General features: G+C 64.0%; 47 protein-coding genes and 1 riboswitch (1 of these 48 running past the window's edge). Of the genes, 17 read left to right on the top strand and 30 right to left on the bottom strand.

All coding sequences use genetic code 11. The features are described from left to right. The 6 genes from BLW08_RS14725 to BLW08_RS14700 form a co-directional block, all read right to left on the bottom strand. Positions 1 to 977 (bottom strand): L-serine ammonia-lyase (locus tag BLW08_RS14725; RefSeq protein ID WP_091325976.1); only part of this gene is annotated, 977 nt, incomplete at its 3' end. A gap of 383 nt (positions 978 to 1,360) precedes the next feature. Beyond that, positions 1,361 to 2,680: a serine hydroxymethyltransferase gene (gene glyA, locus BLW08_RS14720; protein WP_091325974.1), complete on the bottom strand. Its 1,320-nt coding sequence runs from the start codon at positions 2,678 to 2,680 to the stop codon at positions 1,361 to 1,363. Beyond that, positions 2,677 to 3,060 (bottom strand): glycine cleavage system protein GcvH, encoded by a 384-nt coding sequence (gcvH, locus tag BLW08_RS14715; RefSeq protein ID WP_017197389.1) that lies wholly within the window; start codon positions 3,058 to 3,060, stop codon positions 2,677 to 2,679. The genes glyA and gcvH overlap by 4 nt, the downstream gene beginning before the upstream one ends. A 266-nt stretch (positions 3,061 to 3,326) precedes the next feature. Next, complete coding sequence (gene gcvT, locus BLW08_RS14710; RefSeq protein WP_091325973.1) at positions 3,327 to 4,463, bottom strand: glycine cleavage system aminomethyltransferase GcvT; 1,137 nt, start codon at positions 4,461 to 4,463, stop codon at positions 3,327 to 3,329. Between the two features lie 11 nt (positions 4,464 to 4,474). Next, positions 4,475 to 7,327: an aminomethyl-transferring glycine dehydrogenase gene (gene gcvP / locus BLW08_RS14705; protein WP_091326027.1), complete on the bottom strand. Its 2,853-nt coding sequence runs from the start codon at positions 7,325 to 7,327 to the stop codon at positions 4,475 to 4,477. A 149-nt stretch (positions 7,328 to 7,476) separates the two neighbouring features. Next, positions 7,477 to 7,575: riboswitch (glycine riboswitch) on the bottom strand. A 74-nt stretch (positions 7,576 to 7,649) separates the two neighbouring features. After that, positions 7,650 to 9,161 (bottom strand): PucR family transcriptional regulator, encoded by a 1,512-nt coding sequence (locus BLW08_RS14700; protein WP_091325970.1) that lies wholly within the window; start codon positions 9,159 to 9,161, stop codon positions 7,650 to 7,652. Positions 9,162 to 9,348: 187 nt separating this feature from the next. Here BLW08_RS14700 and speB point away from each other — a divergent pair, with 187 nt between their 5' ends. The 11 genes from speB (at position 9,349) to BLW08_RS14645 (ending at position 22,024) form a co-directional block, all read left to right on the top strand. Then, positions 9,349 to 10,347, top strand: coding sequence for an agmatinase (speB, locus tag BLW08_RS14695; protein ID WP_175538711.1), 999 nt, complete (start codon positions 9,349 to 9,351; stop codon positions 10,345 to 10,347). Next, positions 10,344 to 11,783 (top strand): purine-cytosine permease family protein, encoded by a 1,440-nt coding sequence (locus BLW08_RS14690; protein ID WP_091325968.1) that lies wholly within the window; start codon positions 10,344 to 10,346, stop codon positions 11,781 to 11,783. Before speB ends, BLW08_RS14690 begins: the two co-directional genes overlap by 4 nt. Before the next feature lie 135 nt (positions 11,784 to 11,918). Beyond that, positions 11,919 to 13,352: an aminobutyraldehyde dehydrogenase gene (locus BLW08_RS14685; RefSeq protein ID WP_091326024.1), complete on the top strand. Its 1,434-nt coding sequence runs from the start codon at positions 11,919 to 11,921 to the stop codon at positions 13,350 to 13,352. 29 nt (positions 13,353 to 13,381) lie between these two features. After that, the gene (locus BLW08_RS14680; RefSeq protein ID WP_091325966.1) at positions 13,382 to 14,674 is read left to right on the top strand and encodes a D-arabinono-1,4-lactone oxidase; all 1,293 of its coding nucleotides are present in this window, start codon (positions 13,382 to 13,384) and stop codon (positions 14,672 to 14,674) included. Between the two features lie 196 nt (positions 14,675 to 14,870). Further along, positions 14,871 to 15,335, top strand: a complete 465-nt coding sequence (mscL, locus tag BLW08_RS14675; RefSeq protein ID WP_090821813.1) for a large conductance mechanosensitive channel protein MscL — start codon at positions 14,871 to 14,873, stop codon at positions 15,333 to 15,335. Positions 15,336 to 15,579: 244 nt separating this feature from the next. Beyond that, positions 15,580 to 16,491, top strand: a complete 912-nt coding sequence (locus tag BLW08_RS14670; protein ID WP_091325965.1) for an ACT domain-containing protein — start codon at positions 15,580 to 15,582, stop codon at positions 16,489 to 16,491. A 356-nt stretch (positions 16,492 to 16,847) separates the two neighbouring features. Next, positions 16,848 to 18,197, top strand: coding sequence for an MFS transporter (locus tag BLW08_RS14665; RefSeq protein ID WP_254779877.1), 1,350 nt, complete (start codon positions 16,848 to 16,850; stop codon positions 18,195 to 18,197). A 104-nt stretch (positions 18,198 to 18,301) separates the two neighbouring features. Continuing rightward, on the top strand, positions 18,302 to 18,985 hold the full coding sequence (locus BLW08_RS14660; RefSeq protein WP_091325964.1) for a GntR family transcriptional regulator: 684 nt from the start codon (positions 18,302 to 18,304) through the stop codon (positions 18,983 to 18,985). After that, positions 18,982 to 19,797, top strand: a complete 816-nt coding sequence (locus BLW08_RS14655) for an aspartate/glutamate racemase family protein (RefSeq protein WP_091325962.1) — start codon at positions 18,982 to 18,984, stop codon at positions 19,795 to 19,797. Before BLW08_RS14660 ends, BLW08_RS14655 begins: the two co-directional genes overlap by 4 nt. A gap of 29 nt (positions 19,798 to 19,826) precedes the next feature. Beyond that, the gene (locus BLW08_RS14650) at positions 19,827 to 21,281 is read left to right on the top strand and encodes an amidohydrolase family protein (protein WP_091325960.1); all 1,455 of its coding nucleotides are present in this window, start codon (positions 19,827 to 19,829) and stop codon (positions 21,279 to 21,281) included. A gap of 8 nt (positions 21,282 to 21,289) precedes the next feature. Next, on the top strand, positions 21,290 to 22,024 hold the full coding sequence (locus tag BLW08_RS14645; RefSeq protein ID WP_091325958.1) for a maleate cis-trans isomerase family protein: 735 nt from the start codon (positions 21,290 to 21,292) through the stop codon (positions 22,022 to 22,024). Positions 22,025 to 22,045: 21 nt separating this feature from the next. Here the strand turns inward: BLW08_RS14645 and BLW08_RS14640 are convergent, their stop codons facing one another. The 4 genes from BLW08_RS14640 to BLW08_RS14625 form a co-directional block, all read right to left on the bottom strand. Next, positions 22,046 to 22,393, bottom strand: a complete 348-nt coding sequence (locus tag BLW08_RS14640; RefSeq protein ID WP_091325957.1) for a hypothetical protein — start codon at positions 22,391 to 22,393, stop codon at positions 22,046 to 22,048. 143 nt (positions 22,394 to 22,536) lie between these two features. Next, a complete protein-coding gene (locus BLW08_RS14635; RefSeq protein ID WP_091325954.1) occupies positions 22,537 to 23,910 on the bottom strand; it encodes an NAD(P)(+) transhydrogenase (Re/Si-specific) subunit beta in 1,374 nt (457 codons plus the stop codon). Further along, a complete protein-coding gene (locus BLW08_RS14630; RefSeq protein WP_090821829.1) occupies positions 23,907 to 24,239 on the bottom strand; it encodes an NAD(P) transhydrogenase subunit alpha part 2 in 333 nt (110 codons plus the stop codon). Before BLW08_RS14630 ends, BLW08_RS14635 begins: the two co-directional genes overlap by 4 nt. After that, a complete protein-coding gene (locus BLW08_RS14625) occupies positions 24,239 to 25,447 on the bottom strand; it encodes a Re/Si-specific NAD(P)(+) transhydrogenase subunit alpha (RefSeq protein ID WP_091325953.1) in 1,209 nt (402 codons plus the stop codon). The genes BLW08_RS14630 and BLW08_RS14625 overlap by 1 nt, the downstream gene beginning before the upstream one ends. A 187-nt stretch (positions 25,448 to 25,634) precedes the next feature. On the opposite strand from BLW08_RS14625, the gene BLW08_RS14620 reads away from it, so the two are divergent. Next, positions 25,635 to 26,246 (top strand): NADPH-dependent FMN reductase, encoded by a 612-nt coding sequence (locus BLW08_RS14620; RefSeq protein WP_091325951.1) that lies wholly within the window; start codon positions 25,635 to 25,637, stop codon positions 26,244 to 26,246. 6 nt (positions 26,247 to 26,252) lie between these two features. Here the strand turns inward: BLW08_RS14620 and BLW08_RS14615 are convergent, their stop codons facing one another. Together BLW08_RS14615 and BLW08_RS14610 are read right to left on the bottom strand one after the other, a co-directional pair. Next, a complete protein-coding gene (locus tag BLW08_RS14615) occupies positions 26,253 to 26,954 on the bottom strand; it encodes an HAD family hydrolase (RefSeq protein ID WP_090821836.1) in 702 nt (233 codons plus the stop codon). Then, positions 26,944 to 27,225 (bottom strand): hypothetical protein, encoded by a 282-nt coding sequence (locus BLW08_RS14610; protein WP_254779876.1) that lies wholly within the window; start codon positions 27,223 to 27,225, stop codon positions 26,944 to 26,946. Before BLW08_RS14610 ends, BLW08_RS14615 begins: the two co-directional genes overlap by 11 nt. Before the next feature lie 114 nt (positions 27,226 to 27,339). On the opposite strand from BLW08_RS14610, the gene BLW08_RS14605 reads away from it, so the two are divergent. Continuing rightward, positions 27,340 to 27,981: an NADPH-dependent F420 reductase gene (locus tag BLW08_RS14605; RefSeq protein ID WP_090821838.1), complete on the top strand. Its 642-nt coding sequence runs from the start codon at positions 27,340 to 27,342 to the stop codon at positions 27,979 to 27,981. A 218-nt stretch (positions 27,982 to 28,199) separates the two neighbouring features. Then, positions 28,200 to 28,982, top strand: coding sequence for a VOC family protein (locus BLW08_RS14600; RefSeq protein ID WP_175538710.1), 783 nt, complete (start codon positions 28,200 to 28,202; stop codon positions 28,980 to 28,982). A 51-nt stretch (positions 28,983 to 29,033) separates the two neighbouring features. Here the strand turns inward: BLW08_RS14600 and BLW08_RS14595 are convergent, their stop codons facing one another. Then, positions 29,034 to 29,933: a PaaX family transcriptional regulator gene (locus tag BLW08_RS14595; protein WP_254779875.1), complete on the bottom strand. Its 900-nt coding sequence runs from the start codon at positions 29,931 to 29,933 to the stop codon at positions 29,034 to 29,036. Positions 29,934 to 30,040: 107 nt separating this feature from the next. On the opposite strand from BLW08_RS14595, the gene BLW08_RS14590 reads away from it, so the two are divergent. Then, positions 30,041 to 30,844 (top strand): VOC family protein, encoded by an 804-nt coding sequence (locus tag BLW08_RS14590; RefSeq protein ID WP_091325949.1) that lies wholly within the window; start codon positions 30,041 to 30,043, stop codon positions 30,842 to 30,844. On the opposite strand, the gene BLW08_RS14585 is transcribed toward BLW08_RS14590, so the two are convergent. From BLW08_RS14585 to BLW08_RS14555, 7 genes are read right to left on the bottom strand one after another with little or no spacing between them, the layout of a single operon-like run. Continuing rightward, positions 30,822 to 31,247, bottom strand: coding sequence for an acyl-CoA thioesterase (locus BLW08_RS14585; protein ID WP_090821842.1), 426 nt, complete (start codon positions 31,245 to 31,247; stop codon positions 30,822 to 30,824). The two genes, BLW08_RS14590 and BLW08_RS14585, sit on opposite strands and share 23 nt — an antisense overlap. Positions 31,248 to 31,255: 8 nt before the next feature. Continuing rightward, the gene (locus tag BLW08_RS14580) at positions 31,256 to 32,614 is read right to left on the bottom strand and encodes an MFS transporter (RefSeq protein WP_090821844.1); all 1,359 of its coding nucleotides are present in this window, start codon (positions 32,612 to 32,614) and stop codon (positions 31,256 to 31,258) included. Positions 32,615 to 32,616: 2 nt separating this feature from the next. Further along, positions 32,617 to 35,007 carry a bifunctional salicylyl-CoA 5-hydroxylase/oxidoreductase gene (locus BLW08_RS14575; protein ID WP_091325946.1) on the bottom strand — a complete coding sequence of 797 codons (2,391 nt, stop codon included), beginning with the start codon at positions 35,005 to 35,007 and terminating at the stop codon, positions 32,617 to 32,619. A gap of 15 nt (positions 35,008 to 35,022) precedes the next feature. Further along, the gene (locus tag BLW08_RS14570; protein ID WP_091325944.1) at positions 35,023 to 36,711 is read right to left on the bottom strand and encodes an AMP-binding protein; all 1,689 of its coding nucleotides are present in this window, start codon (positions 36,709 to 36,711) and stop codon (positions 35,023 to 35,025) included. 47 nt (positions 36,712 to 36,758) lie between these two features. Further along, positions 36,759 to 37,631: an acyl-CoA thioesterase gene (locus BLW08_RS14565; protein ID WP_091325942.1), complete on the bottom strand. Its 873-nt coding sequence runs from the start codon at positions 37,629 to 37,631 to the stop codon at positions 36,759 to 36,761. Between the two features lie 3 nt (positions 37,632 to 37,634). Next, the gene (locus BLW08_RS14560; protein WP_090821852.1) at positions 37,635 to 38,117 is read right to left on the bottom strand and encodes a cupin domain-containing protein; all 483 of its coding nucleotides are present in this window, start codon (positions 38,115 to 38,117) and stop codon (positions 37,635 to 37,637) included. A gap of 59 nt (positions 38,118 to 38,176) precedes the next feature. Beyond that, positions 38,177 to 39,031 (bottom strand): fumarylacetoacetate hydrolase family protein, encoded by an 855-nt coding sequence (locus BLW08_RS14555; RefSeq protein WP_091325940.1) that lies wholly within the window; start codon positions 39,029 to 39,031, stop codon positions 38,177 to 38,179. Between the two features lie 136 nt (positions 39,032 to 39,167). On the opposite strand from BLW08_RS14555, the gene BLW08_RS14550 reads away from it, so the two are divergent. Continuing rightward, the gene (locus BLW08_RS14550; RefSeq protein ID WP_090821857.1) at positions 39,168 to 39,566 is read left to right on the top strand and encodes a RidA family protein; all 399 of its coding nucleotides are present in this window, start codon (positions 39,168 to 39,170) and stop codon (positions 39,564 to 39,566) included. Between the two features lie 41 nt (positions 39,567 to 39,607). Further along, a complete protein-coding gene (locus tag BLW08_RS14545) occupies positions 39,608 to 39,952 on the top strand; it encodes an iron chaperone (protein ID WP_090821858.1) in 345 nt (114 codons plus the stop codon). On the opposite strand, the gene BLW08_RS14540 is transcribed toward BLW08_RS14545, so the two are convergent. From BLW08_RS14540 to BLW08_RS14495, 10 genes are all read right to left on the bottom strand, one after another. Then, positions 39,953 to 40,756, bottom strand: coding sequence for an IclR family transcriptional regulator domain-containing protein (locus BLW08_RS14540; RefSeq protein WP_091325938.1), 804 nt, complete (start codon positions 40,754 to 40,756; stop codon positions 39,953 to 39,955). A gap of 252 nt (positions 40,757 to 41,008) precedes the next feature. Then, positions 41,009 to 41,680: a 3-oxoacid CoA-transferase subunit B gene (locus tag BLW08_RS14535; RefSeq protein ID WP_091325936.1), complete on the bottom strand. Its 672-nt coding sequence runs from the start codon at positions 41,678 to 41,680 to the stop codon at positions 41,009 to 41,011. Positions 41,681 to 41,682: 2 nt separating this feature from the next. Continuing rightward, on the bottom strand, positions 41,683 to 42,366 hold the full coding sequence (locus BLW08_RS14530) for a 3-oxoacid CoA-transferase subunit A (protein WP_091325935.1): 684 nt from the start codon (positions 42,364 to 42,366) through the stop codon (positions 41,683 to 41,685). A gap of 14 nt (positions 42,367 to 42,380) precedes the next feature. Continuing rightward, the gene (locus BLW08_RS14525; protein WP_091325933.1) at positions 42,381 to 43,595 is read right to left on the bottom strand and encodes a thiolase family protein; all 1,215 of its coding nucleotides are present in this window, start codon (positions 43,593 to 43,595) and stop codon (positions 42,381 to 42,383) included. Positions 43,596 to 43,685: 90 nt separating this feature from the next. After that, positions 43,686 to 44,132, bottom strand: coding sequence for a 4-carboxymuconolactone decarboxylase (gene pcaC / locus BLW08_RS14520; protein ID WP_091325931.1), 447 nt, complete (start codon positions 44,130 to 44,132; stop codon positions 43,686 to 43,688). Next, positions 44,129 to 44,932, bottom strand: a complete 804-nt coding sequence (locus tag BLW08_RS14515; RefSeq protein WP_091325930.1) for an alpha/beta fold hydrolase — start codon at positions 44,930 to 44,932, stop codon at positions 44,129 to 44,131. Before BLW08_RS14515 ends, pcaC begins: the two co-directional genes overlap by 4 nt. Beyond that, the gene (locus tag BLW08_RS14510) at positions 44,925 to 46,364 is read right to left on the bottom strand and encodes a lyase family protein (protein ID WP_091325928.1); all 1,440 of its coding nucleotides are present in this window, start codon (positions 46,362 to 46,364) and stop codon (positions 44,925 to 44,927) included. Before BLW08_RS14510 ends, BLW08_RS14515 begins: the two co-directional genes overlap by 8 nt. Next, positions 46,361 to 46,975, bottom strand: a complete 615-nt coding sequence (gene pcaG, locus BLW08_RS14505) for a protocatechuate 3,4-dioxygenase subunit alpha (protein WP_091325927.1) — start codon at positions 46,973 to 46,975, stop codon at positions 46,361 to 46,363. The genes BLW08_RS14510 and pcaG overlap by 4 nt, the downstream gene beginning before the upstream one ends. Before the next feature lie 4 nt (positions 46,976 to 46,979). Further along, positions 46,980 to 47,849, bottom strand: a complete 870-nt coding sequence (pcaH, locus tag BLW08_RS14500) for a protocatechuate 3,4-dioxygenase subunit beta (protein ID WP_091325925.1) — start codon at positions 47,847 to 47,849, stop codon at positions 46,980 to 46,982. Positions 47,850 to 47,898: 49 nt separating this feature from the next. Continuing rightward, positions 47,899 to 47,906 carry the final stretch of a bifunctional sugar phosphate isomerase/epimerase/4-hydroxyphenylpyruvate dioxygenase family protein gene (locus tag BLW08_RS14495; RefSeq protein WP_091325924.1) on the bottom strand. It continues 1,879 nt past the right edge of the window, so the window shows 8 of its 1,887 coding nt (coding positions 1,880-1,887); the start codon falls outside the window, past its right edge — the gene reads right to left on this strand; the stop codon is at positions 47,899 to 47,901.

The following is a 47,906-nucleotide window of genomic DNA, read 5'->3' as shown; positions in this document are numbered from 1 at the left end:
TTCACCACCACATCATCCCGGTCCGCCTGGGTGGCCTTGTCCATGCCCGGCGCATAATTCAACGCGTAATACAACACCGCCGGAATAATCCCCGCAGCACCATTGGTCGGAGCCGTCACCACCCGGCCACCAGTCGCATTCTCCTCGTTCACCGCCAGGGCGATCAGGTTCACCCACTCCTGCCAATACTTCGGATCGTTCCGGTCCTTGTCCTCCTTCAGGAGCCGCTCCAGCCAGTCAGGAGCACGACGACGGACCTTCAGTCCCCCGGGCAGCACGCCTTCACGCTTCAACGAGGTCTCAACACAGGCCTCCATCACAGCCCAGATATGCAACAAACCCTCACGGATCTCCTCCTCAGACCTGCTGGCACGCTCGTTGATGAACATGATGTCGGAAATCCCCAAACCCTTGGACGCGCACCGGCCCAACAACTCCGCCGCCGTCCTGAACGGCAACGGCAACTCCTTCTTCGACTCCTCAAGCTCCTCACGGGCCGCGTCCTCCTCGCCCTCCCGGACAATGAACCCACCACCCACAGAGAAGAACGTCGCCTCCCGCAACACATTCCCCTCCGCGTCAGAGACAGCAAACTTCATCCCGTTCGTATGCCGCGGCAACACCGTCAACGGGTGCAGGATCATGTCTTCCAGGGCGTAGTCGAGGAGCACGCCGCCAGCCAGGTTGAGCTTCCCCGTGTCAGCAATGGAAGCCAGCCGCTCCTCCACCTCATCCGGCAGGATCTTCTCGGGTTCAAACCCTTCGAGCCCCAGCAGGACAGCAGTGAAGGTCCCGTGCCCCTTACCCGTCGCGGCCAAGGAACCATAGAGATCAACCCGTAAGGCGGCGACGGAATCGAGCACACCGGAATCACGTAGCTCAGCAGCAAACACCGCCCCAGCACGCATCGGCCCCACAGTATGCGAACTCGACGGACCAATGCCCACGGAGAACAGATCGAAAACACCAACAGCCATGGCCGGGATCCCTTTCAGGGAAGAGTGAAACAAGAAAAAGAATGTGGGGGCCGGGCCAATTCCCGAGCCAAGGCAGGCCCAGCCCCCGGAGGTCCCAGTGCGAACCTCCAACCCGGTTTTTATGTGCGGCATTCGTTCCCAGCAAATGCCGCACCCGGGTAGATCAAAAAACGTGAGCCCTTCGCAGCGGTCGAGCCGTCAGGTCCACCCGGGCCCTCGGGCCCCAGCCTTTGAGCTGGCCACCCATTTCGGGGCTTCGCTGCCAAACATGCCGTGCGCACGGCACACCCAGCAGGGAACCCCCGAATCGGCCACAAGAAGACACCTTCAAACCGAGCCCGCGGAGGATGCCAGCTCCGACGGGCCAGCTGAACCCAAGAGGCTCAGCCCAGGTTCGCAACCCCCGGGTAGAGCGGGTGCGCCGCAGCTAGAACCTCGACGCGGTGACGCAGCCCGGAAAGGTCCGCGTCGGCGTCGGCGATCAATGCCTCAGCGATGATGTCCGCAACCTCGCGGAAGGCCGCTTCTCCGAAGCCGCGTGTGGCAAGCGCCGGGGTGCCGATCCGGAGGCCGGAGGTGACCATGGGCGGGCGCGGGTCGAAGGGGACGGCGTTGCGGTTGACGGTAATGTCGATCGCGGCGAGGCGGTCCTCAGCCTGCTGGCCATCGAGTTCGCAGTCACGCAGGTCAACCAGGACCAGGTGCACATCGGTGCCGCCGGAGACAACGGAGATGCCTTTGGCGGCAACGTCGGGCTGAACCAGTCGCTCGGCGAGGATACGAGAGCCCGCCAGGACACGCTCCTGACGCTCACGGAACTCCTCGGAGGCAGCGATCTTGAACGCGACTGCCTTCCCGGCGATCACGTGCTCAAGCGGTCCGCCCTGCTGGCCCGGGAAGACGGCCGAGTTGATCTTCTTGGCGATGTCGGCGTCATTGGACAAGATGATGCCGCCGCGGGGACCGGCGAGGGTCTTGTGCGTGGTGGACGTTGTCACATGCGCGTGCGGGACCGGCGACGGGTGCAGCCCGGCAGCCACCAGGCCGGCGAAGTGGGCCATATCCACCATGAGGTAAGCGCCAACGGAGTCGGCAATCCGGCGGAATTCAGCGAAGTCCAGCTGCCGCGCGTAGGCGGACCAGCCAGCCACGATCAGTGCCGGTTTGTGCTCCTTCGCCAAGCGCTCCACTTCGGCCATGTCCACCGTGTGGGTGTCCTCGCGGACTCCGTAGGGCACCACGTTGTAGAGCTTGCCGGAGAAGTTGATCCGCATGCCGTGGGTCAGGTGGCCGCCGTGGGCGAGGTTCAGGCCCATGATGGTGTCGCCGGGCTTGATCAGGGCGTGCATCACGGAGGCGTTGGCCTGCGCGCCGGAGTGCGGCTGAACGTTCGCGAACCCGGCGCCGAACAGTGCCTTGATGCGGTCGATGGCCAGCTGTTCGATCACGTCAACGTGCTCGCAGCCACCGTAGTAACGCTTGCCCGGGTAGCCCTCGGCGTACTTGTTGGTGAGCACCGAGCCCTGCGCCTGCATCACGGCAACGGCTGTGTGGTTCTCGGACGCGATCATTTCCAGGCCGTCGCGCTGGCGGCCCAGCTCGTCGTCGATCTTCGCAGCGATCTCGGGATCAAGCTCGGACAGCTGGGCATCCAGCGACGCCGACACCACCTGCTGGTACTCAGTCACGGATACAGGGTTCACAGTTCTCCACCGTTCGTTGCAGCGTATTCTTCTGCCGACATGAGCGGCCCTTCTTCGGTGGCGGCCACCTTGAACAGCCAGCCGGCACCGTAGGGATCGTTGTTGATGAGCGCGGGATCGCTGACAACGGCGTCGTTGATCTCGGTCACCTCACCGGTCACAGGCGAGTACAGGTCCGATACCGACTTGGTCGATTCCACCTCGCCACAGGTCTCGCCTGCGGTCACGGTGGACCCGACCTCGGGCAGGTCCACGTACACGATGTCGCCCAGCGCATCAGCGGCAACCGCGGAGATTCCGATTCCCACAGGCCCGTCCCCATCGACGGCAACCCACTCGTGCTCAGCCGAGTACTTCAATTCAGCAACTACCTTGCTCATAGATTCCTTCTCTCACTAACTGAAAACTTTCAAGATCACCCGCGGCAGGTTGACAAATCAACCAGCACTTAGGGGTTCAAACAGCGCCACCATCCACAACGGTTCGGGTCCGGCGACCGGCAGCGGACTGGCCCCTGTGGAGCCGGCCTCCGGCAGCGGGCGTCCAAGGGAGCATCGCGTCCGCCCAGCGGGCGCTTATGCGACCGAGCCCGCAGAGGAGGTCGGCTCCGCCGGGCTTCGATGAGCCACCGGCCACTCCCGCCGGGCTATTTAGTGCGCTTGTAGAACGGCAGCTGCACGACTTCGAACGGCTCGGCCTTGCCGCGGAGGTCGACGTCCACGATGGTGCCCGGCTCCGAATGCTCGACGTCGACATACGCCAACGCGATCGGGTAACCCAGCGTCGGGCTCGGCTGTCCGGAGGTGACCTCGCCGATCAGCGAGCCGTCTTTGAGGACCGAGTAGTGGGCGCGCGCGGCCCGACGACCAGCGCCCTTGAGGCCCACGAGCTTCTGGCCGAGAGTGGAGCCGACGCCGGCGGCCTTGATGGCTGTCAGTGCATCCCGGCCAATGAAGTCGCTTTCCTTGGCCAAGGACACCACGGGGCCCAAACCAGCGGCGTAGGCGTTGACGTGGCGGGAGAGCTCGTTACCGTAGAGGGGCATTCCAGCTTCGAGGCGCAGCGAATCGCGGGCGGCCAGTCCAGCGGGGATCAGCCCGTGGCCTTCGCCGGCGTCGAGCAATGCTTCCCAAAGACCGGCTGCATCGACGTTGGGGAGGTAGATCTCGAAGCCGTCCTCGCCGGTGTATCCGGTGCGGGCGAGCAGCAAATCCTGACCGTTGATGGAGACCTCAACCGCCGCGTAGTACTTCAGTTCGGTGACCAGTGCGTGCTGCTCGGCAGGGACCAGAGCAAGCAGGATCGCTTCAGCGTTCGGACCCTGCACTGCGATCAGCGAGGTCTCGGCCGACGCGTCTTCCACCACGACGTCGAACCCGGCAGAACGGTCCTTCAGCGCAGCAGCCACCACCTTCGCGTTCCCCGCGTTGGGCACCACCAGGTACTTGTCCACGCCGTCTTCGGGAGAGGGACGGCGGTAGGTAATGAGGTCGTCGATGATGCCGCCGTCTGCGTTGCAGATCAGCGAGTACTTGGCTTTGCCCACCGCGATGGCGGACAGTTTGCCCACCAGGGCGTAGTCCAGGAAAGCAGCCGCGTCGGGGCCGGTGACCCAGACTTCGCCCATGTGGGAGAGGTCGAACAGGCCGGCGGTCTTGCGGACCGCGTGGTGCTCGGCGAGCTCGGACTCGTACTTCAGGGGCATCTGCCAGCCGCCGAAATCGGTGAAAGAGGCGCCAGCCTTTTTGTGCTGCTCGTAAAGAGCGGTGTAATTCTCAGACATGTCAGGAGTCCTTAGTTTTCGAAGTCCGTGAGCGGAGGGCAGGAGCACACAAGATTCCGGTCACCGGCGGCGCCGTCGATCCTGCCGACCGGCGGGAAGTACTTGTCCTGCTTGAGGTGGTGGACGGGGAACGCTGCCTGCTCACGCGGGTAGTCGCGGTCCCAGCCGGAATTTACGACGGCGGCAGCCGTGTGCGGCGCGTTGCGCAGCGGCGACTTCTCCACAGTGAAATCACCGCTGGCCACCTGCTCGATTTCGGCACGGATGGTGATCATGGCTTCGATGAACCGGTCGATCTCCGCCAGGTCCTCGGACTCGGTGGGCTCCACCATGAGGGTGCCCGCCACCGGGAAGGCCAGCGTGGGGGCGTGGAAGCCGAAGTCGATGAGGCGCTTGGCCACGTCCTCGGCCGTGACACCCGTGCGGGCGGTCAGCTCGCGGAGGTCCAGGATGCATTCGTGGGCTACCAGTCCGCCCTCGCCCGTGTACAAAACCGGGAAGTGCTCATCCAAGCGCGAAGCAACATAATTCGCTGCCAACAAAGCAGACTTGGTGGCTTCCGTCAGCCCTTGGCCACCCATGAGCTTCACGTAAGCCCAAGAGATAGGCAGCACGCCGGCGGAGCCATAACGCGAGGCAGAGATGGCCACGCCATGCCCTTCCTCGTGCGCCGCTTTGTTCGCGTCGCCCGGCATGAACGGAGCCAGGTGTGCCTTCGCAGCAACAGGGCCAACGCCCGGACCGCCACCACCGTGCGGGATGCAGAACGTCTTGTGCAGGTTCAGGTGCGAAACATCGCCGCCGAACTTACCCGGCTGGGCCAAGCCAACCAGCGCGTTAAGATTCGCGCCGTCAACGTAGACCTGGCCGCCGGCTGCGTGGATGGCGTCGCACACTTCGCGGACGTCGGCGTCGTACACACCGTGCGTGGACGGGTAAGTGATCATGATGCAGGACAGCACGTCCTTGTTCGCCTCGATCTTGGCCGTCAGATCCGCGTGATCGATGGTTCCGTCAGCAGCCGTAGCCACCACAACAACCTTCATGCCGGCCAGCACTGCTGAGGCAGCGTTGGTGCCGTGGGCCGAAGCCGGGATCAAACAGACAGTGCGCTGCTCGTCGCCACGGGACAGGTGGTAGCCACGGATCGCCAACAAGCCTGCGAGCTCGCCCTGCGAACCGGCGTTGGGCTGGATGGAGACTTGGTCGTAGCCGGTGATCTCCGTGAGGTCCGCTTCAAGATCCTCGATCAGTTCACGCCAACCCGCCGTCTGGTGGTCAGGAGCGAACGGGTGGATCGAAGCGAACTCCGGCCAGGAAATGGCTTCCATCTCGGCCGTGGCGTTGAGCTTCATGGTGCACGAGCCCAACGGGATCATGGTGCGGTCCAGCGCGAGGTCCCGGTCTGACAGCTTGCGGATATAGCGCAACAGCTGCGTCTCGGAACGGTGCGTGTTGAACACCGGGTGCTGCAGGAAATCGGAGGTGCGGACCACGGATGCGGGCAGTTCGAACCCGGAGGCGTCCCCCACTGGGCCGGCACCAAAGGCGACGGCCACTGCGGAGAGGACTTCCGGCGTCGTGGTTTCATCAACCGAAACGCCAACGGTGTCGGCGTCGATGAGCCGCAGGTTGATGCCGCGGGCTTCGGCGGCGGCGATGACCTTGTCAGCTTTGCCGGGAACGCGGACGGTGAGGGTGTCGAAGAAGGCCTCGGACACGAGTTCGCGGCCGGCCTTTTGCAGGGTCGAAGCCAAAACGCGGGCGTGTCCGTGGACTGTTTCGGCGATCGCCTTCAGGCCCTCGGGACCGTGGTAGACGGCGTACATCGAGGCGACGATAGCGAGCAGTGCCTGGGCGGTGCAGATGTTGGACGTGGCCTTCTCACGGCGGATGTGCTGCTCACGGGTCTGGAGTGCCAGGCGGTAGGCCGGTACGCCGGCGTTGTCCTTGGAAACGCCCACGATGCGGCCCGGAAGCGTGCGTTCCATGCCTTCGCGGACGGCCATGTAGGCAGCGTGCGGGCCGCCGAAGAACAGCGGCACACCGAAACGCTGCGCGGTACCGACGGCGATATCCGCACCTTGCTCGCCCGGGGGCGTGATGAGGGTGAGAGCCAGCAAATCGGCGGCAACCGTGACCAGGGCACCGCGTTCCTTGGCGTCGGCGATGACTCCGGAGTGGTCAAACACACGGCCCGAAACCCCGGGCTGCTGCAGGACAATACCGTTGATGTCGCCGTCGGGAAGTCCGGCGGACAGGTCCGCAATCTCAACCTCGAAGCCCAGTGCCTCGGCGCGGCCCTTCACGATGGCAATGGTCTGCGGAAGGAGGTCGGCGTCCAGGACGGTCTTGCCATCCTTCGCCGTCTTGTTCTTGTTGGCCCGGCGCATCAGCAGCACGGCCTCAGCTACGGCCGTGGCTTCATCCAGCAGGGAAGCATTCGCCACGGGGAGTCCGGTGAGGTCCTGCACCATGGTCTGGAAGTTCAGGAGGGCCTCAAGGCGGCCCTGCGAAATTTCGGGCTGGTAGGGCGTGTACGCCGTGTACCAAGCAGGAGCTTCCAGGATGTTGCGGCGGATAACGGGCGGGGTCACGGTGTCGTAGTAGCCCTGGCCGATCATCTGCACGGCGGTCTTGTTCTTGGACGCCAGCTTGCGGAGCTCGGCGAGGACCTGCACCTCGGTGAGGGCATCCTGGAGCTTGAGGGCAGTGTCCTGGCGGATGGAATCGGGGACGGCGACATCCACCAGACCGTCGACAGAGTCGTAGCCGATGGCCTTGAGCATGGTGTCAACGTCGGCTTGGCGACGGGCGCCGATGTGCCGGTCCGCGAAGGCGGTGGGGGTTGATTGAACAGTCAAGAGGAACTCCATGATTCAGGCGCCCAGTGAGCGCCACGATGATGTGGGGTTCCTCCCCGCTCTGTATTGGACCTGAGAGATTCCGCAGGAATGATTGCCTGCTTGCACCGTCGGTGAGCCCGGTTGCCCGGACTGCTTTCCAGAGTTGCCTAACCGCGGCGGTACATGGGCCTGAGAGATTCCTGGGGAGGATTTGCTCCTACGGCGCCTGACTGGATGTACCGGCAGGACTCTCCCGCCGCAGATCAAAAGCGTTGCGCCACCTGAGTGACACGCTTCACACCATAGCGGGTTATTTTGAGAAAGCGCAAGCAAGGTGACGTTACTGCTGCATGGCCTCGTGGATCTGCAACGCGAACCACAGCTGTGCCACGGTTGAGGTTTCACCCATGTCCAACCCCGTCAGTTCACCGATTTTCCGTATCCGGTAGATGATGGTTTGCCGGTGCGCGAACAGGGCGGCAGCTGTCTTTTGCCACGACCGCTGCGAGTCCAGGTAAGTCCTCAGCGTGACGATGAGATCGCCGTCCTGGCCCTGCTCGTAGTCGAAAATCGGTCCCAGGAGACGCCGGACCAGCGCAGTTCCTTCCTCGAAACCCGTGAGCCCAAGCCATGACGGCCCCTCCGCGTACCGGGCCAACCCCAGCTTGTTGGCCCTGGCTGAACCGAGGGCCCAGAGAGACTCCTGCAACGCCCGCTGTATAGCGCCGACGGCCGCCGGCGCACTGATCCCGATCGCGGCGTCAGTTCCTCCGCAATGGACCAGGACGTCGTCGGGCACATCGGCCGGAACCACCACGTGGAGCCTGTTGTTCCGCTTTAAGGACGCCGACGCAACCCCGTGCCGCCACAGTTCGATGTGCACATCAGCCAGCCCGCCGCCGTCGTCCGCCACGCCGGAAGCGTCCGCTGACATGGTCGCGAGCACGAAGCCCTGGGCCGGCACGTCAAAAGCCGTCAGCCGGCTCTCCATCTCGGCCACACCCAAACGTCCATCCATGGCTTGCATCAGGAACTCGCCGGCCAAGCGGTGGCGGCCTTCCAGCGACAGGACAATGCGCGAGAGCTGCAGTCCCAGCACCGTTGCGGCATGGAGAAGTACGACGGCGTCCGGGTGCGGTTCGCTGTTGGGCAGCACCACCAAGAGCGCGTTGGCATGGGTGGGGATGTCCATGGTCAGTACATGCCTGCCGCGGATCCGGTGCCACTGGAAGTTCTTTCCCGCCAGGCCCACCTGCCCGGACAACGGAGCCCACGCATCGGCGAGGAACCCGGGAAGTACCTTGCCGTCGGGATGCCAGGGGTGGAGGCAGCGGCGGTCCACCACGAAGAGTTCCGCGTCGAGTTCGGTTGATAGCCGCTGGACGAGGCTCTGCCAATGGTCCTCGGACGCTCCGGCAGTGCGGAGAAGATCATAAACGCGGGCTGTTTGCCGTAAACGGCGGGACTCTTCGAGCAGCGAAGACTCGGCAACCGAACGGGCTATGGCGATGAACGGCAGCGGATACGGGATGTTGATCAGGGGCAGCGGGAGGCGGTTGCAAGCCTCCAGGAACTCGTCCGTTAGCGGCGGTGCGTGCATCTTTTCACCGATCGCCAGTGCGCTGGCGCCACTGTCCACCAGGGCCTCGGCGAGCGCTACCTGGCCGGCTGCATCAGGGGGAATGGAGAGGCCGTTGGTCATCATGAGCTCCCCGCCGGTGACCCACTCCCACAGCCTGGGTAGGTCCGAGGTGTGCGCCCAGGTGATCCGGTTATCGGCGCCGTCCGCACCGGCAAGGAGGGTGAGTCCCAGCTGTGGCTCGGCAACGAGTTCGGCCACGGTAATTGCCATAGTTGCGCTCCGATTCCTTGCGTTGACGGCGTTCTGGCTGCCGTATCAAGCGACACTTAGACATTCGTCTAAACGCCTCGACCATTTGTAGTCAATGTAGCGCTATCCGCAGTGATCCGCGTCACCAAGAATGGAATTACTTACTTCCCGCTCAACGGCGAGCACCCCTCACCCCAAGGATCCGTCAATGACAACGCACCAGCCCATCGGCCCTGTCGACGCAACCAAAGTCCCCCGGTATGCAGGCCTCGGTACCTTCGCCCGCCTCCCCCAAATCGACCGCGTCCCGGACTACGACATCGCGATCGTCGGCGTCCCGTTCGACGGCGGAACCTCTTTCCGGCCCGGCGCCCGTTTCGGTCCTGCCGCAGTCCGCGAAGCATCCCGCCTCCTCCGTCCCGGCTACCACCCGGAGCTCGACGTTGAGCCTGTGTACGAAGCGCAGGTGGTGGACGCCGGTGACATCGCCTGCACCCCCTACGACATCACCCGGGCTGTCCGGGAGATCGAAGAGCAGGCTTTGCCTTTGATGAGCGAAGACAAGCGCCTCATTTCCATCGGTGGCGACCACACCATCGCGCTGCCCATGCTGAGGGCTTTGAACAAGGTCCATGGCCCGGTTGCGCTGCTGCACTTCGACGCGCACCTGGACACCTGGGACACCTACTTTGATCAGCCCATCACGCACGGCACCATCTTCCGCCGCGCCTTTGAGGAAGGCCTCCTTGTGGAGGACAAGTCGATGCACGTGGGAATCCGGGGACCGGTCTATGATCGCAACGATTTCCTCCGCGACCACGAGTTCGGCTTCCAGATCATCCGTTGCTCGGACCTGGACGTGATCGGCGTTCCGGCGGCCATCCAACGCGTGAAGGACAGGCTGGGAGACACCCCGGTTTACGTCTCCATCGACATCGACGTCCTCGACCCCGCCTTCGCGCCCGGCACAGGCACCCCGGAGATGGGCGGGCTCCACTCCCGGGAACTCCTGGCCCTGCTCCGCGGACTGAACGGCATCAACATCGTGGGCGCCGACGTCGTCGAAGTCGCTCCGGCGTACGACCATGCGGATATCACCACGGTCGCCGCAGCCACGCTGGTCTTCGACCTCCTGGGCCTGATGGTGAACCGCAGCAAGGCCACCACTGTTCGTGAACTGGCCTCGGCTACCAGGACCCTGTCATGAGCACCGCCCCAACAACTGAGGTTCCCCGGCTGGAGGACAAAACCATCCAGCCCATCCCGGCCAACGAGCGTCACGGCAAGGCAAGGGACCTCTTCACCATCTGGTTCGGTTCCAACATCATGATCATGACCATCGTGACCGGCGGACTCGCCACCACGGTGTTCGGCCTGGGCTTCGTCCCGGCCATCGCGGGCATCATCATCGGCAACGTCGTGGGCGGCATCTTCATGGCGCTGCACTCCGCCCAAGGCCCGCAGCTGGGCGTGGCACAGATGATCCAGACCCGTGGCCAGTTCGGCTCGTTCGGTGCCTTGTTGATCGTGGTCATCGTGGTGGTCATGTACGTCGGTTTCTTTGCCGCCAACCTGGTGTTCGGTGGCGAAGCAATGGCCGCCGTCAGCCCCGGTATCAGCGTTGACGCGGGCATCATCATCATTGGGGTGGTCAGTGTCATCGCCACGATTTTCGGCTACCGCCTGATTCACGCCTATGCGCGCGTACTGAGTGTCGCCGCCGGCTTGGCCCTCCTGCTGGCCTTTGGCTGGATTCTGGTGGTCCACGGATTGCCCGGCAACTTCCTGGAGACCGGTAACTTCAACTGGGTGGGCTTCATGGGCACCATCTCCGTCTCGGCCCTGTGGCAGCTTGCCTACGCGCCTTACGTCTCCGACTACTCGCGCTACATGCCGCAAGGCACTGGCTCGGCCCCGGCCTTCTGGGCCTCCTACTCAGGCTGCGTGCTGGGAACCCTGTTCCCCATGATCCTCGGCGCCTTGGTGGGCACCCTGGCCGTGTCCATGAGCACCGGCGATGTGGAAATTGTCGGCAGCCTGGGCGCCCTGCTCCAGCCTTGGACCCTGATCATCGTGGGCATCTTCTGCCTGGGGGTCGCGGCGTCGAACGCCATGAACCTGTACTGCGGCGTCCTGTGCACCCTGACCATCGGCCAGACGTTCAAGCCGAGCTGGCTGCCGCGTGCCAAGACCCGCAGTATTGCCGCGATCATCCTCTTCGTCGTCGCAGTGTCCATCGCCCTGTTCGCCCGCGACAACTTCATCCTCTTCTACACCAACTTCCTGTCCTTCCTGATGTACGTCCTGGTTCCCTGGACGGCTATCAACCTGGTGGATTACTACCTTCTGCGGCACGGCGACTACCGCGTTGAAGACTTCTTCAAGCGCGACGGCGGCGTGTACGGGCGGTTCAATTGGGTGGCCATTGGCTCCTACATAGCGGGTGCCCTGATCCAGGTCCCGTTCTCGGCAACGGCCATCTACACGGGCCCCTTGGCCGCGGCCATGGGCGGCGTGGACATCTCGTGGATCGTCGGCCTTGTGGTGGTCGCGCCCCTCTATTACGTCGCTGCCCGGGTCTTCGGCAAGAAGACAGAAGCCGCCCCCTTTCCCGCAACTGCACTCACCGCTGACCTCATCTGATCAGCCCCTCAGCTGACCAGCCCCTCAGCTGACCAGCCCCTCATCTGAAAGCGAATCACCATGACTGCCACCCAGACCCAACAGTTCACCGTCCGACGCCCTACCCCTGACCACGTCCCCAACCTGTCGCTCCCCATGCCACCAACAGGGCACTTCATCAACGGATCCTTCGTCCCGGGATCCTCGGGCCAGTCCATCGACGTCGTGGATCCCACCACGGAGCAGGTCATCGCCTCGGTTCAGGCGGGCACCGCCGATGATGTGGACGCCGCTGTTGCCGCCGCCGTCGTCGCCCAAAAGACCTGGGGTGCCACCACCCCGAAGGAACGCGCTGATGTCCTGAACCTGATCGCCAACATCATCGAGCAGAACCGCCAGGCGTTCCAGGCCATCGAGTCGGCCAATACCGGCAAGCCGCAGGCTGTGTCTGAGGACGATGTCTCCAGCACCATCGACACCTTCCGCTTCATGGCCGGCGCCTCGCGCACGCTGACCTCCATGGCGGGTGGCGACTACGCCACAGACCACACCTCGGTGATCCTTCGCGAACCCGTGGGCGTGGTGGGCGTCATCACTCCTTGGAACTACCCGCTGCTGATGGCCGCCTGGAAGATTGCGCCCATCCTCGCGGCCGGCAACAGCATTGTCATCAAGCCCTCCGAACAGACCCCGCTGTCCACGCTGAAGCTGGTGGAAGTGCTGGCCGGACGTATTCCTGATGGCATCCTCAACGTGGTCACAGGCCGCGGCCGGACGGTTGGGCAGCGGTTGTCCGAACACCCGGACATTGCGTTGGTGGCTCTGACCGGCAGCGTCGTCAGTGGCCAGGCCGTGGCCGAAACCGCCGCGAAGTCCGTCAAGCGCGTCCACCTGGAACTCGGCGGCAAGGCTCCCGTTGTTGTCTTCCCCGACGCCGACCTCCGCGCCGCCGCTGCCGGCGTGAGGAACGCAGGCTTCTGGAACGCCGGCCAGGACTGCGGTGCCGCCTGCCGCGTGTTGGTGCACGAGTCCGTAGCCGAAGAATTCACTGAGCACCTGGTCCGTGAGGTCAGCACCTTGGTGATCGGCGATCCCGAGGCGGGTGACGACGTCGAAATCGGCCCCATGATCTCGCTCCCCCACTACGAGCGGGTCAAGGAATCCCTGGCAGAAGCGCGGGCCGCAGGGCTCACCATCGCCTTGGGCGGATCGGCCCTGGAAGGTCCCGGGTACTTCATTGAGCCCACGGTCATCAGCAACGTTCCAGCCGGCGCGCACATCGCCACGCACGAGATCTTCGGACCCGTCGTTACGGTGGAAACCTTCAGCACCACCGAGGAAGCGGTGACACGTGCCAACGAGAGCCCCTACGGCTTGTCGGCCTCGGTGTGGACCAAGGACTCCAGCCTTTCCCTTCGGATTCCCAAGCAGCTGGACTTCGGCACGGTCTGGGTCAATGCGCACCTGGTCCTGGCCTGCGAGGTACCGTGGGGCGGATTCAAAGGTTCCGGCTATGGCCGCGACCTCTCGCTCTACGCCCTGGATGACTACTCGCGCACCAAGCACGTCATGATCAACCACGGCGCGTAAGCGTACAGACAAGCAACGGAGCTTTCACCATGACCACTCATGTTCCCCGGGCGGCGGCCGCACCGGCCGCTGCCACTCCCACGGTCCCCTTCACCACGGACGTTACGTGGACCAACTGGGGCGGTAACCAGAGCGCGACTCCGGCCTTCACCGTGCGGCCCAGGAATGAACAAGAAGCGCTCGACGCCGTCCGTTTCGCCATTCGCGAAGGCTTGCCTGTGCGGGCGGTCGGTTCAGGCCACTCGTCCTCACCGCTGGTTCAGACTGGCGGCGTCCTGATGGACATGTCCGGGCTCTCGGCCATCACGGGTACTGATCGTGTGGGGCGCCGGGCCCGGGCACTGGCCGGAACCACCATCAATGCGTTCGGGGATGCCTTGTGGGACAAGGGACTGGCACTCAGCAACCAGGGTGACATCGACAAGCAACAGATCGCTGGTGCTCTGGCCACCAGCACCCACGGCTCCGGTAAAGACCTGGGCAGCTTCTCCTCCAAGCTGCGCTGGGTGAAGCTGATCAACGGCTATGGCGAGATCGTGGAGATCGGCGAAGGCCAGCTGCGGGAACTCCGTGCCGCGCAGACAGCCCTGGGAACGTTGGGGATCTTCCTGGAAGTCGAGCTGGCCGTAGAGGACAGCTACTACCTGCAGGAACAGATCACCTACCCCACCTGGGCGGAAACGGCATCCACGTGGCAGGCCGACATCGATGACAACAGGCACTACTCGTTCCTCTGGTGCCCGGAGGACGACTCCTGTGAGCTCCTGGACCTCCCCGGCTCGCCGGATCACAGCATGGGTGGCCGTAGTTACACCAAGCGGTACAACGTTGCTTCGATTCAGGACGAAAGCCAGCTCTCCTCCGTGGAAGGTGCACGATTGGACCGCTCCTACCGGATCTACCCCGGAGGATTCACCACGCAGTTCCATGAACTTGAGTACTTCGTCCGCAGCGAGGATGGTTTGGTGGCCGTCGAGGCCATCCAGGACCTGATCCGCAGCAAGTATCCAGAGCAGAAGTACCCGGTGGAGGTCCGCTGGGTGAAGTCCGACGACGCCTACATGTCCCAATTCCAGGGCCGCGACAGTACCGTCATCACCCTGACCACTGAACCCGGCACCGACTACTGGCAGTTCTTCCGCGACGCCGACGCTGTCCTGCAGGACTTCGAACCCCGCGCTCACTGGGGCAAGATCCACTTCATGACCCGCAGCCGGCTGGAGCGCCTGTACCCGGAGCTGGACACGTTCATCCAGGTTCGTCGGGAGTTCGACCCCCGCGGAATGTTCCTCAACGACCACACCCGGGCGCTGCTGGCCTGATAGCCCGCCCGCCGGCCGGGGGTGAGAGAAGGCGCAAACCCTCTCTCACCTCCCGGCCCCTCCCAACAAACCCTCTCTCACCTCCCGGCCCCTCCCAACAAACCCTCTCTCACCCGATTGACACCCGCTTGAAACCGCGGGGTGGTATTTTGATCACTGCTGAGGCAGACACCCGCACCCAATCGGAGGACCATCCATGTTTAAGGGTTTCAAGGACTTCATACTTCGCGGCAACGTGATCGAGCTGGCCATTGCCGTAGTCATCGGCAGTGCCTTCACCGCCCTTGTGGCAGCCTTTACCAACCACATCATCAACCCCGTCATCGCGGCGGCCGGCGGCATGAACGCCGAAGGACTGGGCTTCAAGATCTGGGAGAACAACCCAGCGACGTTCGTTGATTTCGGCTCCGTCCTGACGGCCCTGGTGACCTTCGTCATCACTGCAGCCGTGGTGTACTTCATTTTCGTGGCGCCGATGAACAAGATTAACTCCCTGGTGAAGGAGCGCCTCTCCACCGAGGAGCCGGAGGAAGAGCCGCTGCCTGCTGACACAGCACTGCTGGCCGAAATCCGCGACCTCCTGAAGGAAGCTGCCGCCCAGCGCGACACAAACAACATCTCGGAACTCGACTCAGACCTGGATTCCGACCGCACCCGCTAAAACGGGAAGCTCATCCAGACCGGAAAGCTCGTCGCGAGCGTTCCTTCCCAGTTGCTTGACCTGAGCCCGGCGTTCTCCCCGCGAGAACGCCGGGTTCTTGCGGTTCCGGCCCGGCCCCGCGCGCACCAACTGGGAAGGAGCGGTCGCCCTCTGCGGAAATAGTCCTGTCCGCGGAAACCTGCCTGTCCCCGGAACGTGACCGCAGGGCAACCGGCCTGAAACAGGGGCAAGGCAGCATGAACATATGAAGCCCACGCCGAGCACTCCCGTTACCGCGGACCTCCTTTGTGATGTCTGCGGTCAGCTGCCCGAACCGCCCAAGGCCCGGCTCACCCTCGCCAACATCGCGGTCATGCTTCCCATCGAACTCCTGGTCCATGCAGCTGTGGTTGGAACCCATCTGCCCTACGTGGCCAAGGTCCTGCTGCTGGCAGTCACCGCCACGGTATTGGTCATCTGGGTGGCTGAGCCGTCCGCTGCCAAGGTCCTCCGACGCTGGCTGCACGCGCCGGCGCTCCGTCAGCGGCGCACACTGCACCTCGCTCCTGCCCTGTGGCGCGCCCGGACCGTTCTGTTGGACCAGCCAGGGTCCCTGCAGAAGGTCACGCTGTCCCTCGCCAAGTTGGACGCCAATATCCTCAGTCTTCATATCCATCCGATGACCGGAACCGGCTCAACTCACGCGGGCTTCTCCGCCCAGACAGGTGCCGGTGAAGGGGTCATGGACGAGTTCGTTCTCTCCGCACCGGGCAATGTCACCGAGCAGGAACTGCTAAAAGCACTGCACGACGGCGGCGGGCATGAGTCCCATGTCTGGCCCACCACTGCTTTGGCCATGGCAGACGGCCAAACCAAGGCGCTGAGCCTCGCCGCCCGGGTCGCCGGGAATCCGCAGGAACTTCCCATGGCTGTCGCCGAGCTGCTTTCCGCAAAAGTTGTGGCGACGGACCCGGAAGGCCCGGCACCCGGGGTGACTACCGGCGTCGGGCCCTCAACCGACATCCTCAAGATCCCGACTGCCTGGCATGGGCCGCTGATCTTCTCCCGTCCAGGCGAGCCGTTCAGCCCGGCGGAATCGGCGCGAGCGCATCGGCTGGCTGAGCTCGCCGAAATTTTGGCATACAGTCCTGCAGCAACGGAGGGCTCCCGCGGCTAGCCGAGGCACCGCTCCTTTCAGGTTTACTCCAGCAAAACCCGACGTTTCGTAATGAAACGCCGGGGTCTGGCCTGCCATTGCAAAAAAGCCGTAGGAATCACAGCAGGAACAGTCACATGTGGTTTTTAGGATCTGTATACCAAACCCCTTGACAGTGTGCCGGGTCACATCTACCTTTGTTTTTGGGATCCCAAAACGGGATCCCAAATGATCCGCTTCCGGCTGTGATCCCGCTCCATCGATGAGCAGGGACCGCAACAGTTGCCGCCGGCACGGGTCAGGCTGCAGCGGTATCCCGCCCGGCTCATCCCCCCAAAAGACATTCCATCCCGTTGACTCCTAATGAAGGAGAAGCTGTGTCTCCCCAAAACACCCAACTGGCAACCGAGGAAACCCAGGAAAACGAGCCAACCTCCGGCAAGGACGGCGTGCAGCGACGCACGAACGTCCGCTGGAAGCTGTTCATCCTGCTTCTGGTCCTCGTCGCAGTCAATTACATCGACCGCGGATCCATCTCCGTGGCCCTGCCCATCATCCAGAAGGAATTCAACCTGCCACCTGAGCTCGTAGGGCTCTTGTTGTCAGCCTTCTTCTGGACTTACGCCCTCATGCAAATCCCGGTCGGCTGGCTGATCGATAAGTTCGGCCCCCGCAAAATGGTCACCGCCTCCTGCATCGGCTGGGGCGCGGCCACGGCCGCCTCCGGTTTCGCTGGTGGCTTCCTCAGCATGTTCATTGCCCGTTTGGGTATCGGCGTCACCGAGGCAGGTGTCATGCCCGCCGGCGGCAAGCTCAACGCCATCTGGATGCACAAGAAGGAACGTGGCCGCGGCGCCACTATTCTCGACGCCGGAGCTCCCCTGGGTGCAGGCCTGGGCGGCATCCTCATCACCTGGCTGATCGCCTCCACCGGCAGCTGGCGGATGTCCTTCATCATCGCCGGCGCCGCTACCATCCTCATGGGTTTGGCAGTCTGGTGGTACATCCGCGACAACCCCCGCCAGCACAAAGGCGTCAATGAGGCCGAAGCAGCCTACATTGAGGCTTCCCACGCCGAGGACGACGCCGAGGCCGCGAAGGAAGGCGCCCAAGGCAAGCGTGCGCTCCTTCCCTACTTGAAATTCCGGTCCTTCTGGGCCATGTGCTTCGGATGGCTTGGCTTCAATGGGGTCTTCTACGGGCTGCTGACCTGGGGCCCGCTGTACCTGGCCCAGGCCAAGGGCTTCGATCTGAAGACCATTGGCTGGTCCACGTTCGTCATCTTCGGCGCGGGCTTCGTCGGTGAAATCCTTGGCGGCATCATTGCAGACAAGTGGCGGGCCTCCGGCGCATCCGCCAACCGCGTCATGCGTACGCTGCTGGGCATCTCCAGCGTCGTCGTGGTGGGTGGGCTGGTAGGTGTCACCGTGGTCGCAGACCCGATCACCGCCGTCGTGCTTCTCTCGGTAGTCCTGTTCTTCCTGCGCTGGGTTGGCCTCTTCTGGTCCATTCCGTCCATCCTTGGCGGCCGGACCAACGCCGGCGTCCTGGGCGGTGCCATGAACTTCAGTGGCAACATTGCCGGATTCGTCACGCCGATTGTGGTAGGCCTGATTGTCGGAGCCACCGGCTCCTACACCTGGGCATTGCTGTACTTTGTTGGATCCGCAGTGGTCATGGGCGTCTCGGTGCTGGCCCTGGATTACAACAAGCGACTCCCGGTCTAACTCGCACAGACCGGTCCGGCCGGAGGGTCCTGAACCGCCCGACTGCCGGACGCCCGCCGGGTGGCCGGGTGCACTGCCTCACACATCACGAAATGGAGCTGTACATGCTAGCCGCAGAAGACACGAAGAACGCTGACCGCCCCCTCCGGGAGTCAGTGCGTGACACGCTCCGTTCAAGGATTTTCGAGGGGCACTATGCGCCCGGCACCCGGTTGGTGGAACGCGATCTCGCCGCAGAATTCAACGTCTCCCGCCTTCCCATCCGCGAAGCACTCCGCATGCTCCGTCAGGAAGGACTGATCAGGGACCGTGCCGGGCGCGGCTCTGAAGTCAGCGGGCTGAGCCCCAAGGACGTGGAAGATCTGTTCGATGTCCGCCAATCCCTTGAGGTCCTGGCTTGCCGGCTGGCCTCCAAACGAGCCACCCCGGGTGACCTCGAGTATCTCCAAGGCCTCTTGGACGAGGCCGATCGCTGCCTGGCCAAAGGCTCCATCCTGGAAGCGCACCGCGCCAACAGCGAATTCCACGATGCCATCACGCGCATCGCCAACAACGACTTTCTCCGCTCCGCACTGGAACCCCTGCAGGGACGCATGCACTGGCTTTTCCGCCACGTAAGCGACCTCCCGGAACTCATCCAGGAACACCGCGACCTCTACGCCGCCATCGCCAGCGGCGATCCGGACCGCGCAGCCGCCCAATCGGCGTCGCACATCGGCAAATACCGCGAACAGTTCCCGCAGGATTCCAGCGCAACCGAGCCCAAGCTGCAACGGAAGAAACCATGAAACTCCTGGTCATCAACCCCAACATCAGTGACGACGTCACCGCTCTGATCCAGGCCGAAGCCCAAAGGTCTGCAGGACCGGATACCGAGCTGATCGTCCGGACTGCTGCATACGGCGTCGAGTACATCGAAACGCGCTTCGAGTCCCTAATCGCCGCGGGTGCGGTCGCAGAACTGATCGCCGAGTACGCGCACGACGCCGGCACCGGCCTCCCGCACGACGCCGCCGCTGGCGGTGGCCCGGTGGACGGCGTCATCGTGGCTGCGTTCGGGGATCCTGGCATGCCTGCTCTGAAAGAGCTGGTCGGTGTTCCGGTCATCGGCATCACTGAAGCGGCCCTGTGCGCAGCAGCACTGCAAGGCCACCGCTTCTCCATCATCGCCATCTCGGACCGTATCCAAGCCTGGTACCTGGACTGCGTTGAGCGGTTCGGTTTTGGCGGCCGGCTGGCTTCCATCCGCTCCATTAACCAGAGCCTGAACTCCATCGGCTCAGTACAGGCTGACTTCCGGGAAACCCTTTTGGCGCTCAGCCGTAGGGCCGTCGAGGAAGACGGCGCCGACGTCGTCATCCTGGCAGGCGCCCCATTGGCCGGACTTGCCCGCGAGCTGGAAGGACAGATCCCCGTGCCTGTTGTGGACGGCATATCGGCCGGCATCCGCATGACCGAATCCGTGGTGGCACTCCGCTCGGGAACCCATCGCAGTGGCTCGTTCGCCGCTCCCCCTGTCAAGGCACGCCGTGGCCTGTCGGATAACCTCGACGCCGCTTTGGCCGTCGCGCAGTCGGCTCACCGCCCTGCCACTGTCTAGAAACCTTCAAGAACAAAAGGAGGACAACGATGTCCCAACTCCCAGATCTCGTCATTGCCCACGGAACCGTGGTCAACAGCTTCGGCCGGCAGCCAGCCCACGTGGTGCTGGACGGAGGCCGGATCACCCGGATCGTCGACGCCGCTGAGGCTGTCCCCGCCGCCGTCAAAACCGTGGACGCGTCCGGCAAGCTGGTCATCCCCGGAGGCGTGGATGGCCACTGCCACGTGGCGCAGGTGACCGGCCGCTTCCGCACGCTGGATGACTACCGGACCACCTCAACAGCAGCTCTGTGGGGTGGCACCACCACCATCGTCGACTTCGGAATTCCGCGCGACGCCCAGGAAACTCCGCTCGACGCTGTGCTGAACAAGAAGCGCCTGGCCACCGAGTCGCGCTGCGACGTTGCCCTGCACGGATCAGTGGTCAGCTGGGACGAGACCGTGCCGTGGCAGTTGGAGCAGCTCGCTGCAGAGGGCGTCCGTTCGGTAAAGATGTACACCACCAACCGCGGCTCCACCATGGCCGATGGGGACACCGTCCTGAAGGTCATGCGGGAAATGGTGCGTCTGGACGGCCTCACATACATCCATGCCGAGCACGATGCCATCATTACCGACTGCACCGAACAGCACGCTTCTGATGGCCGCATCGGCATTGAGCACCTGCACCGTACCCGGCCCGAACTCGCCGAGGAGGTCTCCGTCCAGGAGACCCTGGCCATGGCCGAGTACACCGGAGCGCCCGTGTACTTTGTGCATCAGTCAACGCCCGGTGCCGTGGATCTGGTGACCGAGGCCCGCGAGCGCGGACAGGAGGCCTACTCCGAGACATGCCCGCACTACCTGACCTTGGATGACACCGTCTACGGTTCTGCCTTCCCGGAGTGGTACGCCTGCTGCCCGCCCATGCGCAGCCCCGAAACGGTGGCCGCGCTGAAGGAGCGCCTCGCTGCCGGAGCCATCCACACGGTCTCTTCGGACCACTCCTGTTATGACCTCTCGCAGAAACGTGAGCGCACAGACGACGTCCGGTACATGCCGCACGGGCTGCCCGGCGTGGAGACCCGCATGCCTGTGGCCTTCACGGCCTTGGTGACCGAATCCGGAGGTTCGGTGGAGGACTTTGTTGAGGTGTTCTCCGCCGGCCCAGCTCGGATCAACGCGCTGCCGCGCAAGGGCGCAATCGTGGAGGGATTCGATGCCGACCTGGTGATCTTCGATCCCGCCAGACAGCGAACGGTCGACGGCGGCGCGCTGCACATGGGGACTGATTTCTCGCCTTTCGAGGGGAAGACGCTGAACGGCTGGCCTGCCGTGGTTGTCTCTGCCGGACGGGTGGTCCTCGACGACAGTGGCTTCCATGATCCCGGTGCAGTGGGGCGCTTCGTAGCCCGGAACGGTTTCATTGAGCATCGCGATGCCCTTGCCGAACCTCTGACCACTCATGCGGCGTCTGTCACTGCCGCTTCTGCCACCGCCTAGGAGCCACCATGCCTTCAGAGAACCGCCCCACCCGCATTGGCATGATCGTGCCGTCGTCCAATACCTGCCTTGAGCCGCAGAGCTACCGGATCCTCGGCGATCGCCGCGATGTCACCATCCACTCAGCGCGCATTCCTGTCACCCGCATTGCCTTGGATGATTCCTCCGACAAGCAGTTCGATTCGTCCGTCATGCGTGCCGCCGCCGAGCTGTTGGCCACGGCGAATGTGGACGTGATCGCTTGGAATGGGACCTCAGGATCATGGCTGGGCGCTGCGCATGACCACGCAGTGGCCCGCGAGATCACCGAGGCCACGGGAATCCCGGCTACAACGTCCACGCTCGCCTACCTTGAGGCGTTCGCTGCCTTCGGCACTGAGAGGATCGGGCTGTTCACGCCCTACACCGCGGATGTGAATGAAGCCGTGATTGGCTCATACGGCCGCGAGGGAGTCAAGACTATCGACCACCGCCATCTGGATCTCAGCGATAACGAGTCCTTCGCCAGAGTCACCAATGACGAGATGCTTCCAGGTTCCCTTGAACTGGCGGCTTCGCACCCGGATGCCTTGGTCTATCTGTGCACCAATTTGTACGGCGCCAATATCACCGCCGAGGTAGAGGCACGCACGGGCGTTCCAGTGCTCGACTCCGTCGCGGTCACGCTGTGGCATGCGCTGAAGCTGGCTGGCGCTCCTTTGCTTGACCCGAAATGGGGACGGTTGCTGGCGGACCCTGTGTAAGGCCCGGTAGCCGGTGCCGCGTCAGCTTTCGTCCACCTTTTCCAGAAGCTTTCCCAAGGCATCACGAATATCGTCGTAGTCATACTGACCGGCCCTGCTCTCGGCGGAAACAACACCGCAGCGGTGGATTTTCTTGAAGTCACCAATCGGGAATTTGTAGTGGCCCTTTTGATCGTCGGGGTGTTCGTCGTCCACACCAAGAAACCACTTGGAATACTCGGCATGCCCATGCTTTTCCAGAAACGCGTTCTCATCCTTGGTGGTGGGAGCATGCTCGCTCCAGTCATCACGGGTGTCCTTGACCACCTTGCCGTTGCGGATCAGCTGCTTCGCGTGGTCGAAAGCCTTCTTGTTGAGTTTCACGGTCATGGCGCAACCTCGCTGGTGGGGCGGTTCGGCATGGGCACTTTGTGCAGCCCAGCATAGGACCATCACGGACCGCCCCGGAAGCCCCGGACAGACGTCGGCCGGACTGACGGGGTTCACCCAGGATGTTGTTGCGCGGGCGTCAACTACAGCCCCTTGACCGCCCCCAGCACCTTGGTCAACGAGTCCTTGGCATCGCCAAACAAGAGAGTGGTCTGCGGCTCGTACAGGAGCTCATTCTCAATCCCGGCAAACCCCGGCCGCATGGAGCGTTTGAGGAACACCACCTGCCGGGCGTCGGCCACCTCCAGGATGGGCATCCCATAGATCGGTGAGCCGGAGGTTGTCTTGGCGGCAGGATTGACAACATCATTGGCTCCCACCACCAGGGCAACATCAGTGGTCTTGAACTCGGAGTTGATCTCGCTCATTTCCTTCAGCGACTCGTACGGCACATTGGCCTCGGCCAGCAGGACGTTCATGTGCCCTGGCATCCGGCCTGCCACCGGGTGGATGGCGAAGTCCACATCAATCCCCCTCGCTTCCAGAGCCAGAGCCAGCTCTGCCGCGGTGTGCTGCCCCTGCGCGACGGCAAGGCCGTATCCCGGGACGATGATCACGCGCTGCGCATAGCCGAGGAGCACTGCCACGTCCTCTGCGCTGGACGAACGGACCGGCCGCTCGCTCACGGCCGTGGAGCCCGCGGTGGATCCGCCCTTGAAGGCGCCGAACATGATGCCGGCAACACTGCGCCCCATAGCCGCAGCCATGGCACGCGTGAGGATGGTTCCGGATGCTCCCACCAATGTTCCGGCAACCACCAGGAGGACATTCCCCAGCACCAACCCCGACGCCGCGACGGCCAACCCGGTGAACGCGTTCAGGAGCGAGATGACGATCGGTACGTCAGCGCCGCCCACCGGGAGGACCAGGAGGATGCCGGAAACCAGGCCCAACACCAGAAGCACCAAGGCCAACGCCAGCCAACCGTTCAAGATCACCATCACGCCGGCTCCCACCGCGGCCAGCAGCACCAGGGCCATCAGTGCAGGCAGTCCGGGGAACGTCACCGGGCGGGTGGTCATCAGCCCTTGGAGTTTGGCAAAAGTCACACCGGATCCGGCGAACGAGACCGCCCCCACCAGCAAAGTGAAGACGATAGCTACACGGACCCAGGCGTCCCCTGTATGCGGCAGCTCAAGCAACGCCACCAGAGCAGCGGCGCCGCCGCCCACACCGTTGAACAGGGCAACGAGTTGGGGCATCTGCGTCATGTGCACCCGACGGGCCACAGGGGCAGCCACGCCCGATCCCACCACAATCGCCCCGAGAATCCAGGGAATGTTGTCCAGTTTCACGGATACAAACACCGTCACCACCGCCAGCAGGGCACCAAATGCCCCAATGAGGTTTCCCCGCCTGGCCGTCCGTGGTGAGTTCAGACCCTTCAAGGCCAGGATGAAGCAGGCTGCCGCGGCCAGGTACAGCAGAGCCGTCCAGGTGGGATTGAGCAGCGTCATTGGCGGCGCTCCTTAGCCCCGGGTTCCACCGCATCAACGTTCGACGGCGGCCGTTGCCTTCCGCGGAACATCTCCAGCATGCGGTCTGTCACCACGAACCCGCCCACCAGGTTGGCCGTGGCCAGGACCACCGCGAACAGGGCCACCGCCAACACCCACGGATCGGCAGCCTGTCCGGCCACGATGATGGCCCCCACCAGAATGATGCCGTGGATGGCATTCGCTCCGGACATGAGCGGCGTGTGCAGGGTGCTGGAAACCTTGGAAACAACTTCGAAGCCCACAAAAACAGCCAGCACGGTGATCGTCAGCAGGCTCATGCCATCCATCAGCGCACTCCTTCAGGTCCGGGCTGGGGACGCCCGGACGGAGCAACCCCCAAGGCCGTGTCACCAGCGAGCGCCGCGAGTGCCTCCGCTGTGGGCGCATGCCGTACTTCGCCATTGTGGGTGAGGCAGGTGCCGGCCACAACTTCGTCATCAAAGTCCGGGGACACCACGCCGTCACGGGTCATGAGGGTCAGCAAATTCGCGACGTTCTTGGCATAGAGGCGGGACGCGTCCGCCGGCATTGCCGAGGCTGGGTCTTTGATCCCCACCAACGTCACAACGCCCTGGCCGTCGCCGGTGGGGATGGGAATATCCTGCCCCGGGATGCTCCCTTCCACATTGCCGCCGGACTCGGCCGCCAGGTCCACCACCACGGATCCCGGGCGCATGCCCTGCACCATCTCCCGGCTCACCAGGAGCGGTGCGCGCCTGCCCGGAACAGCGGCAGTGGTGATCAGGACATCAGCCTGCGCGACGTGCGGCGTCAATAGTGCCCGTTGCAGCGCGCCCCTGTCCGCGCTCAGTTCCCGTGCGTACCCGCCTGATGCTTCAGCTGTCTCCAGATCCAGCTTGATGAACGTTCCTCCCATGGACGCCACCTCGTCTGCCGAAGCGGGCCGGATGTCGTTGGCCGAAACCCGGGCACCAAGCCTCTTCGCTGTTCCGATCGCCTGCAGGCCGGCCACGCCGGCCCCCAACACCAGCACCCGGGCGGGCGGGATGGTTCCGGCTGCCGTCATGTACAGCGGGAAGAACCTTGGCAGCCGCATGGCAGCTTCCAGAACGCACCGGTAGCCGGCCACCAACGCTTGGGAGGTCAGTGCGTCCATGGATTGGGCGCGCGATATCCGTGGGACAAGTTCCAGTGCAAAGGATGTGATCCCGCCGGCGGCGAGTGCCCGCACGGTGGGCAACTCCGACGACGGCGACCCCAGGCCCACGGTGACCGAACCCGGGCGGAGAGCCCCCGCCGTCGACGGTTCCATGGGGCGCACGTGGCAGTAGACATCCAGCATGCCGAGGTCCAAGGACTGAACCAGTGAGGCTCCGGCCTGCCGGTAATCATCGTCGCTGTGGCCGGCGGCCAGCCCGGCGCCGGACTCGACTTCCACCGTCAGTCCCAAACCGGCCAATTGTTTGACCGTTTCCGGCGTCGCGGCCACACGTCGCTCACCGTCGAGCGCCTCGCGCGCTATGCCTGCTTTCACCCGCCACCCCTCTTCCGGAACTCCCCAGAAACCAGTTGGCATGAGTCTATGACCGCGGGGGTCCGGGCGGGAGTAGGGGGCTGCGCTATGTGTACAAGTCCATTAGGGTCGATGGGAGCTGGGGGCAACCAGCCACCGCACCGTCGACGAGCCGGTTCCGGCCGTGCCGTCGGGAAGGAACGCCGCTATGGACACGTTCAAAATCGGCTATTTCGTTGGAAGCCTCTCAAGTACTTCCATCAACCGGATCCTCTCCAAGGCGCTGATCAGCGTCGCGCCGCCAGAGCTGGAGTTCCATGAGATCGCCATCAAGGATCTCCCTCTCTACAGCTCGGACTACGACGCAGATTTCCCGCCGGCCGGCCGGGAACTGAAGGACGCCATCGCGGCGTCGGATGGAATTCTGTTTGTCTCCCCCGAATACAACCGTTCCATCCCCGGCGCCCTGAAGAACGCCATCGACTGGGGTTCACGCCCCTGGGGTACCAATTCCTTCGCCCGCAAGCCCACAGGAATCATCGGCGCATCGCCGGGTGGTATTGGAACGGCCGTGATGCAGTCGTCCATGCGGAGCGTGCTGAGCTTCCTCGACGCGCCCCAGTTGAACGCGCCTGAGGCGTATATCCGCTTCGTGGCGGACGCGTACGACGCCGACGGTTCAGTTAAGGACCAAGGTACAGCCGGGCTGTTGCGGCACTACATGGAGGAATACAGCGCGTTCGTGCAGCGCGTCCTTGCCGCCAACGCACCGGGCCACATTGGCGACCAGGAGCCCGATGCAGAGAAGCTGAACCGCTAGTCGAAATCAGGGGTTCAGCGTTCCCGCCGCCAGCTTTCCAATAATGCTGGATTCCAGGTGCTCCAACAGGTGCCGCGGATTGTCATAAACTTCCGCGGCACCAGCCTCGCGCAGCTCAGCCTCGCTGATTCCACCGCAGGTCAGGGCAACGACGGGAACACCGATCGCCGCACCGGCTTTCACGTCCCAGACGGCATCGCCAACAAAAACGACATCCTCCGGGTTGAGCCCGAGCTTCTCCAGGCAGGCCTCCAGGATGTCCGGTGCGGGCTTGCTTTCGTCAGCATCGTTGGAGCTCGTCCACGCGTCGATGGAGGAACCGGCGTCCAGGATGTGGCGGCTCACCTCCAGGTCGCGATCCTGCGCCGATGACGCCAGCCCCACGGCCAGCCCGGCGTCGGAGCACGCAGCCAAGAGGTCGCGGGCCGAGTCGAAAGCCCGCAGCGTGGGCCAGAAAGTTGAGAACACGGCGCCGTGGGCTGATTTCAGGTCCTCCTGCATGTCCCGGGGGCAATCAGGTATCAGGCTCTGGATGAGTTTGTCGCCTCCCATGCCTACACGTCGGTGGATGGCGGACATCTCGATGTCCAGCCCTTCGCGCCGGAAGGCCTGCCACCACGCCAAGGCGTGGAAGTAACTGGAATCGATGAGCGTCCCGTCCACATCGAACAGGACTCCGCGCTTCTTCTGTGCTGCATCAGCTTCCATGGCCTACCACCTTTGCTTGAGACCGTACACCCTGCGGCGCAGGCGCAGGGTCGTTGACAGGTTCCTCCATCACCAGGAGCGCATACCGTTCGGCGGATCCCGTGCGGAGCAGCCCTGTTCCCGCAACATCCCGCATGGCCGCTACTCCCTCTATGGCTTCGTCCAAGGAGGCGTAGCGTTTAGAGAGACCCATCAATGCGTCCCCGCTATCCAACACCAGGATGCGAAATCCTCCGTCGGGGGTTTCCACCAGTTCCAAATGACCGGCCACTCCAACCTCCTCGCCTCGATGACACACCATATAGTAAGACTACTTAGTATAGGCCCGTTCGAAATATTGCGTAACGCGGGAAATAGGCGTCTGCAACTTGTTGTTGGCATGGGCATGACAACAATCGGAATCATCGGTGCAGGACACATTGGCAGCCAGGTCGCACGAAAGGCCGTCGAACTAGGCTACGACGTCGTCATCAGCAACTCGCGGGGCCCCGAAACCCTCAGCGGGCTGGTCGCAGAACTTGGGCCGCGTGCCCGGGCCGCCACGGCGGCTGAGGCAGCAGCGGCGGGCGATTTCGCCGTCGTGACCGTTCCTTTGAAGAACTACCAGAGCATCCCCACGGAGCCGCTCGAAGGCAAGATCGTCATCGACACCAACAACTACTATTGGGAGCGCGACGGCCGCATCCCGGAACTGGATAACGGCGAGGCAACCACATCCGGGCTCCTCCAGAAGCATCTGCCCACCTCCAAGGTGGCCAAGGGCTTCAACCACATCTTCGCCAAGGACATCACCACCGACGGCGCGCCCGCCGGCACCCCCAACCGCCGCGCACTGGCCACGTCAAGCGACTTCCCTGAAGCCGCGGACCTGGTGACCAGGCTGTATGACGAGTTCGGCTTTGACACCGTCAACATCGGCCCGCTCGAGGACAGCTGGCGCGTGGAGCGCGACCGCCCCGCCTACGTCATCCGCCAGAACGCCGACGAATTGCGGGACAACCTCGCCAAAGCGCCACGCACCGTCTAAACAACAACGCACGACGGCGGGCAAGCGCCTTACGCTTGCCCGCCGTCCTATTTTGGGGGTGCTTTTCGCATAGCGGGACACCTCGAATTTCTGGTGCAAAACCGTGTCACGAATCCGATCCAGCGCGCACTGTATGGATGGCTGCCTCCTCAGATGCCCGGCGCATAGGGCATCCGGGGAGGCAGCTGCCCCTTAGAGCCCTGAACCCGAGGAGTCCCGTGTCCACCAAAATCTCAAACTGGCCCGCTGCAACACCCATCTGGGTGGACCTCGGCATCGATGATCTCCAAGCGGCGAAGGCCTTCTACTCCGATCTCTTCGGCTGGGACTACGTCTCCGGCGGCCAGGACTCCGGGGATTACCTGCTGGCGCACGTCGATGGGCGTGCCGTGGCTGGGCTCGGCCCCAAGCAGGACCCTGCCATGCCCACCGTATGGACCACATTCCTGGCATCGGACGACGTCGACACCACGGCCAAGAAGGTGGTTGCGGCCGGCGGGCAGCTGATTGCCTCCCCGTTCGACGTCATGGACTCCGGCCGCATGGCTTTGGCCATGGATACAGTCGGTGCAGTCTTCGGAGTGTGGCAGGCCGGCAATCACATTGGCGCGGAGCGCGTCAATGAGCACGGCGCGCTGTGTTGGAATGAGCTCCACACCCGCGACTACACAGGGGCGCGCTCCTTTTACGCCCAGGCCTTCGATGTCAGCTACCAGGACGTCACTGAGGAAGGCCTGGTCTACTCCACCATCAGAAGGCCACTGGACGGACGCGAAGTTGGCGGAATCCACCACGATGCGGAGCTTTCCGAGGACGTGCCCAACCACTGGATGACGTGGTTCGCCAGCGACTACGTGGAGGGTACTGCCACCCGCGCCGTGGAACTTGGAGCCACGCTCCTGGGGCCCGTTGCCGACAGCCCGCTGGGACGCATGGCAATTGTCCGGGCGCCGCAGGGTGAAGTCTTCGGCATCATCGACGCACCCCGCACCAGCGAGTAGCCGGGGGCGCCGCACCAGCGAATAGCCGGGGGCACTGCCTGCCGGGAAAAGTCAGGCTGCCGCCGGATCCAGGGCCTCGGCGATGACCTCGTGGGCGTGGGCGGCGGCAAGGGGCGACGCCAAGCGATGAACTGCCTGGAAAGTCCTGCGCACCGCTGGACCATGCCAGTCCGGCGGGAGGTAATCGGTGGGCAAGTTCGGGTCCCGGTAAGGGAACCGTCGCCACATGGTGAGCATCGGAATGTAGTAGCGGAAAGCGTCACGCCGCAGCTCTTCAGTGGACTCGGCAAGGGCAACGTCAGGATCGTCACCAACCCGCTCCGTCCACTGCTGCCCGGCCCCGCTGTATAGCTCGAGGAACTCGGTGAACTGCTCATCGAGTTCCTTGAGGTCCCACCATTCGGAAATCTTGGGGCGCATGGGTCCGTCGAAAACGTAGTCACTGCGGAACAGGTCCACGAACTCGATCAATCCACTCGCTGTGAGGCGCTCCCGGGCCTGGTCCAGCTTGTGAGCGGGCGCGATCCAGACGCCGTTGGCAACAGAGCCAAACCCCAGTCCGGACAGCTCGGAACGCAACTGGTGCCTGCGATTACGCAGGGATTCCGGCACGGAAAACACGGCCAGCACCCATGTATCCACCGGCGCAGGCTGTTCGGGCGCAAAAATCCGCCGGTCGCCTTCGCGGAATACATCGCTGACGGACTCCGAAATTTTGTACTTGGCGATCCCGCCCTCGCGGACACTCTTCAGCACACCCTTGGCCTTGAGCCTGGACACTGAGGACCTCACGCCAGGGGCGTCGTAACCGAGCGAACCCAGCATGGAGATCAGCGCAGAAACCGGCAAAGCATCGCCCGCGTTCCGGCCGTAGAGGCCGAAGATCGTGACGAGCAGCTGCTGGTGGCGCACCGGGGGTGCCGGGACGGCGAACATCGAAAGGATCCTCATTTCCGCGCCGCACAACAGGCGCCAGTCCAGTTCATCATAGGTGCGGGATCCGGGGAGGCAGGCGTAGGCTGAGCGGCGTCCCGGCACTTATTCCTGGAGGTCCCGCCATGACCGATGCGCCAGCCTACCCTGTGGGAGCACCCTGCTGGGTGGAGTCACTTCAGCCTGACGTGAGAAAGGCCGAAGTCTTTTACGGTTCATTGTTCGGGTGGACGTTCGAGGATGCATCACCGGATGGCTCCCGCGTTGCGCGGCTCGAGGGACGACGCGTAGCCGGTGTTGGGCAAGCGCCTGCAATGCTCGATCGCGGCGTGTGGGCCACGTACTTCCTCGTGGCGGACCTCGACCATTCAGCGGCTCTTATCGGCGAGGCCGGCGGAAGCATACTGGCCGGGCCTTTGGACACCGGCACTGAGAACGGGGGCAAAGGTGAGCGCACGGCGCTGTTTGCCGATCCCAGTGGCGCGCCGTTTGGAGTGCGTGAAGGCAGCGCCCCCACCGTCGCTGAAATCGTCGATGCGCCCGGCGCTTGGCAGATGAGTGCCCTGCACACGCCCGACATGGCCGGTGCGGAGACGTTCTACGGAACGGTTTTCGGTTGGCGGCTTGACATGGAGCCCGGCACGGACGTGGGACTGTGGCGCTTGGCTGGCAGCACCCGGCGGGCCACCCACCCAACCTTGCCGGATGACGTTGTCGCCGTAGCGACACTGGCTGTCCCCGGGACAGGAGTGCCACCCCACTGGGCAGTCAACGTTCAGGTGTCCGATGCCGATGCTGTTTCCCATCGGGTCATCGAGCTCGGCGGTTCTCTGCTGATGCCGCCAACGGACGCCCCTGGCTTCCGGAACGCAGTTCTGGCAGACCCGGCCGGCGGAGTACTCGCCATCAGCCAGCTCGTAGAGGCGTAGGCCCAGCCTGCCCACCTGTGATCGCGCGGACCAGATGCTCCGGCCAGGGCTGCGCCGAGGTAGTGCCGTGGGGGACGTGCACCGTGGTGACCGTCCCGTAGGCGGCCACCGCACCGGCGTCGGACATCACCTCAAAGGCGAGCGTCAGCGAGGTCCGGCCAAGCGCGTGGATCTTCACCATGGCGGTGATGCGCTGGCCGAACCACAGCTTGGCCTTGTAATTGATAACTTGCTGGACGCGGGGAGCGCTGGGGAAATAGTCCGGCAACTCCAGCTTTCGGAACAGCTCGGCTTCCGCAGCCTCCACCCAGCGCAGGATGGCCGAATTGTGCTGGTGTCCGGAGGCGTCCGTGTCCACCCATTCAACGGTGCGCTCAACGCACGCCTCCGGAAACCTACCCACGATTCTCCTTAGCGGGCACTGACGGCGGCGTCATCCGGATCAGCGCTGGATGCCAGGAGCGGCACCTCGGGCTGCGGCTTCGGAATCATCGCCACTGCACCGGCTGCAAGTACTGCGATACCTGCAAAGATGGCGAAGTTGGCCTCGAAAGGCAGCTTGGAACCCGCAATCCAGCCACCGATCAACGGACCGGAAATGGCACCCAGCCGGGCGAAGCTCAACGCCCAGCCCGTTGCCGTGCCGCGGACCTTGGCCGGGTAGTAGTCGGCGATGTAGCCGGTCAGGACCAAGGACGTGGAGATGGAACCTACCCCGGCGAAGGCCACGAACAGCAGGTTCACCACCATGGTGTTGGGGAAGACCAGCAGCATGATGCCCAGGCCGCCCAGAATGTAGAAGACCACCAGGATGAGTTTCTTGCCGTACTTGTCAGCGGCGCGGCCCAGGAGAAGGCCACCGATGGCGGACGCGAGGCTGAAGACCAGGAGGAACGTCAGGGACGAGCCGAGGTCGTAGCCGGCCTTCTTCATGATGCTCGGCAGCCAGGTGTTCAGGCCATAGACCAGCACCAGGCCACAGAAGAGCGAGATCCAGAAGAACACGGTGGACCGCAGGTACTTGCGCGAGAACATGGTGGTGATGGTCTTCCACCAGGGATCGGCAACCTGCGCACCCGAAGGGGCAACCGGGACCACGGGCCGGTAGTCCACAATCTGCAGTTTGGCAGCCAAAGCCTTCGCCTCAGGCTTGCGCCCCTTTGACTCCAGGTATTCGAGGGACTCAGGGAGGAACTTCCAGATGATGGGGAGCAGGACCACCGGTGCGGCACCGATGGCGATCACAGCGCGCCATCCACCGACTGGCAGGACAAACAGTGCGGCCAGCGCGGCTGCCACGATGCCCAGCGAGTAGCCGGAGTACATCAGGCCGTAGTTGTAGGAGCGCTTGTTCGGGGCCGAGTACTCAATGGTCAGGGCTGCGGCCACGGGGATGACACCGCCCATGCCCAAGCCGCCAATGAGGCGGAACAGGCCGAACAGTTCGGGCGTCGGAGCCCAGGCGGCGCCCGCTTGGGTGAGGGTGAAGATGACCATGGAAGCCAGGAGCATCTTCTTGCGCCCCACGAGGTCGCTCAGTGTGCCAATGAATAGGGCTCCGATAAGCATGCCGATCAGGGCATATGATCCCAGTCCGCCCAAAGCCAGCGGGCTGAGGTTCCATTCCTTATACTCGGCCAAGGCCGGGAGGACGGCTCCGAGAACGCCAACGTCATAACCTTCGGCGAGGATCGCAAGCCAGCAGCAGAACAACACCAGGCCGGTGGTCTTCTTGGGCACGTTCCAGTTATTGACTGGTGCGGTGGCCATGGCTACTTCACCAAAACCGATGCAGCGGCGGACTCGGGAGTCCAGCGAAGGTGGGTGTTGACCTCTTCAATGTCCGCTTCCTTCAGCAAGGACAGACGGGGACGAACGGCGTCCGTGCGTGAGCTCGGAGGTTTCCGGCGGCCGGCACGGAACTGTGGAATCCACTGGGCGCCCGGCCCCTGGTATTCCTGTTCGGCCGCTGCGTGCAGGGTCCACTGGGGATCATAAAGGTGCGTGCGCCCCAGTGCGATGAGGTCGGCACGGCCCGCGAGGAGGATGGAGTTCACGTCGTCGTAGCTGGAGATGGCGCCGACGGCGATGACAGCCACGCCTGCCGGTGCGGCAACTTCCTGACGGATGCGGTCGGCGAACGGCGTCTGGTAGCTGCGGCCGAAAGCGGGCTTCTCTTCCTTGGCCACCTGTCCGGTGGAAACATCCAAGCCGGCAGCACCGTGCTCAACAAAGGCCGCGGCGATGGCCACAGAATCGTCGGAGGTGTTGCCGCCCTCGATCCAGTCGGTGGCGGAGATGCGCACGGTTACAGGCTTGTCGGCAGGCCAGGCCGCGCGAACGGCGTCGAACACTTCCAACGGGAACCGCAGCCGGTTCTCCAAGCTGCCACCGTATTCGTCGGTCCGCTTGTTGGACACCGGCGAAAGGAAGGAGGAGAGCAGGTAGCCGTGGGCGGCGTGGATCTCCAGGAGATCGAAGCCTGCCTCCTCGGCACGGACCGTTGACGCGACGAACTCCGCCTTGATGGCGTCCATGCCCGCGCGGTCAAGCTCCACGGGGGTCTGGTTCTCAGCGCTGTACGGCAGGGCGGAAGGACCGACGGCGGTCCAGTTGCCGGACTCGAGGGGCTGGTCGATGCCTTCCCACATGAGCTTGGTGGAGCCCTTGCGGCCTGAGTGGCCCAGTTGGGCACCGATCTTGGCGGTGGAACGGCTGTGGACGAAGTCCACGATTTCCTTCCAGCTGTCCCGCTGCTCATCCGTGTACAGGCCACTGCAGCCAGGAGTAATACGTCCGGATTCGGAGACGCAGACCATTTCGGTCATCACCAAGCCGGCACCGCCCAGGGCCTTGGAACCGAGGTGGACCTTGTGGAAGTCGCCCGGAACACCATCCGTGGCGGAGTACATGTCCATGGGGGAAACCACAATCCGGTTCTTCAGCTCCAGCCCGCCGATGCGGAACGGCTGGAACATGGCCGGAGCCACCTCGCTCAGTCCCTGCGACGATGCAAAGTGGCGGTCCACGGCGTCGGCGAACTCAGGATCGCGCAGGCGCAGGTTTTCCTGCGTGATGCGGCGGCTGCGGGTGAGCAGGTTGAACGCGAACTGCGTAGGGTCCTGATCCTTGTACTGACCGATCCGCTCGAACCATTCAAGCGATGCCTGTGCCGCGCGCTGGGTGGAAGCCACCACGGGGCGGCGCTCTGCCTCGTAGGCAGCCAGTGCCGACTCAACGTCAGCGTGCTCGTGCAGGCACGCAGCCAAGGCAAGCGAGTCTTCCATGGCGAGCTTGGTGCCCGAACCGATGGAGAAGTGTGCCGTGTGGGCGGCGTCTCCCAGCAACACCACGTTGTTGTGTCGCCAGCTCTCATTGCGGACGGTGGTGAAGTTGATCCACTTGGAGTTGTTGGTGAGGACCTCAAAGCCGTTCAGCTCTTCTGCGAAGATCTCACGGATCTTGGCGATGGCCTTCTCATCCGAAACGCCCGGAGGGAAGACCTCGTTGGCGGTCTGGTCGAATCCTGCCGCGTGCCACACGTCCTGGTGCATTTCCACGATGAACGTGGAACCCTCGTCCGAGTACGGGTAACCGTGGATCTGCATGACGCCCCACTCAGTTTCCTTCACGAAGAACTTGAAGGCCTCAAACACCTGGTCCGTGCCGAGCCACATGAACTTGTTGGTGCGCGGATCAAGGTCCGGTTTGAAGGAATCGGCGTACGTGGCCCGGATCTGCGAGTTGATGCCGTCAGCTGCAAGCACAAGATCGTAGTTGGCTTCGAGTTCCTCGATGGCCGGGGCGAGGGTACTGAATCGCACGTCCACGTTGAGTTCGATGCAGCGGCGCTGCAGCAGCTCCAGCAGTTCCTTGCGGCTCATGGCGGCGAAGCCCTGACCGCCTACCGTGATCATCTGGTCGCGGAAGTGGATGTCGATATCAGACCAGCGGGCAAAGCGGCGGCTCATGTACTCGGCCACCACGGGATCGGCGTTGCCGATGCCGCCCAGTGTCTCATCGGAAAACACGACGCCGAAGCCAAAGGTGTCGCTGGCAGCGTTGCGTTCCCAGAGAGTGATGTCGTGTGACGGGTCCAGCTGCTTCATGAGTGCTGCGAAGTACAGGCCGCCGGGGCCGCCTCCAACGATTGCAATTTTCATGGGTGTTGCTCCTTCTCAGGCCTGGCTCTGGCCGGCGGGGGTAAGTTGTTCGGTCTGGCTCCCGGTTTTGTCCTGCGAGAGGACCTTGTCGCGGAGCTTGAAGTGCTGGAGTTTGCCGCTGGGATTACGGGGCAGTTCATTGACGAAGCGAACATCCCGCGGGTACTTGTACGGGGCGATGGTCTGCTTCACGAAGTCCTGGATTTCCTTGCGCTTCCCGGCATCGCCAGTGACGCCTTCGCGCAGGACGATGAACGCGCAGACGATGCTGCCGCGCTCCTCATCCGGGATCCCGATGACCGCGTTTTCCACGACGTCCGGGTGCTGATCGATGGCCGTTTCAACCTCGGGCGCACCGATGTTGTAGCCGGAGGAGACGATCATGTTGTCCGAGCGGGCCTGGTAGGTGAAGTACCCGTCGGCGTCCATGGAGAACGTATCGCCGGTGACGTTCCAGCCACGGACCACGTAGTTGGCTTGCCGGGGATCGTCCAGGTAGCGGCAGCCCGTGGGGCCAATGACGGCCAAGCGTCCAATGTTGCCCGGACCGAGTTCGTTGCCGTCGTCGTCCAGGATGGTGGCCCGGAATCCCGGCACCGCGCGGCCGGTTGTTCCGGGGCGGATATCGTCCCCCGCTGCGGAAATGAAGACGTGCAGCATCTCCGTGGCGCCAATCCCGTTGACCAACCGCAAACCCGTTGCCTCATGCACGGCTTCCCAGGTTTCCTTGGAAAGGTGTTCACCCGCAGAGACGGCCATGCGCAGGCCGCGGAGGAGGTCACCGCGCTTTTCCTTGAGGATGGCCCGGTAGGCCGTGGGGGCCGTGAAGAGGATGGTGGCTCCGGCGGCTGACGCGTACTCAGCCAGCTCTACGGGGCCCGCCTTTTCGGTCAGGAGCGAGGACGCGCCGAACCTTAGCGGGAAGACCACCAGTCCCCCAAGCCCAAACGTGAAGGCAAGCGGCGGCGAACCGGCAAAGACGTCGTCGGCTGTTGGCTGCAGGATGTACCGGGCGAAGGTGTCAGCATTGGCGAGGATGTCCCGGTGGAAATGCATGGTCACCTTGGGTACGCCGGTGGTGCCCGACGTCGGACCCAGCAGGGCAACGTCGTCTGCGGCCGTGTCCACAGCCGTGAACTTGCCGCTCTTGTGCCCGCAGCGCGATGCGAGGTCGCCGTCGTCGTCGAATCCGTTGCCTGCTCCGTACGTCAGCACGGTGACGTCATCCCCCGCGGCAATCGCGAGTTCGTCCACGAACCGGTGGTCAGAGATGGCCACGGCCGGCTTGGTGAGCTGGATCAGGGTGGCCACCTCGCTGGATCGCAGCATAGGCATGGTGGTGACCACTACGGCACCGGCCTTCAATACGCCGAGCCAGGCCGCGACAATCCACGGGTTGTTGGGGCCCCGCAGCAGCACTCGGTTGCCGGGCTGTACGCCGAGGTCCTCGGTAAGAACCTGTGCCACCTGATTTGAGCGCGTCTGGAGCTGACCGTAGGTCCAGACGGTGCCATCAGGGGTCCACAATGCGGGACGGTCTGCGCCGAACTGTTCGACAGCGTCGTCGATCAGCACTGCGGCAGCGTTGAGCCGCTCGGGGTAATGGAGTTCGGGAAGGGTGAATTCAAGCGCAGGCCAGGTATCGGCGGGCGGCAGGTGGTGGCGGGTGAACGTGTCCACGTGGGCCGATGGCGTCATGCTCATGGCCGTTCCTTTCAGTGGTGCGTCGTTGAAGCTGATGAATGGTGGTTTCAGGCGCCGGCCCGGATCATGCCCTCCTGGGCGACCGTAGCGAGCAGCCTGCCTTGGCGATCGAAGAAGCGGCCCATGGCGAGGCCCCTGTTGCTTTGACCGGAAATGGCGTCCTGGGCGTAGAGCACCCAGTCGTCCGCGCGACCATCCCGGTGGAACCACATGGAGTGGTCCAGGCTGGCGGTGGCGAGCCCGGGGCTGGACCAGTTGAGTCCGTTGACGCGGAGGAGCGGCTCCAGGATGGTGTAGTCGCAAACGTAGGCAAGGGCGGTGCGGTGAAGGTTGGCGTCATCGGGCAGGGCTTCGAAGGCCTTGACCCAGATGGCCTGCTGCGGCACCGCGCCACCTTCGAGTTCGATATATACCGGACCAGGAATATGGCGCATGTCGAAGCTGCGGCCCGCGGACCAGTAGTCCGCTGCTTTGCCGTCCACGCCGTCCAGCGCTTCCGCCGCGGTCCGCAGCGAGTCAGGCTCGACGGCGGCAGGAGACTCAGCCTGGAAGTCCGGGCCGTCTTCGGGGACCTGAAAGGAACCCATCGCGGCATAGACAGGCTTGCCGTTCTGGAAGCCCCGGACGGTGCGGGTGGAGTAACCGCGACCGTCCCGCAGGCGCTCCACTTCGTAGCGGACACTGGAACCGATATCCACGGGGCGCATGAAGTAGCTATGCATCGAGTGCAGACTCCTGTCAGCATCAACGGACCGCATCATTGCGGCCGCAGCCTGTGCCACCATGTCCCCACCATAGGCTTTTGGCCACGGCACGTACTGGGTGGTTGCTTCATAGGCTTCGTCGAAGACCTCTGCCGTTGTGGGCGTGAGGTCAACTGCCTTGAGGAACGTCTCGGACGTCAGGGTTCCAGTGATCATGGCTTAGACCCGGCGGTAGTCGGCGAGGGTTTCGTCAGCCACGTCTTCGAGGTTCACCACGAGGTTCTCCGGCGTGCGTGCGGTGAGCCAGACGAGTTCATCCGTGATGGACATGTTGGCTTCAACATGGGGCATGAACGGCGGCACGAAAACCCAGTCGCCAGCCTTCATGTCGATGAACTCCGAGTAGTTCTCGCCGAAATAGATCCGGCCGTGGCCGCGGAGCACGTACCCGCCGGTCTCAGCTTCACCGTGGTGGTGCGGGAGGGAACGGTAACCAGGGGTGTTGGATACCTGGCCGAACCAGATCTTGGTGGCCGGCGTGTGCTGGATGCTGACGCCGGAGACGCGGATGCAGTCTCCCGACTGGGCAGTATTGGTGTCTTCGGCGCCGGCGCGGGTGACCACCGGAACAACCTTTCCGTCAGCTTGGGCGTAGATGGAGTTATCGCCTTCGAGGCGGTATTCGGTGGTGGTCTGGCTCATGGGTCTCTCCTTCGTGTGGGGTGACGCTTGTGTGGGGTGACGCTTGTGTGGGGTGGGACTTAGACGGTGGCGGCGACGGGCGCGTGGATCCGGAACTGGTTTTCCAACCGGCCGATCCCGTCGATTTCGGTGGTGAGGACGTCGCCGTCCTTGAGGAAGCGCGGCGGGGTCATTCCCATGCCCACTCCCCCAGGAGTTCCGGTGAGGACGAGGTCGCCGGGGCGAAGGGTGGTGAACTGCGAGATGTAGGACAGCAGCCGTGCCGGGCCGAACACCAGAGTGCTGGTGTTTCCCTCCTGTACCAGCTCACCGTTGACGTAGCCGCGGACGTCGAAGCTTTTGCCTGCCTCATCGGCCGTCAGCATGACCGGACCAACAGGGGTGGTGCCGTCCCAGGCCTTGCCCTGGAACCACTGAAGCGTCCGGTTCTGCCAATCACGCATGGAAACGTCGTTGGCCACGGTGTACCCGGCAATGGCCTCACGGGCTTGTTCTTCGTCAGCGCGGAACAGTTCAGAACCGACGACGACGGCCAGCTCGGCTTCCCAGTCCACACGTCCGCTGCCGTGGACTTCCACGGCGTCGGCGGCACCAACCAGCGTGTCTGCGTATTTGGCGAACAGGGTGGGGAACTCAGGAAGTTCGCGGCCCATTTCCTGGATGTGGTCGCCGTAGTTCAGGCCGCAGCAAATGACTTTGCCCGCGCGGGGCAGGAGCGGCGCGAGGTCTGCGTCAGCTGCAGCGATGACAGTCTGATCCTTGGATGCGGCAGCCCCCTCCACCACAGCACGCCAATCCGCCTGCGCCAGGAGTTCCCCCACGTCAGTGGCGGGCAGCGCGAGGTAGGAGTCGGCGCCCGTGGCGAGTGCCGCCGTCGTACTTCCGCTGGCCGTACGCAAGGTGGCTAGTTTCATTGCGGGTTCCCTTCGAGATTTTGTGATGTGTCGACTTTTTTACGATCGTCACATATGCTCAACGTAGCACGGCGGAAATGATCTGCACAGAGGCTTTCCAAAAGTTTTTGCAGTTGCCACAACGAGGAGGAACAGCATGAGCCACACAACGATCAACCCGGAATCGCTGCCCAAGCCATCGGGTTTCGCGCACGGAATCCTGGCCGGCAACACCGTTTTCCTGGGCGGGCAGACGGCCCTGGATAAGAACATGAACATCGTTCCCGGCGGCATCGTGGAGCAGTTCACCCAGGCGTTCACCAACGTTTTGACGACGTTGCGCGAAGCCGGCGGGCAGCCGGAAGACCTGGTCAACGTGACCATCTACCTCACGGACGTGGACGACTACATGGCGAACGGCCGTGAGATTGGGCGCATTTGGCGCGACATGGCCGGCTCGCAGTACCCCGCCATGGCTGGCATCGGCGTCACGCGCCTCTGGCAGAAAGAGGCCCTGATCGAAATCCAGGGCATCGCGGTGATCCCGGAGCGCTAAACCTCTGGCCGATACAGGCGCATGTGGTGAACCATGTCCCTATGGGAACCGTCACCGAATATTTGGAGAACGTCAGCGAGGCCAACCGCGGGATCCTTGAGCGGATTGTGGGGATCGCCCGCGAACTCGCGCCCGATGCCGAAGAAGGCGTCAGCTACGGCATGCCCGCGCTGCTGGTTGATGGCAAGGGCTTCCTGAGCGTGCTCGAAACGAAGAAACACTTGGCCCTTTACCCGTTCAGCGGGCAGATCCTGCCGGAAATGTCGGAGGAGCTTGGCGGTTATTCGTGGTCACCCGGGACGCTGCGGTTTTCTGCGGACAACCCCGTGCCGGATTCCATGGTGCGCCGGATCCTGGAGACGCGGTTGGCGGCGATCCGGAGCTAGTCAGTGCTTGGCCGAGACGTCCTGCGAGATCGCGTTGGCCGTGGCCACTACTTCGGCTCGGACTGAATCCAGATAGGCGTCCGGATCCGGCTGCGCTGCGACCGCTTGGGCCTGCAGTGACACGTTGATGGCCGCGACGTTGTCGCCGTTGTTGTGGTTCCACACCGGGGCTGCGATGGACATGAGGCCGATTTCCAGCTCCTGGTCCAGCAAGCACCAGCCTTGCGCACGGACATGCTCGACGGCGGCCCTCAAGTCGGGAACGCTGGCGACGGTTCGCGGCGTGAGCGGAGTGAGTTCCGCCGTCGTGAGGTAAGCCTCAAGCTGGGCCTGCGGCAGTCCGGCGAGCAGGACGCGACCCATGGACGTGGCGTACGCGGGGAACCGGGTACCGACGGTGATGCCGACGTTCATGATCCGGCGCGTGGCAACGCGGGCCACATAGAAGATATCCGGGCCGTCGAGGACTGCGGCGGAGGTGGACTCCCCCAGCTTCAAGCTGAGCTGCTCCAGGTGCGGCTGGGCCAACTGAGGCAACGACAGCGCCGAGAGGTATGAGTAGCCGAGCTGCAGCACCTTGGCCGTGAGCGCGAACGTTTTGCCGTCGGTGCGGACGTAGCCGAGCTCAACCAACGTGTGCAGGAACCGCCGGGCCGTGGCTCGCGTCAGGTCCGTGCGGGCAGCCACTTCGCTGAGAGTCATGAGCGGATTGTTCGCGTCGAACGCCCGGATCACGGCGAGCCCGCGGGCCAGCGACTGGACGTACTGGTCGCTGGCCTGCGGGGTAACTGCGGAGTCGCTCATGGTTACCAATCCTAGAGTGCGTTGCGGGGCCTACTCTGCGCCCCGAACTCGCGAAATACCGCGCAAAGCGGGCCACACAACACAAGGGCTCGAACTTGCGGGGCCCGCTCTGCGCCCTAATCTCGCGAAATACCACGCAGAGCGGGCCTCACAACACAAGGGTCCAACGTTGCGGGGCCTACTCTGCGCCCCGAACTCGCGAAAAACCACGCAGAGCGGGCCACACAACACAAGGGTCCAACGTTGCGGGGCCTACTCTGCCTTGGCCTTCAGGGGCAGCGGCACGAGCTCCTGGATTTCCTCGAAGGTGCAGCCGAAGGTCTCGCGGACCGTGACGCCGTCGGGTCCGGTGAGGAACACGGCTTTGTCCGTGTACACGCGGGTGACGCAGCCGACGCCGGTGACCGGGTAGGTGCACTGCTCCACGAGCTTGGACACGCCCTCGCGGGTCAGCAAGGTCATCATCACAAAAACGTCCTTGGCGCCGGTGGCCAGGTCCATTGCGCCACCGACGGCGGGGATGGCCCCCGGGGCTCCGGTGTGCCAGTTGGCTAGATCGCCGTTGGCGGAAACCTGGAACGCGCCGAGAACGCAGATATCCAGGTGCCCGCCACGCATGATGGCGAACGAGTCGGCATGGTGGAAGTACGCGGCTCCGGGCAGCTCGGTGACGGGAATCTTGCCGGCGTTGATCAAGTCTTCATCGATCTCATCACCTTCGGCCTCCGGGCCCATACCGAGCATCCCGTTCTCCGTGTGGAGCGTGATGTTCTGTTCCTCGGTGAGGTAATTGGACACGAGAGTGGGCTGGCCGATGCCCAGGTTCACGAACGAACCGGGGGCGATGTCGCGGGCCACCAACTGGGCGAGCTCGTCGCGGCCCAACGGCTTTTCCGAGGTCTGGATGCTGGTTTGGGTGCTCATAATCAGGCCACCTTCTCTGCGCTGGAACCGCTGACGCGGACCACGCTGTTGACGTAGATACCGGGTGTCACCACGTTCTCCGGATCCAACGAACCGGTAGGCACGATCTCCGATACCTGCACAATGGTGTGTTTGGCAGCAGCGGCCATGATGGGGCCGAAGTTCCGGGCGGTCTTGCGGTACACAAGGTTGCCCTTGCCGTCAGCCTTGAGTGCCTTGATGAGCGCGACGTCGGCGTGGATTGGCGTTTCGAAGACCTGCCACTTCCCGTCCAAGAACCTGCTCTCCTTGCCCTCAGCCAACGTGGTGCCGTAGCTGGTGGGAGTGAAGAAGCCGCCGATTCCGGCACCGGCGGCACGGATGCGCTCAGCCAGGTTGCCCTGCGGAACCAGTTCCAGCTCAATCTCGCCAGCGTGGTACTTGGCGTCGAAGTGCCAGGAATCGGACTGCCTCGGGAAGGAACAGATCATCTTGCGGACCCGGCCTTCCTTGATCAGCAGCGCCAGGCCCTGGTCGCCTTGGCCGGCGTTGTTGTTGACCACGGTCAGGTCCTTCGCGCCGCAATCCAAGAGGGCGTCGATCAGCTCGAACGGCTGGCCGGCGTTGCCGAAGCCTCCGATCATCACGGTGGACCCATCCTTGATGCTGGCGACAGCCTCGCCCACAGTGTCAATGAAATTCAGCATGACTCTTACCCCTTCTATGCCGACGCGCCGGCAGTGACGTTTTCGAGCACCACGGCCAGGCCTTGGCCCACGCCGATGCAGATCGCTGCCACGCCCCAGCGCTGGCCGGAGGCCTGCAAGGATCGAGCCAGCGTTCCCAGGATGCGGGTACCGGAGGCACCCAGCGGGTGTCCCATCGCGATTGCACCACCGTGCTGGTTCACGATTGCGGGGTCAATGCCCCACGCGTCAACGCACGCCAGTGATTGCGCGGCGAACGCCTCGTTAAGTTCGACGGCGCCAACCTGGTCCCAGCCGATCCCCGCCTTCGCGAGGGCCTTGTTCGCGGCCTCCACCGGGGCGAAGCCGAAGAACTGGGGATCGTTGCCGTGCGCACCGCGACCGGCGATGCGGGCGAGGGGCTCCAGGCCGAGTATGGAAGACGCGGCTTCGGAGCCGATCCACGCAGCCGAAGCACCATCAGACAAAGGCGAGGCGTTTCCGGCGGTGACCGTGCCGCCGTCGGGCCCGTCCGACTCAGGGCGGAAGACGGTCTTCAGGCCAGCCAGCTTCTCAGCCGAAGAACCGGCACGGATGCCTTCGTCCCGGACAAGGTCGGTGCCCGGAACCTGCGAGACCAGGTTGTCGTAGAAGCCTTCATTCCACGCAGCATCCGCCAAATTGTGCGAATCAGCAGCGAACTGGTCCTGGCGTTCACGGGTGATCCCGTACTTCTCGCGGAGCCGCTCGGTGGCCTCGCCCAAGGAGATGGTCCAGTCCTTGTTCATGGCCGGGTTCACCAAACGCCAGCCCAGCGTGGTGGACGCCAAGGTCATGTCACCGGCCGGGTAGGGCTTGGACGTCTTGGGCAGCACCCACGGCGCGCGGGACATGGATTCGGCGCCGCCCACCAGCATCAACTCAGCGTCGCCGGCGTTGATCTGGCGCGAAGCGATGATCGCCGCGTCCAAGGAGGACCCGCAGAGCCGGTTGACCGAGGTTCCCGGAATGGAGACCGGCAGGCCAGCGAGCAGGGTGGCCATACGGGCAACGTTGCGGTTTTCTTCGCCGGCGCCGTTGGCGTTACCGAACACCACCTCGTCGATCCGCTCAACGTCGAGCCCAGGGGCCCGCTTGACGGACTCACGGACCACGTGGGCGGCAAGGTCATCGGGACGGACTGCGGCAAGTCCGGAGCCGAACTTGCCAAAGGGCGTGCGCACGGCGTCGTACACGAAAGCCTGATTCATGGGTTTCTCTTTCTCTTGCCCAACTGGCTGGCAGTAGAGGTTGTTTATGAGGGCTCAGAACAACCACGATTGCGAGCTAGTTGGGGGAACTCAGTTGGGTTCGGCCGCGTCGATCTCGGCGAATACTTTTTGGGCCGTCTTGAAGGCCGAGTTGGCCGACGGCACACTGCAATAAATGGCGGTCTGCAGCAGGATTTCCTTGATTTCGTCCCTGCTTAGGCCGTTGTTGAGGGCCGCCCGGACATGCATGGCCAGCTCCTCCCAGTGACCATGTGCCACCAGCGCCGTGAGGGTGACGGCGGAACGCATTTGCCGGCTCAGGCCAGGCCGCGTCCAGATGCCACCCCAGGCGATCCTGGTGATCATGTCCTGGTAGTCCTCGGTAAAGGAATCCTTGTTGGCGTTCGCCCGGTCCACGTGCGCGTCGCCGAGCACTTCGCGGCGAACCACCATGCCGGCGTCGTAAATGTCCTGTGCGGTGGCATCAGACTGAACGGCGCCATTCCGTACAGCGCCGTTGTGTTCAGAAGAGGTCATCGTCCGTTCTCCTTCATAAAGGTGCGCATCAGTTCAGCCACGGCGGCTGGTGCTTCCGCGGGCGCCAGGTGCGCGACGCCGTCGAGCGTTTCCACCTGCGCGAGTCCTCCACCGGCTCGGATGCCTTCGGCCGTTTCTTCGGCGAGCGACGGCGGCGCTACTGAATCCTCGACGCCGGCAATCACCTGTGTAGGGACAGTGATGCTGCCGAGCTGCTCGCGGACATCGAAAGCGGCGAGGGCTTCGCAGCAGAACGAGTAGCCAAAGCGGTCGGCGTCGCGGAGCGCGTGCAGGAGGCGGCTGCTGATCTCGGGCTGGCGGTCCATGAATCCCGGCCCGAACCAGCGTTCAGCGGAGCCTTGGATCATCACCGGCGTGCCCAGCTGACGAACCGTCTCGGCGCGCTCCAGCCAGCCTTCGGGGGTGCCGAGCTTGGCGCCGCTGCACTGCACGGACAGGCTGCGGAGGCGGTCGCCGTGCTTGATGCCGAGCTGCAGGCCGGTGGCCCCGCCCAGCGAGACGCCAGCGTAGTGGAAGTTCGCGCCAGGACTCACCGAGTCGACAAGATCGACGACGGCGTCAGCCAGTTCCGCAATATCGAAACCTTCGGTGGTGGTGGGCGAGATGCCGTGACCGGGGAGGTCCCAACCGATGACGTCGTACTCATCGCCGAGGAGGGCCGCGGTTTCAGTCCACAGCACAGTGGACGTGCCCAGCGACGGGCCCACTACCAAGAGCGGCTTGGCTCCGAGTTCGCGCTGCGGGGACAGCAGCACGGCCTTGACTGTTGGCTTAGCCACGAGTGGCTCCCTTCGTTGAGATTCCCGTGTTTGTTGCTGGCGCCGTGAAGTCGGGGTAGGCGTCCAGGATGCGGCGGCTGATCTCCGATGCCTCACCGAGGTAGCTCGCGGGGTCCAGGAGCTCTTCAAGCGTGGCGTCGGAGACCTTGTCCGCGGGCACGGCTTCGCGCAGAAGCTTGGTATAGATCCGCGACTGCTCGGCGGCGGGTGCTTTCAGGGTTTCGTCGACGACGGCCTGCAGCTTCTGCTTTCCGGCCTCACCGAGGAGAGGCGCGACGGCGGCAGCCACACCTTCGCTGAGCAGCAGCGGCCCGGAGAGCTCCAGGTTCCTGCGCATCGCCTCGGGGAAGACACGGAGGCCTTCGGTGAGTTCGCGGAGGTGTCCGGCTGCGCCCAGGGCCAACGAGAGCAGCCGACGCAGAGCCGGCCATTCGCTGTGCCAGGCACCATCGGGGCGCTCGTCGTTGAATGTTGCTGCGGCAAGGTGCAGTTGCGCGGCAAGAGCGGGAGCCTGCAACGCCGCACTGCGGATGAGCACGGACAGCACGGGGTTCTGCTTCTGGGGCATGGCCGAGGAAACACCGCGTCCGGCAGCCAGCGGTTCGCCCAGTTCGCCGACTTCCGGGCGGCTCAGGAACAGCAGGTCTGCAGCGATCTTGCCGAAGGAGTCGATCAGGGCGGCGAGCCCGTCGCCGAGGGCCGTGACCGCGAGGCGGTTGGTGTGCCACGGCGCTGTAACAGGTGCGAGGCCCAGTTCGGCAGCCAAGGAATCCGCAAGGGTGAACGGCGTGGAGTCCGAGCCCGCGGTGAGCTTCGTGCCTGAGGCCAACGTCCCGCCGGCCCCGCCGAACTGGACCGGCAATTCAAGGGATTCCAAGCGGGCAGCCGCAGCCGCCACGCCGTGGAACCACTGCGCAGCCTTGAGCCCGAACGTGTACGGAAGCGCGTGCTGTGTCAGGCTCCTGCCCACGCACAGCGTGTCCGCATGCTGCTCCGCCAAGGTGGCGAGCGCCGTCGTCGTGCCCTTGACGTCAACCAGGAGCGCGGAAACGGTGCGGCTGGCCAGCAGCATCAGGGCGGAGTCGAGGACGTCCTGGCTGGTCAGCGACGTGTGGACAGCTTTGCCGGCACCGATTCCCGAGGTGTCCAACTCCTTGACGCGAGCACGCAGGTCTCCGAGCAAAGGAATCACCGGGTTGGCGCCACCCTGGGCGCGTTCCGCTACCGAAGCTACGTCGTAGGAGTCACCATGGGCGGCTTCGGCCACCACAGCGGCGGATCCGGCAGGGACAAGCCCCGCACCCTCAAGGACGGCAGCCCAGGAGGCTTCGACACCGAGGATCGCCGCGATCACGGCACGGTCGCCCGTCAGCGCCGCCACAGCGGACGACGCCGAGACGGGGCTGAGGAGGCCGAAGTCGCCGTCGGTCATGCCTGGTTTTCCCCTTCAGAATGGTCCGCATTGACGCTGGTTTCCAGCGAGCCGTCCTGCTGGAAGTCCAGGAACACGGTCTCGTCGCCACCCTGCAGGCGGATGTCCCAGGTGAGGCCACCATCGGCGTCGCGGCGGGCGATCAGCGTCTTGCGGCGCTCCGGGTCGAGGGAGCTCAGCAGAGGGTCATTGGCCAGCGCTTCCTCGTTTTCGGGAAGGTACACGCGGGTGAAGAGACGGTTCATGAGGCCGCGGGCGAAGACCGCCACGGAGATGAACGCTGCCGCGCCGGGAGCCGTGGGGCCGGGGTTGACCGTGGTGAAGGTGTACACGCCCGAGTTGCCCACGGAGCCGCGGCCCCAGCCGGTGAACGTGTAGCCATCGCGGACCAGGGAGCCGGTGCGCTGGACGATCTTGCCCTCGGAGTCCGGCTGCCAGATTTCCAGGATGGCATCCGGGATAGCGTTCCCCGCGCCGTCGTACACGGTGCCTTGGAGGCGGATGCTGCCGGGGCTGCCCGGAGCCAGGAGTTCGTTGTCCTTGTTAAAGGGAAGGGCGTAGCCGTAGAAGGGGCCAACGGTCTGACCCGGTGTGGGTGCCAGCTTGCTCATGCGCTTACTCCTCGTCCCCGGCGTCGCCGTATGCTTCGTTTTCGGTCCAGGTGCGCTTGGAACCGGTCAGGATGATGTCCCACTTGTAACCGAGCGCCCACTCCGGGCTCGTCAGCTCGTGATCGTACTGTGCCACGAGGCGGTCACGCGCGTCCTGGTCCACGATCGACTGGTAGATGGGGTCCAGCGGGAAGAGCTGGTCGCCCGGGAAGTACATCTGGGTGACGATGCGCTGGGTGAACTCCGAGCCGAACATGGAGAAGTGGATGTGCGCCGGACGCCAGGCGTTCAGGTGGTTCTTCCACGGGTACGCGCCGGGCTTGATGGTGGTGAAGCTGTACGAGCCGTCCGCACCGGTGATACAGCGGCCAACGCCCGTGAAGTTCGGATCCAGCGGCGCGGGGTGCTGATCGCGTTTGTGGATGTAGCGGCCGGATGCGTTGGCCTGCCAGATCTCCACGAGCTGACCCGCAACGGGCCTGCCGTCACCATCAAGCACGCGGCCGGCAACAATAATCCGCTCGCCCTGGGGCTCACCGTTGTGCTGGATGGTCAGGTCCGATTCCAGTGCGTGCACGTCCTGGTGGCCGAAGGCGGGCGAGTAAAGCTCGATTGTCTCCGGGTCCGCGTGGTGCAGGCTCTTGGTGGGGTGGCGCAGGATGCTGCTCCGGTATGGCGAGTAGTCCAGGCGCGGCATGGTCTCCGGAGCGCGCCCGTTCTTCAGTGCCTCGGCGTAGCGATCGCCCATGGCTTTGATCTCAGCACTGAGATCTGCCTGGGTTTCCACCTTCTTGGACTCGTGTGCGGCGTGTGGCTCAGCGGGCGGCACGAGTTCCTCTGATTCGAGCGCCTGTGCTGTCTGTTCCTGTGGCACGGCCGGCTCCTTTCGGTTGACGGGTTCTTCTGGTTTATGGGCAGCGGGCCTACACCC

The organism is Arthrobacter sp. cf158, assembly GCF_900106835.1.
GTDB lineage: Bacteria > Actinomycetota > Actinomycetes > Actinomycetales > Micrococcaceae > Arthrobacter.
This window is presented reverse-complemented; position numbering and strand designations above follow the sequence as displayed.

Bases quoted from the DNA above. Each gene is read 5' to 3' on its own strand.
- gcvH (WP_017197389.1), bottom strand. From the start codon at position 3,060: ATGAGCAAGGTAGTTGCTGAATTGAAGTACTCGGCTGAGCACGAGTGG.
- gcvT (WP_091325973.1), bottom strand. From the start codon at position 4,463: ATGTCTGAGAATTACACCGCTCTTTACGAGCAGCACAAAAAGGCTGGC.
- BLW08_RS14700 (WP_091325970.1), bottom strand. From the start codon at position 9,161: ATGGCAATTACCGTGGCCGAACTCGTTGCCGAGCCACAGCTGGGACTC.
- speB (WP_175538711.1), top strand. From the start codon at position 9,349: ATGACAACGCACCAGCCCATCGGCCCTGTCGACGCAACCAAAGTCCCC.
- BLW08_RS14690 (WP_091325968.1), top strand. From the start codon at position 10,344: ATGAGCACCGCCCCAACAACTGAGGTTCCCCGGCTGGAGGACAAAACC.
- BLW08_RS14685 (WP_091326024.1), top strand. From the start codon at position 11,919: ATGCCACCAACAGGGCACTTCATCAACGGATCCTTCGTCCCGGGATCC.
- BLW08_RS14680 (WP_091325966.1), top strand. From the start codon at position 13,382: ATGACCACTCATGTTCCCCGGGCGGCGGCCGCACCGGCCGCTGCCACT.
- mscL (WP_090821813.1), top strand. From the start codon at position 14,871: ATGTTTAAGGGTTTCAAGGACTTCATACTTCGCGGCAACGTGATCGAG.
- BLW08_RS14670 (WP_091325965.1), top strand. From the start codon at position 15,580: ATGAAGCCCACGCCGAGCACTCCCGTTACCGCGGACCTCCTTTGTGAT.
- BLW08_RS14660 (WP_091325964.1), top strand. From the start codon at position 18,302: ATGCTAGCCGCAGAAGACACGAAGAACGCTGACCGCCCCCTCCGGGAG.
- BLW08_RS14655 (WP_091325962.1), top strand. From the start codon at position 18,982: ATGAAACTCCTGGTCATCAACCCCAACATCAGTGACGACGTCACCGCT.
- BLW08_RS14650 (WP_091325960.1), top strand. From the start codon at position 19,827: ATGTCCCAACTCCCAGATCTCGTCATTGCCCACGGAACCGTGGTCAAC.
- BLW08_RS14645 (WP_091325958.1), top strand. From the start codon at position 21,290: ATGCCTTCAGAGAACCGCCCCACCCGCATTGGCATGATCGTGCCGTCG.
- BLW08_RS14640 (WP_091325957.1), bottom strand. From the start codon at position 22,393: ATGACCGTGAAACTCAACAAGAAGGCTTTCGACCACGCGAAGCAGCTG.
- BLW08_RS14635 (WP_091325954.1), bottom strand. From the start codon at position 23,910: ATGACGCTGCTCAATCCCACCTGGACGGCTCTGCTGTACCTGGCCGCG.
- BLW08_RS14630 (WP_090821829.1), bottom strand. From the start codon at position 24,239: ATGGATGGCATGAGCCTGCTGACGATCACCGTGCTGGCTGTTTTTGTG.
- BLW08_RS14620 (WP_091325951.1), top strand. From the start codon at position 25,635: ATGGACACGTTCAAAATCGGCTATTTCGTTGGAAGCCTCTCAAGTACT.
- BLW08_RS14615 (WP_090821836.1), bottom strand. From the start codon at position 26,954: ATGGAAGCTGATGCAGCACAGAAGAAGCGCGGAGTCCTGTTCGATGTG.
- BLW08_RS14605 (WP_090821838.1), top strand. From the start codon at position 27,340: ATGACAACAATCGGAATCATCGGTGCAGGACACATTGGCAGCCAGGTC.
- BLW08_RS14595 (WP_254779875.1), bottom strand. From the start codon at position 29,933: ATGAGGATCCTTTCGATGTTCGCCGTCCCGGCACCCCCGGTGCGCCAC.
- BLW08_RS14590 (WP_091325949.1), top strand. From the start codon at position 30,041: ATGACCGATGCGCCAGCCTACCCTGTGGGAGCACCCTGCTGGGTGGAG.
- BLW08_RS14580 (WP_090821844.1), bottom strand. From the start codon at position 32,614: ATGGCCACCGCACCAGTCAATAACTGGAACGTGCCCAAGAAGACCACC.
- BLW08_RS14575 (WP_091325946.1), bottom strand. From the start codon at position 35,007: ATGAAAATTGCAATCGTTGGAGGCGGCCCCGGCGGCCTGTACTTCGCA.
- BLW08_RS14570 (WP_091325944.1), bottom strand. From the start codon at position 36,711: ATGAGCATGACGCCATCGGCCCACGTGGACACGTTCACCCGCCACCAC.
- BLW08_RS14565 (WP_091325942.1), bottom strand. From the start codon at position 37,631: ATGATCACTGGAACCCTGACGTCCGAGACGTTCCTCAAGGCAGTTGAC.
- BLW08_RS14560 (WP_090821852.1), bottom strand. From the start codon at position 38,117: ATGAGCCAGACCACCACCGAATACCGCCTCGAAGGCGATAACTCCATC.
- BLW08_RS14555 (WP_091325940.1), bottom strand. From the start codon at position 39,031: ATGAAACTAGCCACCTTGCGTACGGCCAGCGGAAGTACGACGGCGGCA.
- BLW08_RS14550 (WP_090821857.1), top strand. From the start codon at position 39,168: ATGAGCCACACAACGATCAACCCGGAATCGCTGCCCAAGCCATCGGGT.
- BLW08_RS14545 (WP_090821858.1), top strand. From the start codon at position 39,608: ATGGGAACCGTCACCGAATATTTGGAGAACGTCAGCGAGGCCAACCGC.
- BLW08_RS14540 (WP_091325938.1), bottom strand. From the start codon at position 40,756: ATGAGCGACTCCGCAGTTACCCCGCAGGCCAGCGACCAGTACGTCCAG.
- BLW08_RS14535 (WP_091325936.1), bottom strand. From the start codon at position 41,680: ATGAGCACCCAAACCAGCATCCAGACCTCGGAAAAGCCGTTGGGCCGC.
- BLW08_RS14530 (WP_091325935.1), bottom strand. From the start codon at position 42,366: ATGCTGAATTTCATTGACACTGTGGGCGAGGCTGTCGCCAGCATCAAG.
- BLW08_RS14525 (WP_091325933.1), bottom strand. From the start codon at position 43,595: ATGAATCAGGCTTTCGTGTACGACGCCGTGCGCACGCCCTTTGGCAAG.
- pcaC (WP_091325931.1), bottom strand. From the start codon at position 44,132: ATGACCTCTTCTGAACACAACGGCGCTGTACGGAATGGCGCCGTTCAG.
- BLW08_RS14510 (WP_091325928.1), bottom strand. From the start codon at position 46,364: ATGACCGACGGCGACTTCGGCCTCCTCAGCCCCGTCTCGGCGTCGTCC.
- pcaG (WP_091325927.1), bottom strand. From the start codon at position 46,975: ATGAGCAAGCTGGCACCCACACCGGGTCAGACCGTTGGCCCCTTCTAC.